Origin of the sequence: Azospirillum sp. ST 5-10, from assembly GCF_051225715.1 — a bacterium.
In the GTDB taxonomy this organism is placed as follows: Bacteria; Pseudomonadota; Alphaproteobacteria; order Azospirillales; family Azospirillaceae; genus Azospirillum.
This window is the reverse complement of sequence record NZ_JBPJSP010000012.1, coordinates 59,991-114,857: the sequence shown is the minus strand read 5'-3', so window position 1 is coordinate 114,857 and position 54,867 is coordinate 59,991. Positions and strand designations below refer to the sequence as shown.

The following is a 54,867-nucleotide window of genomic DNA, read 5'->3' as shown; positions in this document are numbered from 1 at the left end:
CCGCCACGCCTCGGTGAAGGCGTCGGTGAAGACGAGGCGCTCGTTCTCGACGGTCTCGAGATAGACGCCGCGCACCGTCTGCTCCTCGCCGTCGGGACCGCGCATGACGATCCGGCTGGCGCCGCCCGGCCGGACGTCGACCTCCACCTCCGGCGTCGTCCAGGGCCGCGGCGTGAACCATTGCTTGAGCAGTGCCGGCTCCGTCCAGGCGCGGTACAGCGCCGCGCGGGGCGCGTCGATGAGGCGGGTGAGCACCAGGGTGCGGTCGTCGGCGGGGGCGGTCATCGGTCGTCTCCTTCCCGGGATGGTGGCGGTTCGACCCAAGGACGGACGGGCGGCGGCGATGCCGACACCGCCGACGGAGATTTTTTCGCGGGCCGGGCGCTACGGCCCGATGAAGCGGCCGAAGGCGCGGCTGCCGTCGCCGGTGGGTATGGTGGCGACCACCGTCAGGGTGGCCGTGTCGATGACGCTGACGCTGTTGCTGAACCAGTTGGCGACGAAGACCCGGCGGCCGTCGGGGTGGGCGGCGACGCCCTCGGGATACTCGCCGACGCGGACGGTGGCGCGCACGGACAGGGATGTCGTGTCGATCACCGACACCGCGCCGTCGGTCTGGTTGGTGACGAAGGCCAGCCGGTCGTCGGGGGTGACGGCGACGACGTAGGGCATGGAGCCCACGGGCACCGTGCCCGCCACGGCCATCGCGTCGAGGTCGAGCACGCTGACGTCGTTGCTCCCGACGTTGGCGACGTAGGCGCGGCGTTCGCCGGCGTCGACGGCGATGCCGAACGGGTGCTCGCCGACCTTCAGGGTGGCCGTGACGCGGTCGCCGTCCACCACCGACACGGTGTCGTCGTCGCGGTTGGCGACCAGCACCAGGCCGCGCCGGGAGGCGACGGCGACTCCGGACGGCGCCGCGCCGACGGGCACCTCGGCCAGCGTGGCCAGGGTGCCGGCGTCGAGGACGAACAGGCGGTCGCCGTACCAGTCGGCGACGAAGACACGGGAGCCGTCGCCGGCCACGGCGATGCCCAGCGGCCCGTCGCCGACGGTGCGGCGGAGATCGACGGCGCCGGCGGCCACGTCGATGCGCTGGACGCTGTGGTCCTCCGGGCCGGTGACGTAGACGTGGCGGCCGCCGGGGCCGGCGGCCACGCCGGCCGGGGCCCCGGTCACCGCCACCGACGCCACCACGGCCTGCGCCGCGGTGTCCAGCACCGACACCGAGTTCGCGGCCTGGTTGGTGATCCACGCCATCTGGGCCCGCGCCGGCGGCGCGCCGTGGAGCAACGCGGCGGCGGCGGCGATGGCGGCGACGACGGAGGCGGCGGAGGCGGCGCGGAGCACCCTACTTGCCTTCCGCCAGAGCCTTGACGTTGGCCAGCCCCGCCTCGTAGACGCCGGCGACGGCGTTGCGCGCGGCCTCGTCGCTGTACTTCTCCGGCGGGTCGTTGTTGGGATAGCCGCGGTAGAAGGCGCCCTTCCATTCGACCACCGAGCCGCCGCCGTCGCCCGGGCGCACCGACAGCCAGGACGAGTAGTTGGTCACCGGCAGCACATCGATGTTCACGTCGGTGATGCGGTAGAAATACGTCATCTTCTCGGGTTCGTACTTCTCCAGCTTCTCGGTGATCGTCGGCCCGCCCTTGAGGGTGAGGACCCGCACCGAGCCGGGATTGTTGCCGTCCGTCGCCTCGGTCTTCTCGACGACGGGATGCCAGCGCTGCATGTCGCCGAAGTCGCCGATCAGCGCCCACACCTTGTCCGGCGGTGCGGCGACGGCGACCGTCTTGGTCAGCTTCTGGCGCGTCGGCCCGTGGGCGTCGGCCGCGAGCGGCGTCACGGCGACGGCCACGGCGGTGGCGGCGGCCAGCAGCGGCCCCAGTCCATTCATGGGTCGGATTCCTCGTCTTTGTTCGGTCGGGATCAGATGGAGCGGCGGGTGACGGCGAGCGGGCTGACGACGACCACCACGTCGTCGGCCTCGACGGTTTCCGACACCGCCAGGACCGAGGCGTAGGACAGGACGTACTTGCGCTCCCCGTCGAACACGGTGAAGCAATCCCGCCCCGCGCCGACGATGGCGGCGTGGCGGAGCTGGCCCATGTCCGACAGGTTCACGCGGATCCAGGCGCCGAGGTGGCGCTCCAGGATCTCCCGCAGGCCGATGTCCCGGGCGCCGCCGATCGGCGACGCCAGCATCTGCGCGATCGCAGGGTCTTGGGTAAGACCATCCATCGACTTGCCCTCCCGCCGCTTTTCTTTCGGTCCATTTTTGGTGTTGGAGTGTGTCGGCTTCGAGACGCCCGGCGCAACGCGACTTTGGTCCAATGCTCAGCCGCCGGAGCCGGTGCCGACCGGCCAGGCCATCTCGTAGACCCCGTCCTTGGAGTCGACGACGCGCACGGTCAGGTCGCCCGGCCGCTCCGGCACGAAGGTGAAGTGGAAGCTCGGATCCTCGCTGATGGAGATGTCGGAGGCGACGGAGAACAGCGGCGTCCCGGCGTGCGCCACCGCCACCTCGGTGACGTAGTGGGGCGGCACGTAGGTGCGGGCGATCTGGTCGAACTGCAGGCCGGAGTTGTTGGGATGGCTGACCAGGAGTTGCACGGTCGCCGGCTTGCCGGGCACCGCCCCCTCGGCGCCGTTCAGCTTCATCCGGCCGAGCCGGGCCAGCGCCGCCGTCTGGTCCTTGCCGGCGGGGGCCGAGCAGCCGCCCGACGCCTTGACGAAGCGCTCCGTCATCAGCAGGCGGCCGTCCACCGTCTCGGCGACGACGCGGACCGGCGTGTACTCGTTCACCCGGATGCGGGTGGCGATGGCGGGATCGGCGCCGCCCGGCGGGAACTGGAACACCGCGGCGAGCGGGGCGGGGTTGTTGTCGACGATGAGGTGGACGCTTTTCACGCCCTCGGGGCTGCTGGGCGGCGTCCGCGCGGCGAAGGACACGGGGACCACCGCGGCGTCCTCGGCGCGGGCCGGCGCCTCCAGCACCAGCCGGTCGCCGGCCGGCTCGATGGGGCGGGTGCCGAACAGCGCCTGGCGGATCTCCGCCCAGCGGCCGGCCTCGTCGGCCCGGACGGGCCCCGGGACGGTCGAGGCGACGACGACGAACACGGCAAGCAGCGATGCGGCGACGGCGTGGCGGCGTGTCATGGCAGGTCCTCCTTCGGTCGCGGCGCCGCGGTCCCGGCCGGGAGCGCGGCGCCCTTGGTCACTCCCACTCCAGCTCGACGAAGGCGGCGGTCACGTTGCGGCGGTGGTACTGGTCGAACAGCGCCCAGCGTCCGGCCTCGCCGCGCCCCACCGTGGCGGTCGCCTGCTCGATGGTGCCGCCGGCCTTCTGCACGGCGCGGATCTCCTCCACCAGCGTCTCCAGATAGCGGCGCTGGGCGGCCAGGGCCTCGGGCCAGGCGGCCGAGACCGGGCCGTGGCCGGGCACGACGCGGCGGGCGGGCAGGGCGGCGAGGGCGTCCAGCTCGGCCAGCCAGCCCAGCACGCTGCCGTCGATCACCGGCACCCGCTCCATGAAGACGAGGTCGGACGCCCACAGCGTGCCGGTCGCCTGGTCGAACACCGACAGGTCGTTGTCGGTGTGCGCCGTGCGGTGGGCGCGCAGGGTCAGCACCCGCCCGCCGAGATCGAGGTCGAGCCGGTCCTCGACCAGCAGGGTCGGCGGCACCACGGCGCCGGCGTCGGCGCCGAAGGCGCGCTCCAGCCCGTCGCGGTAGTACGCGCCGCGGCGCGCCAGGGCCGACGGCAGGGCGCGGTGGCCGACGAAGGTCGCGCCGTCATCGGCGAAGGCGGCGTTGCCGAAGATGTGGTCGGGATGGACGTGGGTGTTGACGACGTAGCGGACCGGCCGGTCGGTGACCGTCCGCACGGCGGCGCGCAGCCGTCGCCCGCCCGCGGCCGTGCCGCCGGTGTCGATCACCGCCACCGCCGCCTCGCCGACGATGAAGCCGACGTTGGCGATCATTCCCTGATTCGCCGGCGCGCTCTCCTCGTGGACGCCGTGGTGGACGTAGACCCCCGGCGCCACCTCCTCGACCGGCAGGGGCACCGGCCCGTCCCCCGCCGCCGCGGCGGCGGCGAACAGCCAGATGGCGGCCGCCCCGGCGGCGGCGCGGCGGCGGGCGGGCGAAGAGAACAGCGATTCCATGGTATTAAATCTATCGCAATGCACGTTCGCCAAACCATTGGACGAAGGTACAATTTGAAACGACGGTACAGCTCCGTATGCTGTTGGTGCAATGAAGGGCCGCGCGAGTCTCTCACCGTCACTTCCCTGGGACTTCGCTCGTTTGGCCTGCGCAATCTCCGCTTCGTCTGCGAGGCGCGCCTCAGAGGAGCGCGGCAGCGGCACGCCTGTGCCGTGTGCCCTTCGTCGTCCGAGTGCTGAACGAACATGCGGGAGGAAACCAGATGACAGGTACGCTCAAGGGCACCCTGCTCGCCGGCGTCGTCGGCGGGGTCATGGCGGTTGCCGGTGGCCAAGCCCTTGCCAACGAGGAGCTGATGAAGCTCCAGCAGGACCCGAACCAGTGGGTCATGCCGCTCGGCAACTATTCCGGCCACCGTTACAGCGCGCTCGACCAGATCACCAAGGACAACGTCAAGAACCTGAGGGTCGACTGGACCTTCTCCACCGGCGTGCTGCGCGGCCACGAGGGCGGGCCGCTGGTGGTCGGCGACGTGATGTACTTCAGCACGCCGTTCCCCAACATCGTCTACGCCCTCGACCTGAAGGACCACGGGCGGATCATCTGGAAGTACGAGCCCAAGCAGGATCCCAACGTCATCCCGGTGATGTGCTGCGACACCGTCAACCGCGGCGTCGCCTACGGTGACGGCAAGATCTTCCTGACCCAGGCGGACACCACCCTGGTGGCGCTGGACGCCAAGACCGGCAAGAAGGTGTGGTCGGCCGTCAACGGCGATCCGAGCAAGGGCGAGACGCTGACCGCCGCACCGCTGGTCGTCAAGGACAAGGTGTACGTCGGCACCTCCGGCGGCGAGTTCGGCGTGCGCGGCCACCTCACCGCCTACGACGTCAAGACCGGCAAGCAGGTGTGGCGCGGCTACTCCATGGGCCCCGACAGCGACACGCTGATGGACCCGGAGAAGACCACCCACCTCGGCAAGCCGGTCGGCAAGGACAGCGGCACCGCCACCTGGGAAGGCGACCAGTGGAAGATCGGCGGCGGCACCACCTGGGGCTGGTTCACCTACGACCCGGCGCTGAACCTGGTCTATTACGGCAGCGGCAACCCGTCGACCTGGAACCCGGTGCAGCGGCCCGGCGACAACCGCTGGTCGATGACCATCTTCGCCCGTGACGCCGACACCGGTATGACCAAGTGGGTCTACCAGATGACGCCCCACGACGAGTGGGACTACGACGGCGTCAACGAGATGATTCTCGCCGACATCGACGTCAAGGGCAAGCCGACCAAGGCGCTGGTCCACTTCGACCGCAACGGCTTCGCCTACACCATGGACCGCACCAACGGCACGCTGCTGGTGGCCGAGAAGTACGATCCGGCGGTGAACTGGGCGACCCACGTCGACATGCAGACCGGCCGGCCGCAGGTGGTGGCGCAGTACAGCACCCATCAGAACGGCGAGGACGTCAACTCCAAGGGCATCTGCCCGGCGGCCCTCGGCTCCAAGGACCAGCAGCCCTCGTCCTTCTCGCCGAAGACCAAGCTGTTCTACGTGCCGACCAACCACGTCTGCATGGACTACGAGCCGTTCCAGGTCTCCTACGTCGCCGGCCAGCCCTACGTCGGCGCGACCCTGAGCATGTACCCGGCGCCGGGCGGCACCCATCTCGGCAACTTCATCGCCTGGGACGCCTCCGAGGGCAAGATCAAGTGGTCGATCCCCGAGCCGTTCTCGGTGTGGAGCGGCGCGCTCGCCACGGCCGGCGACGTCGTCTTCTACGGCACGCTCGAGGGCTACCTGAAGGCGGTCGACGCCCAGACCGGCAAGGAGCTGTACCGCTTCAAGACCCCGTCGGGCATCATCGGCAACATCAACACCTACACCCACGGCGGCAAGCAGTACGTCGCCGTGCTGTCCGGCGTCGGCGGCTGGGCCGGCATCGGCATGGCCGCAGGCCTCAGCGAGGACACCGCCGGCCTCGGCGCGGTGGGCGCCTACAAGCAGCTCTCCAGCTACACGCAGCTCGGCGGCACCCTGACGGTGTTCACGCTTCCCTAACCCCTCACCGGCCTTGCCCCGGCCTCCCCCGCGGGAGGCCGGGGCGCATCTCCGTCCGATGCCATCCACGAGGAAGCATGTCCATGAAGTGCCACCCCTCCATCCCGGTCGTCGCGGCGGCCCTCTTCTGCGCGGCGGCCCTGACCCTGTCAGCGCCGGCGCGGGCCCAGAGCGAAGCCCAGGCCAGGACCACGGAGGGCGACAAGCCGTACACCGTCGTCGACGGCAAGGTCGACAAGGGAACCTACAACGGATTCCGCCGCTACCACAGCATCTGCCACACCTGCCACGGGCCGGACGGGCTCGGCGGCAGCTTCGCCCCGAACCTCACCGAATCCCTGAAGCGGCTGTCGTTCGAGGAGTTCATCGGCATCGTCGCCAGCGGACGCCAGAACGTCTCGGCGAGCAGCGAGAGCGTGATGCCCTCCTTCGCCCATGATCCCAACGTCATGGACCACATCCAGGACATCTACGCCTACCTGAAGGCGCGTTCCGACGGCGCCATCGGCCGCGGCCGCCCGGAACGGATGGCGCAGAAATGACCGCCGGGCCGGGCATCGCCGCGCCGCGCACGCTGCTGGCGGCCGCGGCCCTGGCGTTCGCCCTGGTGTCCGCCCTGGCGGGTGCCGCCACCGCCGCGGCGCCCGAGGTGCGCGAGCGGGACGCGCTGCGGGTGTGCGCCGATCCCGACAACCTGCCCTTCTCCAACGCCGCCGGACAGGGCTTCGAGAACAAGCTGGCGGAGATGATCGGTGCCGAGCTCGGTCTGCCGGTGACCTACCACTGGTCGCCGCAGACCATCGGCTTCGTGCGCAACACCCTGGCGGCCCTGCGCTGCGACGTGGTGCTGGGAATCACCACCACGTCCGAACTGGTGCTCAACACCAATCCCTACTACCGCTCGGTCTACGTGCTGGTCTACCGCGCCGATTCCGGGCTGACCGCGCGCACGCTCGGTGATCCGCAGCTGGCCGGGCGGCGGATCGGCGTCATCGCCGGGACGCCGCCGGCCAGCCGTCTGGCGATGCTCGGCCGGCTCGCCGAGGTGCGCCCCTACCATCTGCTGGTGGACACCCGCTACGACGCGCCGGGGCGGACCATGATCGCCGACCTGGCCGCCGGCAAGCTGGACGCCGCCGTGGTGTGGGGGCCGATCGGCGGCTACTTCGCCGCCCGCCAGGGCGCGCCGATGACGGTGGTGCCGCTGACCGGGGAGGGCGAGAGCGTGCGCCTGGACTACCGGGTGACCCTGGGCGTGCGCCACGGCCAGCTCGACTGGAAGCACCGGCTGAACCAAGTGCTCGACACGCTGCGCCCGCGCATCGCCGCGCTCCTGGAGGAGTACGACGTGCCGGTGCTCGACGAGCACGCGCAGATCGGCGCGGCGGCGCATTAGGGACATGCCGGCGGCCCTTCCGGAGCCCCGCCGCGGCCGCCCCGGCACCGCGCTCCGGGCCATCCTCGTTCTGCTCGCCCTCGCCGGTCCCGGTGCCGTCGCCGCCGCCGAAGCCCCGCTGTTCGACGGCGCCGGCTACCGCGTGCGGGACTTCCGCGCCGAGACGGGCGACGAGGCGCCGGCAGGGGCGCGGACCGTCGGCATCGGGGACTTGCAGGCTCTGCTCGAAAGCGGCGCGCTGCCGGTCGACGTGCTGCCGACGCCGCCCCGTCCCGCCACCCTGCGCGCCGACGCGCTGTGGCTGCCGCCCGAACGCCGCGACATTCCCGGCAGCCTGTGGCTGCCCGATCTCGGCCTGCCCGCCCTGTCCGAGGTGCGGGAGGCGCGCTTCCGCGCCGCCCTGGCGCCGCACGCCGGGCGGACCCTGGTGGCCTATTGCCTGGCGAACTGCTGGCTGTCGTGGAACGCCGCCAAACGCCTCGTCGAATGGGGATTCGCCGACGTGCGCTGGTTCCCCGCCGGCACCGACGGCTGGAGCGCCGCCGGCCTCCCCACCGAACCCGCCGTGCCGGCGGTGCGGCCGGAGGAGGTGCGGTGAGGGGACATCATACGAGCGCGGCGGCCGCCCGGGATCAGGCGGCCCGGGATCAGGCGGCGGTGCGCGGCTCGCGGTCGGCGTAGGTGCGCAGCAGGTCGAAGCGATCGGCGTTGGGGCAGAAGTGGCGGTAGGCCTCGTCGACCACCCCGCGGCCCAGCCAGGCGCGGCACGCCTCGACGTCGCGGCAGACCATGCAGGTGCGCGCCATCGACCCGTAGCGTTCGGCGCCGCCGTTGGCGCACGCCGCGGGGACGTCGACCTCCAGGCGCCGCGCCATGGCGGCGATCAGCTGCGCCCGCGCTTCCATCCATTCGAACATGTCCGTTTCCTTCGGTGTGGCGGCCATGCCGTCACACTGCCATGAAACGGGCCGCGCCGGTTTGATCCTGGTCAAGGCGGCGCCCGCGTCCGGCCCGCGGGGTGCGGCCGAGCGTCGCGCCCCAAGCAGGATGGCCGAACTCCTCCGCAAGGGCGGACCTGCTCAGCGCAACTCCGGCGCGTCCTCGCGCAGCCAGCGCACGAAGTAGTCGCCGGCCTTCAGCCAGGCGCGGTCGTTGTCGCCGCGGAAGTCGAGCACCTTGCGGGCCAGCGGCTCGCCGCTGCGGCCGTCGCGCAGCTCGACGGTCAGGGTGAGGATGAGATTGCTCATGCGGAAGACCCAGGCCGACAGGATGCGTTCCGCATCCAGGCGTTCCGCCACCTCGGTGAGGCAGGGTCCGCAGGCGTGCACGCCCCGCCGGGTGCGCAGGTCGGCCAGCAGGTCGGCGGCGTCGTCGTCGTCGACCACCCGGTAGAGGTCCGGTCCCGCCAGCGCCGTCTTCAGATGCTCGGTCAGGCGCGCGGCGCGCGCCGTCCATTCCGGCCGGCGGCTGGCGTCGGTCAGGTCGCCCTCCACCTCGACGTCGAAGACCACCAGGGTCCTCGGGTCCGCCGCCCATCCCGCGGCGGGTGCCGCGAACAGCACCAGGGCCGCCAGCGCGCCGGCGGCTCCCCGCACCGTCACCGCTACTTCACCTGGAAGGTGCCGGTCATGCCGCGCTTCTCGAAGCCCGGCACGAACCACTCGTAGAAGCCCGCCTGCTGCGGCGTGAAGAAGATCTCGATGGTGCCCTGGCGGTCGAACTCGACGCCGTAGAAGCTGTTGGTGTGCACCTCGAGGTCGTCGATGACGATCTGCCGCACCCAGGAATCGCGGAACAGCTCCGGCGCGCGGAACATGTACTCCTTGAAGCCGGCGGCGGTGACCTTCAGCCGGTAGGGCTGGCCGCGGCGCAGCTGGTAGGCCTTCTGCGACACCACGAAGTCCTCGGTCGGCGAACCGAGCACGAGGTCGGGCAACTGCTCCGACTTGGAGCTGACGGCGGCGCCCTTCTTGTCGTCATCGTCGTCGTCGGCCAGGGCCGGGGCGGAGGACGCGGCCAGGGCCGCGGCGAGAATCAGGGGCTTCCACAGGGAATGGCGCATGGCCGGACACTCCTGGCGTTGGCGTGGTGATCAGGGACAGTCGGCGTTGCCCTTGATGGCCTTCAGGAAGGCCACGACCTGCTTCGCCTTCTCGGCATCCTTCAGCTGGAAGAACATGCCGTGGGGCAAGGTCTTGCCGTTCTTCGCGGCGAGATAGCCCTTGGGGTCGGCGACATACGCCTCGAGCTCGCCGTCGGTCCACACCAGCCCGCCGTCGGCCGCCGCCTTCATGGCCGCGGAGTAGCGGGGGAAGGCGGCGTCGGTGCCGGCCTTGCGATCGAACACGTCGTGCAGGTTGGGACCGGTCGGGCGGGGCTTGGCGTCCGCCTCCAGTGCGTGGCAGCCCTTGCAGGCGGTGGCGGCCTTCGCCCCCTCCTGCGCGTCCCCGGTCAGGGCGCACGCTCCGGCGAGGGCGGGCGCCGTCCACAGGAGGGCGGTCAGGCAGACGGCGACGGTCGGCACGGTTCGAAGGCTCATCGTTCCTCTCGATCATCCTCGGAATTGTTCGTTCCGCGAATTACCGCATTGCCGCGGCCTTTTGCCAATCGGACTTTCGTCCAATGTCCAAATCAAATTTCGCCGCGTCGCAGCATTGTCGATGCATAGACGAAAGTCCGAGGCTGGACTCCTATACAACACAACCAAAGCCCATAAAATGAGCATATCCTGTTGCTTGGCGACGGGCTGTCGGCGGGAGGAGAGGACGATCATGAACAATCCGTTTACGGTGAGGCGGCGCCTTGCCGAGCTGGAGCGGCGGCACGCCGAACTGACGACGTGGTTCGAATCGGCGATGATGATGATCGACGTGGTCCCCATTCCCCTGATGTGGTGCGACACGGCCCAGGGCTTCACGGTCACCTACGTCAACGCCGCCAGCCGGGCGCTGATCGCCGGCCTCGGCGGCGCCTTCCCCGCCGCCGCCGAGGCCGCCACCGGGCGTCCGGTCGCCGAACTGTTCCCGGCCGTCGCCGACGAGCTGCGCCGCCTCCTGCCGATGCCGGAGCGGCTGCCCTTCGCGGCCCGCCTCACCATCGGCAGGGAGTGCGTCGACCTGCGGGTCGCCGCGGTGTTCGACCAGCGCGGCACCTATTGCGGCGCCATGCTCACCTGGCAGCCGGTCACCGAACAGGTGCGCACCGCCGAGACGTTCGAGGCGACGATCAAGACGATGGTCGACACGCTGGCCGGCGGGGCGACGCAGCTCCGCGCCGTCGCCTCGGAGATGGACGGCACGGCCGGCAGCACGGTGCGCCTCGCCGCCACCGTCTCGACCCGCGCCGCCGCCATCGACGGCGAGGTGCGCGCCGCCGCCGACGCGGCGCGGTCGCTCGGCAGCCTCACCGGCGAGATCGGCACGCTGGCCGGCGAATCCGCGTCGATCGCCGGGACGGCGGTGAACGAGGCGCGGGCCTCGCGGGAGACCGTCCAGGGGCTGGCCGACGCCGCCCAGCGCATCGGCGAGGTGGTCAACCTGATCCAGAGCATCGCCGCCCAGACCAACCTGCTGGCCTTGAACGCCACCATCGAGGCGGCGCGCGCCGGCGAGGCCGGCAAGGGCTTCGCCGTCGTCGCCAACGAGGTGAAGACGCTGGCCACCCAGACGGCCAAGGCCACCGAGGACATCGCCACGCAGATCGCCAGCATCCAGGCGGTCACCTCCGACACCGTGCGGGTCACCCAGTCGATCGTCCAGACCATCGACCGCATCGACCGGCTGGTCGGCTCGATCGGCGGCGCCGTGGAGAACCAGGCGCGCATCACCAACACCATGGTGGGCAACATCGAGACGGCGCGCGGCGCCGCCGGCAGCATGGCGGAGGACGTCGCCACCATGCTCGCGGCGACCGAAAGCACGGGCGCCGCGGCGCGCCGGGTGCTGGGCGAGACGACGGCCCTGTCCGATCAGCTCGGCCGGCTCGACGGGCAGGTCGGGGACTTCCTCGGCGCGCTGGCGAACGCGCGCTAGGACTAAAGTTCGAGAGCGAACCGATTGATCAGCACAACGGATCACCGGAAGATGAACGCCATGGACCATCGCACACCCGCCGGCGTCGTCTCCGCGTTGTGGCGCTGCTTGACCGCCGCCCTGATCGCCGGGACCGTCACCGCCCTCGCCGCGGCCGCCGCGGCGGCCGCCGCCAAGGAGCCGGCGCGCATCTCCATCGTCCTCCTGCGCGACCAGGAGGAGCCGTTCGTCCCGCTGTCGCTGCTCGAGCCGATCGTCGAGGATCCGGCGGTCCAGGGGGCGCGGCTCGCCATCGCCGACAACCGGACGACCGGTCGCTTCATGGGGCAGGACTTCGAGCTGGTCGAGGTCGTGCTGCCCAAGGACGGCGATCCGGCGGCGCGGGTGCGGGAGCTGGCGGCCGACGGGCACCGCTTCTTCGTCGCCGACCTGCGCGCCGACCGGCTGCTCGCCGTCGCCGACGTGCCGGAGCTGCGCGACTCGCTGGTGTTCAACGCCCGCGCCACCGACGACCGGCTGCGCAACGACGACTGCCGCGCCAACGTGCTGCACACCGTCCCCAGCCGCGCCATGCTGGCCGACGCGCTGGCCCAGTACCTCGCCTTCAAGCGCTGGTCGAACTGGTATCTGGTGCAGGGCCGCAGCGAGGAGGACGCGCTCTACGCCGCCGCCCTGAAGCGCGCCGCCAAGCGCTTCGGCGCCAAGATCGTCGCCGAGAAGACGTGGGAGTTCGCCGCGGGATCGCGCCGCTCCGAGAGCGGTCACACCACCGAGCAGACGGAGATCCCGGCCTTCACCCAGGGGCCGGAGTACGACGTCATGGTGGTGGCCGACGAGGGCGAGGCCTTCGGCGAGTACCTGGCCTACCGCACCTACCGACCGCGGCCGGTCGCCGGCACCCACGGGCTGGTGCCGACCGCCTGGGCGCGGGTGCACGAGCAGTGGGCCGCCACCCAGTTCCAGAGCCGCTTCGAGCAGCAGGCCGGCCGCGCCATGGGCGCCCGCGACTACGGCGCCTGGGTCGCCGTGCGCAGCGTCGGCGAGGCGGCGACCCGCACCCGCTCGGCCGATCCGGCCGCCATCGCCGACTACATCCGCGGTCCCAAGTTCGCCGTCGCCGCCTTCAAGGGCGTCGGCCTCACCGTCCGCCCCTGGAACGGCCAGTTCCGCCAGCCGGTCCTGCTGGCCGGCCCGCGCCTGCTGGTCTCGGTGTCGCCCCAGCCGGGCTTCCTGCACGAGCGCAGCGAGCTGGACACGCTGGGCTACGACGAGCCGGAGAGCACCTGCCGGCTGCCCGGGCGCTGAGACGCCCCAATCCGCCGAAAGCGAGGAGACCATGACCCGTTCCATCCGCCTGGTGCCGGCCGTGATCGCCGCATCGCTGGTCCTGCCGGCTTCGGCCGGTGCCTACACGATCTACACCTCCAACGAGAAGGACAACACCGTCAGCGTCATCGACGGCGACACGCTGGAGGTGACGGCGACGATCCCGGTCGGCCAGCGGCCGCGCGGCATCACCCTCTCCAAGGACAAGAACTTCCTCTACATCTGCACCAGCGACGACAACCGGATCGAGGTGCTGGACCTGGAGAAGAACACGGTCGTGCGCACCCTGCCGTCGGGGCCCGATCCCGAGCTGTTCGCGCTGCACCCCGACGGCCGCCGCCTCTACATCGCCAACGAGAACGACAACCTGGTCACCGTGGTCGACGTGGAGGAGGGCAAGCCGCTGGCCGAGATCCCGGTCGGCGTCGAGCCCGAGGGCATGGGGATGAGCCCGGACGGCAAGCTGCTGGTGAACACCTCCGAGACCACCAACATGGCCCATTTCATCGACACGGCGAGCCACGAGATCGTCGACAACGTGGTGGTCGGCTCGCGGCCCCGGGTCGCCCGCTTCACCCCCGACGGCCGCCATGTCTGGGTGTCGGCGGAGATCGGCGGCGACGTCTCGGTGATCGACAGCGAGACGCGCCAGATCGTGCAGACCATCACCTTCGCCGTCCAGGGGATCAAGCCGGAGGCGATCCAGCCCGTCGGCATCGAGATGTCGGCCGACGGCAAGCTGGCCTTCGTGGCGCTGGGGCCGGCCAACCGCATCGCCGTGGTCGACACCGCCAGCTACGAGGTGAAGAAGTACGTGCTGGTCGGCCAGCGGGTGTGGAACGTGGCGCTGTCCCCGGACGGCGCGCGGCTGTTCACCACCAACGGCGTCAGCAACGACGTCACGGTGATCGAGGCCGACCGGCTGCGCGCGGTGAAGTCGGTGCCGGTGGGCCGCATGCCGTGGGGGGTCGTGGTCCGGCCATGACCGTGGCGGCGATGGCGGACGCGGTGCGCGCGGACGCGGCGGGGACGGCGGCGGAGCCGGCGCTGGCGGTGGCCGGCGTGTCCTACGCCTTCGGCCGGCGCCAGGCCCTCGACGACGTCTCCTTCTCCCTCGACGCCGGGCGCTTCGCGGTCCTGTTCGGCCTCAACGGGGCCGGCAAGACCACCCTGTTCTCGCTGCTGACCCGCCTCTACACCACCCGGCGGGGCCGCATCCGCATCCTGGGGCGCGACCTGGAGCGCGACCCCGGGGCGGCCCTGGCCCGGCTCGGCGTCGTCTTCCAGCAGTCCACCCTCGACCTCGACCTGACGGTGCGGCAGAACCTGGAGTACCACGCCGCCCTGCACGGGCTGTCCCGCGCCGAGACCCGCCGGCGCATCGACGAGGAGCTGGGCCGCAACGGCCTGGCCGACCGCGCCGACGACCGCGCCCGCGCCCTCAGCGGCGGCCAGCGGCGGCGGGTCGAGATCGCCCGCGCCCTGCTGCACCGCCCCGACCTGCTGCTGCTGGACGAGCCCACCGTCGGCCTCGACGTGCGCAGCCGCCAGGACATCGAGGCGCACGTGCGCGCGCTCTGCGGGTCGGAGCGGCTGGCCGTGCTGTGGGCGACCCACCTGACCGACGAGGCGGCGCCGGGCGACCGGCTTCTGGTGCTGCACGAGGGGCGGCTGCGCTTCGACGGCACGGTGGCCGAGGCCATGGCGGGCCGCGGCGGGAACCTGCGCGGCGCCTTCATGACCCTGATCGGCGAGGCCGAGCCATGACGGCGATCCACGCGCTGCGCTGCTTCAACGGCATCCTCAAGCGCGAGCTGCTGCGCTTCGTGCACCAGCGCGAACGCTTCCTGTCGGCGCTGGTGCGGCCGCTCCTGTGGCTGTTCATCTTCGGCGCCGGCTTCCGCCAGGTGCTCGGCGTGTCGATCACCCCGCCCTACGAGACCTACATCCTCTACGAGGTCTACATCGTCCCCGGGCTGGTGGCGATGATCCAGCTCTTCAACGGCATGCAGAGCTCGCTGTCCATGGTCTACGACCGCGAGATGGGCAGCATGCGCACCCTGCTGGTCAGCCCGCTGCCGCGCTGGTACCTGCTGGTGTGCCGCCTGCTGGCCGGGGTCGTGGTGTCGCTGGCCCAGGTCTACGTGTTCCTGCTGATCGCCTGGTTCTGGGGGGTGGAACTGCCGCCGCTCGGCTATCTCGCGGCGCTGCCGGCGCTGCTGGTGTCCGGGCTGATGCTGGGGGCGCTCGGCCTCCTGCTGTCCTCGGCCATCAAGCAGCTGGAGAACTTCGCGGGCGTGATGAACTTCGTCATCTTCCCCCTGTTCTTCACCTCCACCGCGCTCTACCCGCTGTGGCGGCTGCGCGATTCCAGCCCGCTGCTGGCCGACATCTGCGCCGTCAACCCCTTCACCCACGCGGTCGAGCTGATCCGCTTCGCCCTCTATCTCGACATCAACTGGACGGCGCTGGCCGTCGTCGCCGGGGCGCTGGCGGTCTTCCTGACCGCCGCCATCATCGGCTACGACCCGGCCCGCGGCTTCGCCCAGCGCAAGCAAACGGCCTGAACCCGAAGCACGGGAGGGGACATCCATGCCACCGCTCACCGCCATCCTCGCCGCCTCCACCCTGCTGCTGGCCGCCGTCCCGGCCGCCGCGGCCGACACCGCGGATCCGCTGTGGCCGTGCGTGCAGCGCTTCGTGCCGAGCGTCTCGGCCTCGGCCTTCTGGGACGGGCCGCCGGTCGACGGGCTCGACTGGCGCGGCGACACCGAGGTGGCGAGCCTCGTCGAGACGCTGGGCGACGCCCCGCCGACGGAGGTGGACGCGCGGGTGGAGCGGTTCGCCGACGCCATCGCCGACACAAAGCAGCGTGAGGAGCGGCTGACCCGCCTGTTCGCCGGTCTGCTGGAGCGCACCAACGCCCACCGCGACATGGCCATCGCCGCCATCCGCAAGCAGGCGGGCACCCTGAACACGCTGGCCGACCAGATCAGCGACCGGCTGGGCGAGCGCGGCCGCCTGCTGGCCGGCGGCGCCGACGAGAACGCACCGGCCGTAAAGGAGCTGGACGCCCAGCTCTACTGGATGCAGCGGGTGTTCGACAGCCGGCGCCGCGCCCAGACCTACCTGTGCGAGGAGCCGGTCGAGGACGAGCAGCGCCTCGGCGTGCTGGCCCGGGCCGTGCTGGCGCACATGCCGTAGGACGCGGCGTCCATTGTCCGAAGGTGGGGCTTGTGCCGGCCGGCCGGTGCGGCCACACTTTTCGCTGGCATGGCCAGCAATCTGTCGGTGAGACCATGACGAGCCCATCCAAGCCGCCGCCGCGAACGGGAACCGCCCGCGTGCTGGTGGCCGACGACCATCCGTTGTTCCGCAACGCCCTGCGCGAGGTGGTGGAGGTGGTGTTCGGCGACGCCGAGCTGATCGAGGCCTGCGACCTCGACGAGGCGATCGCCGCCGCCACCGGGACGGACGATCTCGACCTCATCCTGCTCGACCTCAACATGCCGGCCATGAACGGGTTCTGCGGCCTGATGTCGCTGCGCAACGAGGTGCCGACGGTGCCCGTGGTCGTCGTCTCGGGCAGCGAGGACCCGGACAACGTCCGCGAGGCGATCACCTACGGCGCCGTCGGCTTCGTGCCGAAGTCGCTGACCAAGGACGCCATGGCCGAGGCGCTGCGCACCGTGCTGGCCGGCGGCGTCTTCGTGCCGACGGCCGGCGACCCGCAGGCGAAGCGGACCCGCCGCCGCTCGGAGGAGGAGGAGCGTTTCGCCGGGCGCGTCGCCAGCCTGTCGCGCCAGCAGCGCCTGGTGCTGGAGATGCTGGTGAAGGGGCAGTCGAACAAGCAGATCGCCTATCTGCTCGACGTCACCGAAAGCACCGTGAAGGCGCACGTCTCCGCCATCCTGCGCAAGCTCAACGTGCAGAGCCGCACCCAGGCGGTGATCCACGCCGGCAAGCTGTCGCTGCGCGACATCGACGCCGCGGCGTCCTGATCCGGACGCCGCGGGCGGCGGGCGGGGGCGGCGAGGAGCGGAGCGTCGGCGTGCCGCGCTGCGCAATGGGCGGGCGGCTGCCCACGGCTGCGGCAGATTCCCCCGATCCGGCGGGCTGCCGCCGGTCCGCCCCTGACTCTCAAGAATAGCCTTCCGACGTCCCCACCAAAGTCGAATGGAACGCCCGCCGTCCGACCGGTATCATGGGCGCAACTTCTGATGGGAACCGGCGATTCATGGGCCGATATTTCCCGGAATGAAGACAAGGCTCTGCTTTTCTGCGCGCGCGGGGGCTCCGCGGTGCGTCGGTGCTGTCGTGCTGGCCCGTCAGGTCTGCGGCAGGGCACAGGACCAGCGGCGGACCGACCACCCGGGGTGGCTGCCCTGCCATTCGACAGCGCGCAATTGCCCGTCGAGCAGGCAGCTCGCCGGCGACGCGTATGGCGGCTGGAAGGCAGGCCGCTCCTGGCGGCATTCGGCCGGCGACGCGACCATGCAGACCACGAAGACGAGTTCGATCATGGATTCGATCCTGCTGCTGCGGAGTTTCAGGAACAACACGCCGGCCGGGGAGTCGGCTCCCCACAGCAATATCCGTTCCACCTGCGGGGGAGTCGTCCGATGCCGGACGTACGGATAGGCTCGTCGGACGTCCGAGGGCAATCGGATTCGCGGCCGGGCGGGACCCTTCCCGAAGAGCTCCGCCCGGCCGCCGAGGCGCTGGTCGCCGAGCTGCGCGGCAATCCGCTGCTGTCCGGCTTCTCGGAAGCCGAACTCTTCCGCCTGGTCTGCTCCAGCGGCTACCGCCGCACCCTGGAGCGCCAGCGCATCGCCATGCAGAGCGGCTTCCGCACGGCGCCGCCCGACGGCGGCGGCCGGCCGGAGGAGGATTGAGCGTTGGACGGGGACCGGGCTCATCGTCTAGGCAGGGCATGCGGTCCGGCTGGCGGGCCGATCGACCGCGCCGCGCCGCCGGGAGCATCGCCCGTGACCGTCCTGCCCGTGTCCTGCGGCGATCCCGCCGCCGCCTTCCGCCGCTGGAGCGCCCAGCCCTGGTCGATGCTGCTGGACAGCGCCGCCCGCAACAGCGGCTACGGACGCTACAGCTACCTGGTGGCCGATCCCGTGGCCACGGTGGCGGCGGTGGACGGGCAGGCCGTCGTCGACGGCGTCGCCGTGTCGGGCCGGCCGCTGGACCGGCTGGCCGAGGCGCTGGCCCGGTGGGCCCCTGGCGGCCCGGCGGTCGGCGGCCCCGCCCCGTTCGGCGGCGGCGCGGTCGGCGTCTTCGGCTACGAGGCGGGACGGCGGCTGGAGAACCTGCCGTCGCGCCACGGCAATCCCGGCGGCGAGCCGGAGATGGCGTTCGGGATCTACGACGTGGTCGCCGCCTTCGACCATGTGGAGCGGCGGGCCTGGGTCGTCGCCGCCCGGCCCGAGGCGGTGGAACGGGCACGGCGGATGGCGGCGCTCCTGGACTCCCCGCCGCCGCCGCCGGCCCCGCCGCCGGCTCCGGCGCGCTGGCGCGGCGAGCTCGCCCGCGCGGCGTACCGCGAGCGGGTCGAGCGGGTGCTGGAGTACATCCGCGCCGGCGACATCTACCAGGCCAACTTCACCCAGCGCTTCCTCGCCGACCGTCCGGCCGGTCTCGACGCGTACGCGCTCTACGAGCGGCTGCGCGCGCTCAACCCCGCGCCCTTCGCGGCGTTCCTGAATTGCGGCGCCGGCTTGCAGATCGCCAGCGCCTCGCCCGAGCGCTTCATCCGCCTGACGGCGGACGGGCGGATCGAGACGCGCCCCATCAAGGGCACGGCGCGCCGCCACGCCGACCCGCAGGCCGACGCGGCCGCCGCCGCGGCCCTGGCGGCGAGCGTCAAGGACCGCGCCGAGAACCTGATGATCACCGACCTGCTGCGCAACGACCTCGGCCGGGTGGCCGAGATCGGCAGCGTGCGGGTGCCGGTGCTCCACGGCCTGGAGAGCTTCGCCACGGTGCATCACCTGGTGTCGGTGGTGACGGCGCGCCTGCCGCCGGGCCTCGGCCCCCTCGACCTGCTGCGCGCCACCTGCCCCGGCGGCTCCATCACCGGCGCCCCGAAGATCCGCGCCATGGAGATCATCGACGAGCTGGAGGCGGCGCGGCGCGGCGCCTATTGCGGCTCGGTCGCCTGGATCGGCTTCGACGGCGCGATGGACAGCTCGATCGTCATCCGCACCCTGTCGCTCACCCCCGGCGCGGTGGTCGCCCAGGCCGGCGGCGGCATCGTCGCCGATTCCGACCCGGACGGCGAGCACGAGGAGATGATGGTGAAGGTGCGGCCGCTGCTGCGGGCGCTGGGGGAGGGATAGCGCCCCGACGGTGGCGGCCCGGCCGGGCGCGCGCACCGGCATGCGGACGTGCGTGCCGTCGGCGCCGCTGCGGTCGCTATCGCGCCACCGACCGGCGCAGCGACATCGCGTACTCGAACCGGTCGCCGGGGTGCAGGCTCACGCTGACGAGGTAGACGGAGTTCAGCGAGCGGTAGCGGCGCACGATCTCCAGGGTCGGCGTGCCGGGAGCGGCCTCCAGCACCGGCGCCACCGCCGCCGGCAGCAGGGTGGCGCGGATGATCTGCTGCACCTCGTCCACCGAAACCCCGTAGGTCTCCTCGATCAGGCCGACGATGAGCCCGCCATAGTCGGGAACCCGGTCGACGATCGAATCGTAGCGTTCGTCGATGTAGATGTCGGTCCAGCAGATCGGTGGCGAGCCGCCGTGGTCGCGGCGGATCGCCGACACCTTCACCCACCGGCGCCCGGGGCGGCCGTCGAGGCGCGTCGCCAGCGCGTCGTCGGCGACCACCCGCTCGATCCCATGCACCCGCCGCTCCGTCGTCGCGCCGTAGTGGACCAGCTCCTCGATGGTGGTGGTCGACGGGTTGTAGTCACAGTGGGGCGTCGCCGCCTCGACCCGCGTGCCGATCGCCTTGTGGCGCGACACCATCCCCAGATTGACGAGCTGGTTCAGGGCGGCCCGCACGGTGGAGCGGCTGACCCCCAGCTCCGCCGCCATCTCGATCTCCGTCGGCAGGTACGACCCCACGGGGTAGCGGCCGCTGCGGATGTCGCGCAGAAGGTCGGTCGCCAGTTCGGCGTAGATCGGCCGGTTGCCAGCCATCGCTGATTCTCTTCCACGGTGAATGTTCGAACAAACCATATTGACACGCCGCGGCCGATGCAACATTGTCCGAACAAAGGTGAATGAACGAACATTCAGCGAGGGAGGAAGCGGCCCCATGGAACCGCTTGCACGGACGTTTGCGGAGGATCGGGCCGCCGAGGCCGAGAAGTTCGATTTCGGCGCCAAGGTGAGGGACCTCGGGGGCTGGCAGATCGCCCTGGTGTCCGGCCTGTGCGTGCTCTACCCGGCGTTCCATCTGGCGGTGCTGAACGTCGTTCCGCTCGACGAGTGGGTGTTCCGCACCATCCACGTCAACATGGCCGCCATCATCGCCTTCGCGCTCTACGCGGTGTGGGGGCGCGGGGAATCCCGGCGGATCTCGCCGCTCGACTACGCCCTGTCCGCCGGCGCCATCGCCGCGACCGCCTACATCTGGTGGAACCTCGACGGGCTGGTGGTCCGCACCGGCGTGCTGATGACGCCGGCGGACGTCGTCGTCGCCACCGTCGGCATCGTCGTGACCGTCGAGTTCGCCCGCCGCTCGGCCGGTCTGGCGCTGCCGATCCTCGCCGGGATCTTCATCCTCTACGGCTTCGCCGGGCCCTGGCTGCCCGGCGTGCTGTACCACCGCGGCTACGGCTTCGGCGAGTTCACCACCTTCGTCTACAGCCAGGAAGGCGTGTTCGGCATCACCACCGCGGCGGCCGCCCAGTACATCATCCTGTTCGTCGCCTTCGCCGCCTTCCTGCAGGTGTCCAAGGTCGGCGACTTCTTCATGAACGTCGCCTTCGCCGCCATGGGCTGGACGCGCGGCGGGCCGGCCAAGGTGGCGCTGTTCGGCAGCATCCTGTTCGGCATGATCAGCGGCAGCGGTGTGGCCAACGTGGTGGCGTCGGGGACCTTCACCATCCCGGTGATGCGCCGCGTCGGCTACAAGCCCACCAGCGCCGGCGCCATCGAGGCCGCGGCCTCCACCGGCGGCCAGCTCACGCCGCCGATCATGGGGGCGGGCGCCTTCATCATGGCCGAGGTCACCGGCATCCCCTACACCGAGATCATCGTCGCCGCGCTGCTGCCCTGCCTGCTCTACTACTTCGCGGTCTACGTCCACGTCGACCTCGAGGCGATCAAGGAGAAGATCCACGGGCTGCCCCGCTCCGAGCTGCCGCCCCTGCGGCCGATGGCGCGGGAGGTGTTCGTCCTGCTGCCGCTGGCGGTGCTGCTGGCCTACCTGTTCGCCGGCTTCTCCATCATCTCCGCCGGTTCCTGGGGCATCGCCGCGGCGGTGCTGGTGATGCTGCTGCACCGGCTGTCCCTCGACACCGCCCTGCTCGCCGTACCCCTGGCGGTGCTGGTCGGCACGGTGGCGCTGCTGCCCGACCTGTCGGCCAACGCCCACGGCGTGGTGGCCATGGCGGCCGGGGTGGCGACGGTGGTGGTCGCGGCGCTGGTGCGCGGCCGCGCCGCGCTGGCGTCGGCGTTCGCCGGCACGGCGCGCGACGTCGGCGAGGCGCTGGGCGTGGCGACCCGCCAGTCGCTGCAGCTCGCCGCGGTGTGCGCCTGCGCCGGCATCATCGTCGGCGTCATCGGCCTGACCGGACTGGGCGGGCGCTTCTCCTCCATGCTGCTGGACGTCGCCGGCGAGAGCCAGTTCCTCGCCCTGGTGTTCGGCATGGTGATCGCGCTGATCCTCGGCATGGGCATGCCGACGACGGCGGCCTACGCCATCGCCGCCAGCGTGGTGGCGCCGAGCCTGCAGCGCATGGGGCTCGACCTGCTGTCGGTCCACCTCTTCATCTTCTACTACGCCGTCATCTCCACCATCACGCCGCCCATCGCGCTGTCCGCCTTCGCCGGCGCGGCGCTGGCCAACGCCGACCCCTGGAAGACGTCGTTCAAGGCGGTGCGCTACGGCATCGCCGCCTTCATCGTCCCCTTCCTCTTCATCTACCACCCGGAAATCCTGCTCGACGGCTCGGCGGTGGACATCGTCCGCGTCACCGTCACCGCCAGCCTCGGCGTGTGGGCCCTGGCGGTCGCGGGCGAGGGGTGGCTGGGCGGCCCCATGGGCCTCGTGCTGCGCGCGCTGCTGGCGGGGTCGGCGCTCTGCCTGATCGCCGGCGACGTCGTCACCGACGTCCTCGGCCTGGTGCTGGGCGGCGCGATCGTCGCCCTGCGCCTCGTCCCCGGCCTGCGGCTGGGGTTCGTTCCCCCGGGCAACGCCCGGGAACTCCAGGACTAGAAGAAACCCGAAAACTCGGAGGAATCGAGATGAAGACGCTCTCCCTCTGCCTGGCCGGCGCCCTGCTCCTGGCGGGCAGCGTCCAGGCGACGGCCCAGGACCGCGCCGACTGGCCGCGCACCGTGGTGGTCGGCACCGCGTCGCCCGGCGGCACCCACGCCATCTACGGCCAGGGCGTGGCCACCATCATCAGCAAGCACGTCGGCGTTCCGGCCTCGACCCAGCAGACGCAGGGGCCGATCCAGAACCTCGTCCTGGTGCACGGCGAGCGGGTCGACATCGGCCTGACCACCATGGGCCCAGCCTACGAGGCGATGACGGGCACCCTGGAGGTGGCGCCGGGCCAGACGTTCGACAACGTCCGCGCCCTCTTCCCCATGTACATCACGCCCTTCCAGGCGGTGGCGCTGACCCGCTCGGGCATCGCCTCGATCACCGACATGGCCGGCAAGGTCGTCGGCACCGGCCCCAAGGGCGGCACCGGCGGCACCTACTGGGAGCGCTGGTTCGAGCAGCTCGGCCTCGACGTCACGGTGCGCAACGGCCCGCTGGGCGACCAGACCTCCCAGGTGGCGGACGGCCGCCTCGACGCCGTGGCCACCGCCGCCGGCCTGCCCACCGCCGCCATCAGCGAGCTGGAGACCCTGGCCGACGCCAAGGTGTTCGGCCTGACCAAGGCGGAGATCGACAAGATCCTGCCCAAGGTCCCCTACGCCCAGCCCTTCTCCATCCCCGCCGGCACCTACCGCTCGGTGACCGAGCCGGTGACGACTCTCGGCATGTGGAACGTCGCCTTCACCAACGACGGGATGCCGGAGAGCCTGGCCTACGCGATCGTCAAGGCGGTGTTCGAGAACCACGACGAGATGGTCGCCACCCACGCCTCGGCGGCGGAGACGGTCCTGGAGAACGTCACCCAGAACACCTTCCTGCCCTATCACCCCGGCGCCGTCCGCTACTACCGCGAGAAGGGCATCGACCTGCCGGACGCCCTCATCCCGAAGGAGATGAAGCAGTGACGCTCGCCGCCCTCACCGATCCCGTCGGGGCGCTGGATTCGCCCCTGTTCGGCGGCAGCTTCGTCGACGCGGAGATGCGGGCGATCTTCTCGCACCGGGCGTACATCGCCCGGTGCGTGGAGACGGAGGCGGCCCTGGCCGCCGCCCAGGCCCGCCTCGGCATCATCCCGGCCGAGGCCGCCGCCGGCATCGCCGCCGGCTGCGCCGCGCCCGAGCTGGACCTGGAGCGCCTCGCCCGCGACACCGAGATCGTCGGCTACCCGATCCTGCCGCTGGTCGAGCAGCTCGTGGCCCAGCTCGGCGAGGCCGGCCGCTACCTGCACTGGGGGGCGACCACCCAGGACATCATGGACACCGCGACGGTGCTCCAGGTGCGCGACGCCCTGGCGCTGATCCGCCGCCGCCTGGACGGCACCCGGGCCGCCCTGCGCGCCCTGGCCGAGCGCCACCGCGACACGCCGATGGCCGGGCGCACCCATCTCCAGCACGCGCTGCCGGTGACCTTCGGCTACAAGGCGGCGGTGTGGCTGTCGGCGCTCGACCGCCACGCCGAGCGCCTCGACCAGCTGGCGCCGCGCGTGCTGGTCGGCCAGTTCTCCGGCGCCTCGGGCACGCTGGCGTCGCTGGGCGACCGCGGCCTCGACGTGCAGCGCGAGCTGATGGCCGAGCTCGGGCTGGCGGTGCCCGCCATCACCTGGCACTCCGCCCGCGACGGCATGGCCGAGGCGGTCCAGGTGCTGGCCCTGATCATGGGCAGCCTGGCCAAGGTCGCCATGGACGTCTCCATCATGATGACCAGCGAGGTCGGCGAGGTGTCGGAGCCCTACGTCCGCCATCGCGGCGCCAGCTCCACCATGCCGCAGAAGCAGAACCCGGTGTCGTGCGAGCTGATCCTCGCCGCGTCCAAGGTGGTGCGGCAGCACGCCGGGCTGATGCTGGACGCCATGGTCCACGACTTCGAGCGGGCCACCGGCCCCTGGCACCTGGAGTGGTTCGCCGTGCCGGAGAGCTTCGCGCTGACCTCGGGCGGGCTGGCCCAGGCGGAGTTCATGCTGGCCGGCCTGCGCGTCGACACCGGAGCCATGGCGCGCAACCTCGCCTCCTCGCGCGGGCTGATCGTCGCGGAGTCGGTGATGATGGCGCTCGCCCCCTTCACCGGCCGCAAGGAGGCCCACGACCTCGTCTACGCCGGCTGCCGCCGGGCGGTGGAGGAGGACCGGGCCCTGCTCGACGTGTTGCGGGAGATGCCGGAGGTGTGCGGGCCGCTCGGCGCCGGCCGGCTGGCCGAGCTGCTGGAGCCCGCCGCCTACGTCGGCCAGGCGCCGCGCATGGTCGACCGGGTGCTGGGACGGTCATGACCGCCGGCACCCGCAGCGAGGCCGACGCCTTCGGGTCCGTCGCCATCCCCGCCGACCGCTACTGGGGGGCGCAGACGCAGCGCGCGCTCGGCGTCTTCCGCATCGGCGGGGAACGGCTGCCCGTCGCCGTGGTCCGCGCCTTCGGCCTGCAGAAGGGGGCGGCGGCGCGGGCCAACCGCCGCCTCGGGCGGCTGCCCGAGGGGCTCGCCGACGCCATCGCCGGGGCGGCGGCGGAGCTCGCCGCCGGCGCCTTCGACGAGCATTTCCCCCTGCCGGTCTGGCAGACCGGCAGCGGCACCCAGACCAACATGAACGCCAACGAGGTGATCGCCAACCGCGCCAACGAGCGCCTCGGCGCCGGGCTGGGAACGCGCGCACCGGTCCACCCCAACGACCACGTCAACCTCGGCCAGTCCTCCAACGACAGCTTTCCCACGGTCATGAACCTGGCCGCCGTGCTGGCCTGCGAGCGGCGGCTGGCGCCGGCGCTGCGGCGCCTGCACGGCTCCCTCGACGGCTGCGCCCGGCGCTTCGCCGGCGCCGTGCGCATCGGCCGCACCCATCTCAACGACGCCGTGCCGATGACCATGGGCCAGGCCTTCGCCGGCTACGCCCGGCAGGTGGAGCTGGGGCTGGAGCGCGTGGAGGGCAGCCTGCCGCGGCTGCGCCTGCTGGCCCAGGGCGGCACCGCGGTGGGCACCGGCCTCAACGCCGCGCCCGGCTTCGACGCCGCCTTCTGCGAGGAGCTGAGCGCCCTCGCCGGCACCCCCTTCGCGCCCAACCCGGTGAAGGTCGAGGGCATGGCCGCCCACGACGCCCTGGTGGAGCTGTCGGGCGTGCTCAACGTGCTGGCGACGTCGCTGACCAAGATCGCCAACGACGTCCGCCTGCTGGGCAGCGGCCCGCGCTGCGGCCTGGGCGAGCTGGTCGTCCCCGACGACGGTCTGACCTCCTCCATCATGCCGGGCAAGCGCAACGCCACCCTGGCCGAGGCCCTGGTGCAGGTGTGCCAGCGGGTGACCGGCAACCACGTGACGGCGACCCTGGCCGGCGCCTCCGGCCTGTTCGAGCTCAACGTCGCCAAGCCGGCGCTGGTGCACGCGGTGCTGCAATCGGCCGAGCTGCTGGCCGATGCCGGCGCGGCCTTCGCCACCGGCCTGGTCGACGGGCTGGCGGTGGACGAGGCGCGGCTCGCCCGCAACGTCGCCATGGCGCTGATGCCGGCGACCGCGCTGACGCCGCGGCTGGGCTACGACGCCGTCGCCGCCATCACCCGCAGGGCCGAGCGCGACGGTCTGTCCGTGCGCGACGCCACCCTGGCGCTGGGCCTGATGTCGGCCGCGGAGTTCGACGCCGCCGTCGATCCCGCCGCGCTGGCCCGCCCCCACGACTGACGCGCCCCGCCCCGGGACCGCCAACGGAACACCGCCCCATGCAGATCCGCACCGTTTTCGAGCGCGACCTTCCCATCACCTCGCCCGGCGCCAACGCCGTGGTCGATTTCGCCGGCCTGACCACCAGCGTGGTGGTGGTGGAAAGCGACGTGGTGCGCGACGGCCGCCCCCTCACCGGCTACGGCTTCGGCTCCATCGGCCGCTGGTCGGTCGGCGGGCTGCTGCGCGAGCGCTTCCTGCCGCGGCTGATGAACGCCGATCCGGCGGAGCTGGTGGACGGGAGCGGGCTGATCGACCCCTTCCGCTGCTGGGCCGTCGCCATGCGCAACGAGAAGCCCGGCGGCCACGGCGAGCGGGCGGTGGCCATGGGCGCCATCGACATGGCGCTGTGGGACCTGCGGGCCAAGGCCGAGGGGCTGCCCCTGTGGCGCCTGCTGGCCGACCGCTTCCACGGCGGCGCGGCGGACGGGCGGGTGGCGGTCTACGCCGCCGGCGGCTACTACCGCCCGGGCGCCACCGCGGGCTCGCTGGCGGACGAGCTGAAGGGCTACCGCGACCTCGGCTACACCGCGGTCAAGCTGAAGATCGGCGCCGCACCGCTGGCCACCGACGTCGCCCGCATCGAGACCGCGGTCGCCGTCATGGGCGCCGCCGACCGGGTGGCGGTGGACGCCAACGGCCGGTTCGACCTGCCCACCGCGCTGGCCTACGCCGAGGCGCTGGAGCCGATCGGCCTGCGCTGGTACGAGGAGGCCGGCGACCCGCTGGACTTCCGCCTCCAGGCGGTGCTTGCGGAGCGCTACCGCGGACCGCTGGCGACCGGCGAGAACCTGTTCTCCTCGCAGGACGCCCGCAACCTGCTGCGCTACGGCGGCCTGCGCCCGGACCGCGACGTGCTGCAGTTCGACTGCGGCCTGTCCTACGGGCTGCCGGACTACCTGAAGACGCTGGACCACCTGGACCGCCACGGCTGGTCGCGGCGGTCGATCCACCCGCACGGCGGCCACCAGATGTCGCTCAACCTCGCCGCCGGCCTCGGCCTCGGCGGCAACGAATCCTATCCCGGCGTGTTCCAGCCGCTCGGCGGCTTCGCCGACGGCATCGCGGTGGAGGACGGCACCGTCGCCTTGCCCGACGTGCCCGGCGTCGGGCTGGAGCTGAAGACCGACCTCTGGCGCTGGCTGCGGACGCTGGGCGACCACTGATCCTGCCGCGGCCGCGGCGGGGGAGGGCGGGGGCAAGGTCCCGGACGGAGAACCGAACGCCCGGCGGATCAGACCTTGCCCCCACCCGCCCGGCCTTCGGCCGGGCCCCTCCCCCCCGCGGCGGCGCCGGGGGAGGGGGTGAACCGCTCCATCAGCGCCCGCGCCGCGAGCGACAGGGGCCGGCCGGCCGGCCACACCAGGTACCAGTGGCGCATCAGCGGGAAGCCGTCGACGTCCAGCTCGCGCAGGCCGACGCTCGACGCCAGCGCCAGGCGCGGCACCACCGCCAGGCCGAGGCCGCCCAGCACCGCCTGCTTGATCGCCTCGGTGCTGCCCAGCTCCATGCGCACCCGCGGGGCCAGCCCGCGCTCGGCCAGCAGGCGCTCCACCGCCATGCGGGTGCCGGAGCCGCGCTCGCGCAGCAGCAGCGGCCCGGCCGTCACCTCGGCCAGCGCCACCCGGCGGCCGCCCAGGGGATGACCGTCGGGCGCCACCACCACCAGGGGATTCTCCAGGAAGGCGACGCTCTCCACCGCCACGTCGTCGGGCGGATGGCCGAACACCGAGAGGTCGTCGGCGCCCTGGCGCAGGCGGGCCAGCACCTCCTCGCGGTTGGCGAGCAGGATCTCGACGTCGATGCCGGGATGGGCGGCGCAGAAGGGGCCGAGCAGGCGCGGCAGGAAGTACTCGGCCGAGGTGACGCCAGCCAGCCGCAGCCGGCCGCGCGTCAGCCCCTTCAGCGCGTCCACCGTCTGCTCGAAGCGGGCGAGCCCGGCGGTCAGCTCGCGGCTCAGCACCAGCAGCGCCTCGCCGGCCTCGGTCAGGCGCACGGTGCGCCCCGAGGTGTCGAACAGCGGCAGGCCGACGGCGTCGGCGATCTTGCGCATCTGGATCGACAGGGCCGGCTGGGTCAGGAACAGCTCCTCCGCGGCACGGCTGAAGCTGCCGAGCCGGGCGATCGCCTCGAAGGCGCGGAGCTGGCGGAAGGTCAGGTGCATCATAAGCTCCAGCTTATCGGAGCCATTTTATACTTTAATTTCCAATTATGGAAGAGGCGAACCATACTGCGGTCCAAGAGCGAACCCACCGAGGGAGGACGAGGATGGACGGCGGCATCGAGACCGGCAAGCGCCAGGGGCGCTGGTCCGCGGGAGTGATGCAGTACAAGGCGATGGGCTATTGGCAGCCGGATTACGAGCCCAAGGACACCGACATCCTCTGCTGCTTCCGCATCACGCCCCAGGAGGGCGTCGACCCGGTCGAGGCGGCGGCGGCGGTGGCCGGCGAATCCTCGACGGCGACCTGGACGGTGGTCTGGACCGACCGGCTGACGACCTTCGAGAACTACCAGGCCAAGGCCTACCGCGTGGATCCCGTTCCCGGCGCACCGGGGAGCTGGTTCGCCTTCATCGCCTACGACATCGACCTGTTCGAGGAGGGCTCGGTCACCAACGTCGCCGCCTCGATCATCGGCAACGTCTTCGGCTTCAAGCCGCTGAAGGCCCTGCGGCTGGAGGACATGCGCTTCCCGCTGGCCTACGTGAAGACCTTCCAGGGTCCGGCCACCGGCATCGTCGTGGAGCGCGAGCGGCTCGACAAGTTCGGGCGGCCGCTGCTCGGCGCCACCGTCAAGCCGAAGCTCGGCCTGTCGAGCCGCAACTACGGCCGCGTCGTCTACGAGGCGCTGCAGGGCGGCCTCGACTTCACCAAGGACGACGAGAACATCAACGACCAGTCCTTCATGCGCTGGCGCGACCGCTGGCTCTACGCCATGGAGGCGGTCAACGCCGCCGAGGCCCGCAGCGGCGAGGTCAAGGGCCACTACCTCAACGTCACCGCCGGCGACATGGAGGCGATGTACGAGCGCGCCGAGTTCGCCAAGGAGCTGGGCAGCGTCATCATCATGATCGACCTGGTCGCCGGCTACACCGCCATGCAGTCCATGGCCAAATGGTGCCGGCGCAACAACATGCTGCTGCACCTGCACCGAGCCGGACACAGCACCTACACGCGCCAGAAGAACCACGGCATCAACTTCCGCGTCATCACCAAGTGGGCCCGCCTGATCGGCGTCGACCACATCCACACCGGCACCGTCATCGGCAAGCTGGAGGGCGACCCGCACACCACCCGCAGCTATCTCGACAATTGCCGGGAGAGCTACGTCCCGACCGAGCTGCGCAACGGCGTCTTCTTCGATCAGGACTGGGGCAGCCTGCGCAGGATGATGCCGGTGGCGTCCGGCGGCATCCACGCCGGGCAGATGCACCAGCTCCTCGACATCTTCGGCGACGACGTCGTGCTGCAGTTCGGCGGCGGCACGATCGGCCACCCGCACGGCATCGCCGCCGGGGCCACCGCCAACCGGGTCGCCCTGGAGGCCATGGTGTTCGCCCGCAACGCCGGCCGCGACATCCTGGCGGAAGGGCCCGACATCCTGGCCGCCGCCGCGCGCGGCTGCACGCCGCTGGCGGCGGCGCTGGAGACCTGGAAGGACGTCACCTTCAACTACGCCTCCACCGACACGCCGGACTTCGTGCCGACCCCGTCGGTCGCCTGAGCCGCCGCCCTCTCCCGTCCCGGGAGAGGGAGGGGACCCGCGGCGAAGCGGCGGCGAGGGCGAGGCTGTACTCCTCCCGCACTCCCGGCCTTCCCACGCTGCGCGCGGGTCCCCTTCCTCCCCCGGGGCGGGAGAGGGAGCCGCCGCGAACCAAACCCTGCCGGAAAGGACGACCCAGACCATGATGCGACTGACCCAGGGCACCTTCTCGTTCCTGCCCGACCTCAGCGACGACGAGATCGAGTCCCAGGTGCGCTACGCGCTCTCCAAGGGCTGGCCGATCAGCGTCGAGTTCACCGACGACCCGCACCCGCGCAACACCTACTGGGACATGTGGGGCCTGCCCATGTTCGACCAGCAGGACCCAGCGCAGGTCATGGTGGCGCTGGAGGAGTGCCGCAAGACCTACCCCGGCCACTACATCCGCATGGTCGCCTACGACCGCAGCGCCGGGCGGCAGACGGTGGCGCTCTCCTTCATCGCCCACCGCCCGCCGAACGAGCCGGGCTTCCGGCTGGAGCGCCAGGCCGGGGCCGACCGCCGCCTGACCTACCGGCTGCACAGCTACGCCACCGACCGTCCCGCCGGCGAACGCTACGGAGCCTGACCCCATGGACACCGCGATCGCCGGCGACGCCGTTCCCGACGACACGGCCGTCGACCTCGCCGGGGCCCTGCGCGACGCGCAGATCGACGAGATGCTCGCCCAGCTCGACCGCGAGCTGGTCGGGCTCGCCCCGGTCAAGACGCGCATCCGCGAGACGGCGGCGCTGCTGCTGGTGGACCGGCTGCGCCGCTCGGTCGGGCTGGAGGGGGAGCGCCCCAGCCTGCACATGTGCTTCACCGGCCCGCCGGGAACCGGCAAGACCACGGTGGCGCAGCGCATGGGCACCATCCTGCACCGGCTCGGCTACATCCGGAAGGGCCACCTCGTCACCGTCACCCGCGACGACCTGGTCGGCCAGTACATCGGCCACACCGCCCCCAAGACCAAGGAGGTGCTGAAGCGCGCCATGGGCGGCGTGCTGTTCATCGACGAGGCCTACTATCTCTACCGGCCGGAGAACGAGCGCGACTATGGCCAGGAGGCCATCGAAATCCTGTTGCAGGCGATGGAGAACCAGCGCGACGATCTCGTCGTCATCCTCGCCGGCTACAAGGACCGCATGGATACCTTCTTCCAGTCGAACCCCGGCCTGTCCTCGCGCATCGCCCACCACATCGACTTCCCCGACTACACCGTCGACGAGCTGATGGCGATCGCCGGACTGATGCTGGAGGCCCGCGGCTACCGCTTCGCTCCGGGCGCCGGGACGGCGTTCCGCGAGTATCTGGAGCGCCGCCGCACCCGGCCGCACTTCGCCAACGCCCGCTCCGTGCGCAACGCGCTGGACCGCGCCCGGCTGCGCCACGCCAACCGGCTGGTCGCCGCGGCCGCCACGGCGACCCGGCGCGACCTCATGGAGATCGCCGAAGCCGACATCCGCGCCAGCCGCGTCTTCGCGGGGGCGGCATGACGGAAGCCCGGTTCGCCGCGGTGGTCTTCGACCTGGACGGCACGCTGGTGGACAGCGCCGCCGACCTGCGCGACGCCGTCAACCGCCTGCTGGCCGGGCTGGACCGCCCGCCGCTCGACCTCGCCACGGTGCGCCGCTTCATCGGCGACGGCGCGGCGCGCCTGGTGGAGCGGGCGCTGGCGGCGACCGGCGGCGTGCCCGGCGACCTGGCGCCGCACGTCGAGCGCTTCCTGGCGATCTACGAGGCTGATCCCGCGGCCAGGACGCGGCTCTATCCGGGGGTCGCCGACACCCTGGCGGCGCTCGCCGCGCTGGGAGTGCGGCTCGCCGTCTGCACCAACAAGCCGCTGGCGGCGACGCGGCGCCTGCTGGCCGACCTCGGCATCGCCCCCCGCTTCGCCGCGGTGGTCGGCGGCGACAGCTACCCCACGCGCAAGCCGTCGCCCGAGCCGCTGCTGGGCGTGCTGGGGATGCTCGGCGTGGCGCCGGGCGAGGCGGCCTTCGTCGGCGACAACGAGCACGATGTCGCCACCGCCCGCGCCGCCGGGATGGCGCGGGTGTACCTCATGGCCTACGGCTACGCCCGGGTGCCGCTGGAGACGCTGCCCCACGACGGCGTGCTGGGCGACTTCGCCGAGGTGCTGGGCGCCGTCCGGCGCCCCTGCTCCGGTAAGCCCTCCGCCATGGCGGGCTAGCGGACTCACGCATCTTCCACCCGTGCGACAGACCCTCCCTCGCCCCCGGCAGGGCCGAGGGAGGGAACGGCACGCGGCGACAATGGGTGGATGCGCTGGCCCCAGGGGGAAGGGGGACTCCTCAGAGCGGTGCCGGTTCGGCGGCGTCGGCGCGGGGGCGGCGCAGCTTGGCACTCGACACCGCGCGCCGCACGATGACGGCGAAGGAGCGCACCGCCGCCGCGCGCTCGCCGTCGCGCTTCCACAGGATGCCGGGCGTGCGCAGCGGCGTCGGGCTTTCCAGGGCGATGATGCGCAGGTTCTCCAGGTCCGACACCGCCTGTTCCGACACGATGGCGGCGATCTCCATCCGGCGCACCAGGCTCAGCATGGCGGCGATCGTGTTGGTCTCCGCCACCACCACCGGCTCGGCCCCGGCCGACTGGAAGCAGCCGTCGAGCATCCGCCGCGTCGTGAACTCCCGCGGCAGCAGGACCAGGTTCTGGCGGTGCAGCTCGACGATGCGGATGCGCTTGCGCGCGGCGAACGGATGCTGGGCCCCCACCGCCAGCACCATCTCCTCGTTGTAGAGCGGCTCGAACCACAGCTCGCGCAGCTCGGCCGGCCGGTAGGAGATGCCGATGTCGAGGTCGCCGGAGCGCAGCCGGTCCTCGATCGCCGCCGCCGGCAGTTCCTCGACGGTCACCCGGACCGCCGGGTTGTTGGTGAGGAAGGTCGCCAGGCAGCTCGGGATCAGGCTGATGTTGAAGGTGTGCGTGGCACCGATGCGCACCATGCCGCGCAGCGGCCGCGCCGTTCCCTTGAGGGTGCGCACGCCGTCGTCGATCTCGCGCAGGGCCTTGGTGACGCTGGGCAGCAGCAGCTCGCCGGCCTCGGTCATCACGACCCGCTTGCCGACCCGGTCGAACAGGCGCTGGCCGATCTCCTCCTCGAGCTGCTTGATCTGGTGCGACAGGGTCGACTGGGTGACGTGCACCTTCTCGGCGGCGTGGGTGAAGTTCAGGCGCTCGGCGAGCGCCGCGAAGTACCGCAGGTGCCGGAGTTCCATGCCTCGTCCCCCTTGCGTCGACGGCGGCGGAGCGGGGGCGAACGCCCCGAACCATCGACGGCATCACTGGTCACGATGGGCATCTATCATTTCTCCGTTGGCCCTGGAAACAATAGAATGCCCGGCAGTCCGTTGGGCTGACGAACGGCGGCGTCCGCGCCCGTCCCGTCGCCACGGCAACGACCGCCGCGCGGCGGCACCCCGGGGGGAGGACCGATGCCTCAGTTCAGCGAAACCAGCGTGACCGACGCCGTGCTCGAGCGCTTCGCCGCGTGCGACGACGCCCGCTTCAAGACCGTCATGACCGCGCTCGTCCGCCACCTGCACGACTTCGTGCGGGAGGTCGAGCTGACCGAGGCGGAATGGATGACGGGCATCCAGTTCCTCACGGCGACCGGCCAGACCTGCACCGACCGGCGGCAGGAGTTCATCCTGCTGTCCGACACGCTGGGGGTGTCGATGCTGGTGGACGCCATCAACAACCGCAAGCCGGCCGGGGCGCTGGAATCGGCGGTGCAGGGGCCCTACTACTGGGAGGGGGCGCCGGAGCGGCCGCTCGGCAGCGACCTCGCCGACGGCGTGAAGGGCGAGCCGGCGTTCTATTCCGGGCGCGTGCTGACGCTCGACGGCACGCCGATCGCCGGTGCCCTGCTCGACGTCTGGTCGGGCGACGGCGAGGGCAACTACGACATGCAGATGCCCGGCGAGACGGAGATGCGGGCGCGCGGCAAGCTGCGCACCGACGCCGAGGGCCGCTACTGGTTCCGCTCGATCCGTCCCACCTCCTACCCGGTCCCCACCGACGGCCCGGTCGGCGCGATGCTCAACCGGATGGGGCGCCATCCCTTCCGGCCCGGGCACATCCACATGATCGTCTCGGCGCCCGGGCACCGCGCGGTGACGACCCAGCTCTTCGTCGCCGGCGACGGCTATCTCGAGTCCGACGCGGTCTTCGGCGTGAAGGATTCCCTGGTCATCGATTTCCGCCGGCACGAGCCCGGCACCGCGCCGACCGGCGAGGCCGTGGACGTCCCGTTCTACACGGTCGAGTACGACTTCGTGCTCTGCCCGGTCGCCGAACCGGCCCTGCAGGACTGAACGCGGGCGATCCCCGCCACACCCGTTTGGAGAATTGCCATGCGCAGCGCGATCTGCCGCAGCGATGCGGACAGCATCCGGATCCATGGGCTCGACCTCGCCGCCGACATCCTCGGCAAGGTCGATCTCGGCCAGATGGCCTTCCTGGAGATCTGGGGGCGCCTTCCGGACGAGCGGGAGGACGCCGTCTTCAACGCGCTGGTGGTCGCCCTGGTCGAGCACGGCCTGACCCCCAGCGTGCTGGCGGCGCGGCTCACCTACCTGGGCGCGCCGGACTCGCTCCAAGCGGCGGTGGCGGCGGGCCTCAGCGGCGTCGGTACGGTCTTCGTCGGCAGCATCGAGGGGGCCGCCCGGATGCTGCAGGAGGCCGAGGCGGGAAACCGCCCGGCGGACGAGATCCCGGCGCTGGCCCGGGACATCGTGGCGCGCTTCAAGGCGGAGAAGCGGATCATCCCGGGGCTCGGCCATCCCATCCACAAGCAGGCCGATCCGCGCACCGAGCGGCTGCTCGCCATCGCCGCGGAGAACGGCTTCCGCGGCAACCACGTGCGGCTGCTGGAGGCGGTCGCGGCGGAGGCCGAACGGTCGCTCGGGCGCCACCTTCCGGTCAACGTCTCCGGGGCGATCGGGGCGATCGCCAGCGAACTCGGCCTCGACTGGCGGGTGTGCCGCGGCATCGGGCTCATCGCCCGCACCATCGGGCTGGTCGCCCACCTGCTGGAGGAGATCCGCTCGCCGCTCGCCCGCGAGCTCTGGCTGCGCACCGAGCACGACGCCCAGCCGCCCGCGTGAGCGCCGGCGCACCTCCCGCCCCGCGACATCGACCTTGCCCCCGGGTGTTCCATGGCTGCCGATCTCGATCCCCGTGACGTTCTGGACCTCTACCCGCCGCACCGGGACACCATCCCGTCGCTGCTGGCGTCGCGCCGCGCCGCCGGGCCCGACCGTCCGGCGCTGCTGTTCGAAGGGCGGAGCTGGAGCTACGCCGAGATCGACGCCGCCAGCGACGCGCTGGCGCGGGCGCTGGTGGTGCGCGGCGTCGGCAGGGGGGACCGCATCGGCCTCGTCTCCCTCAACGGCGACGTCGCCCTCCTGGTGTTCCTCGCCGCGGCCAAGGTGGGCGCCCTGTTCGTGCCGATGAACCCCGGGCTCGCCGACGGCGAGCTGGCCTACGTCCTCGGGCACTGCCGCCCCACCGTGGTCGCCAGCCAGGCCGAGGACCTGGAGCGGGTCGAGCGCATCACCGGCGCCTTCGCCGAGGTTCCCTGGCTGCTGCCGCTGGACGAGATCGGCGCCGCCGCCGGCGACGTCGCCGGCGTCGTCGCCCGGATCGAGCAGTACGCCGGCCCCAACGGCGCCGTCCACCTCGCCGAGGTGGGGCCGGACGACCCGGCCGTGGTGATCTACACCTCGGGCACCACGGGCTTCCCCAAGGGGGTGGTGCACAGCCACAGGAACTACGTGTGGGCCGGCGAGGCGTTCGTCGAGCGGATGCGCCTGCAGCCGGACGACCGCCTGCTGACGGTGCTGCCCTTCTTCCACGTCAACGCGCTCTTCTACTCCTGGGGCGGCGCGCTCGCCGCCGGTGCGGCGATGGTCACCACCCGCCGCTTCAGCGCGTCGCGCTTCTGGACCCTGGCGGCGGAGACCGGGGCGACGGTGTTCAACGTCCTCGCCGCGCTGGGCAACATCCTGGCCAAGCGGCCGCGCGGCGAGTTCGATCCCGGCCACCGCATCGCCAAGATCTACGGCGGGCCGATCAGCGCCGAGATGATTCGGGTGTTCCAGGAGGACTTCCACGTCCCCACCCTGATCGAGGGTTACGGGATGTCGGAGATCCCCGGCGCCTGCAACAACCCGTTCGCCGGCCCGCACAAGGTCGGCAGCATCGGCACGGCGGCGCGCCACCCGCGCTTCGACGGAACCTTCGTCGAGCTGCGGGTCGTCGACGACGAGGGCGGCGACGTGCCGGTCGGCGCGATGGGCGAACTCCTCGTGAAGACGCCGATCATGGCGCTGCACTACCTCGACGATCCCGAGCAGACGCGGGCGGCCATGCGCGACGGCTGGTTCGTCACCGGCGACTACGTCCGGCGGGACGCGGACGGCTACCACTACTTCGTGGCCCGCAAGCGCGACATCATCCGCCGGCGCGGCGAGAACATCTCGGGCGCCGAGCTCGACCGCATCCTGTCCGAGCACCCGGGCATCCTGGAGGCCGCCACCATCGGCGTCCCGGCCGAGCTGGGCGACGAGGAGATCATGGCCGTCCTGGTGCCGCGCGCCGAGCCGCCGTCGGCCGAGGAGGTCCTCGACTGGTGCCGCGGCCGGATGGCGGCGATGAAGATCCCGCGCTTCGTCGTCTTCGTCGACGCCCTGCCGCACACCTCGTCGCACCGCGTCGAGAAGTACCGCCTCAAGCAGGACCCCTCCCTGCTGGCGAGGGCCTTCGACCGGGAGCGCAGCGTGTCGGCGGCGCCCACCTGACCGGCGGCGACCGCGTGGGAACGGAAACGACGACAGAACAAGGAAAGGGAGGTAAGCCATGAAGACGTTCGTGTCCGGCGCGCTGCTGGCCGTCGGCCTGGCGGCGCTGACCGCCGTCCCGGCCGCCGCGGCGCCGGAAACCATCCGGCTCACCGTCGCGGCGAGCCACCCCGTCACGATTCCCTGGATCGGCCTGATCCCCAAGGTCTTCATCCCCGAGGTGGACAAGCGGCTGGCGGCCACCGGGGCGTACCGGATCGAGTGGCAGGAGGCCTACGGCGGGCAGCTCTACAAGGCCAACGCCACCCTCACCTCGGTCGAGCAGGGCATCACCGACATCGGCTGGGTGTTCAGCTATCTCGAAGCGCCCAAGATGCCGCTCAGCCAGGTGACCACCTACACCCCGTTCTCCACCGACGACGTCCCCGCCATGCTCGACGTCATGACCGAGCTGATGGCGACGGTGCCGGAGTTCCGCAAGGAGTGGGAGCGCTACAACATCGTGTTCCTCGGGGCGACCGGCTCGGACACCTACGACATCTTCACCAAGTTCCCGGTCGATGCGGTCGAGGACCTCAAGGGGCGGAAGATCTCGTCGCCCGGGGCGCCCGGCATCTGGCTGCGCGGCGTCGGCGCGACGCCGGTCGACGGGGCGCTCACCACCTTCTACACCGACATCCAGACCGGCGTGTCGGAGGGCGTGCTGTCGCTCGCGACCGGCGTGCTGCCGACCAAGCTCTACGAGGTGGCGCCCTACGTCACCCGGGTCAATCTCGGCGTCGTCTTCTCCGGCGGCCTCGCCATCAACCGCGACCGTTGGGACGGCCTGCCGAAGGAGGTGCAGACGGCGCTCAAGGAGGCCGGCGCCGTCTATTCGAAGGCGCACGGCCAGGACCTCATGGAACGCCACGAGGCGGCGCTGAAGGCGATCGTCGAGGCCGGCAAGACCCAGGACCCGCCCGTCACGGTCGCCGTCCTGCCGCCGGCGGAGCGCCAGAAGTGGATCGACCAGCTTCCCAACATCGCCGCCGACTGGGTCAAGGCCAACGAGGCGCGGGGCCTGCCGGCGCGCAAGTTCCTCGAAGCCTACATGGCGGGCCTGCGCAAGCACGGCCAGACCCCGGCCCGCGACTGGGACAAGACCCTCTGACAGGGGCGCGCGGGGCGTGGTCGCGTTGGCCCCCCTCCCGACCACGCCCCCGTCCGCATGTCCCACCCCCCGAGCCCCCGAGAAGCGAGCCGGCGATGTCCCTGGACCTGAGCGAACGCACCTCCCCATCCACCACGGTCGGCGAGCCCGCCGTCGAGAGCGGCCTGCTGCGGGCCTGGGCCGTCTTCGTCGACGGGCTGGGCGCCGCCGGGTCGGTGCTGATCGGCGCGCTGATGGTCCTCGTCTGCGCCGACGTGCTCGGCCGCAACCTGCTGAACCGGCCGATCCCCAACGTGGCGGAGCTGTCGGCCTGGTCGGTCGTGGTGATCGTCTTCCTCCAGCTCGCCAGCACGGTGCGGCACGACCGGATGGCGCGGGCCGAGATCTTCATCGACCCGCTGGCCCGCCGCGCCCCGGAAGCCGGGGCGGCGCTGAACGCGGTCTTCGCGCTGCTCGGCGCGGCGGCGTGCGCGCTGATCGCCTACGCGACCTGGCCGATCATCGCCCGCGACATCGACATCGGCGAGTACATCGGCATCGAGGGCCTCGCCACCCTTCCGACCTGGCCGTTCCGCGTGCTCGTCGTGCTCGGGGCCGGCGTCGCCGCCCTCCAGTACCTGATCGGCGCCGTCCAGGCGCTGAACGCCGCACGCCCCGCGAGGACCCCATGAGCACCGTCACCATCGGCCTCCTGGCCGTCGCGGCACTCCTGCTGCTGATCTATTTCGGCCTCCACATCGGCGTGTCGCTGCTGGTGACCTCGCTCGGCGCCGTCGCCGCCCTGCGCGGTCCCGACGTGGCGCTGCGCATGATCGGCGCGGTCGCCAACGACTCGCTGCGCGAGTACGTGTTCGCCGTCGTCCCGCTCTTCATCCTCATGGGGCTGCTGGTCACCGTCTCCGGGGTCGGGCGGGACACCTTCGACCTGTTCGAGCACCTGCTGCGCCGGGTGCGCGGCGGGCTCGGCATCGCCACGGTCTTCGCCAACGCGGTGTTCGCCTCCATCACCGGCATCTCGATCGCCTCGGCCTCCGTCTTCTCCAAGGTGGCGGTCCCGGAGATGATCCGTCACGGCTACACCCGGCGCTTCTCCGTCGGCGTGGTGGCGGGGAGCTCGGTGCTCGGCATGCTCATCCCGCCGTCCTTGCTGATGATCGTCTACGGCGTGCTCGCCGAGGAATCGGTCGGCCGGATGTTCATCGCCGGCATCCTGCCGGGCATCCTGGTGGCAGCCTGCTTCGTCGTCCTGATCGTGGTGATGACCCGCCTGCGCCCGCACATGGTGCTGGAGCACCCGGACCGGCCGATGGAGACGGGCCCGGACGCGCGCGGCGGCCTGGCCGCGGTGCTGCGCAAGGGCCTGCCGATCGTCGCGCTGGTGGTGCTGGTGCTGGGCGGCCTCTACGCCGGCTTCTTCAACCCGACCGAGGCCGGCGCCGTGGGGGCGCTGGGGGCGCTGGCGATCGCCCTGCTGCGCCGGTCCCTCACGGCGGGGCGGTTCTGGACGATCCTGGTGGAGACCGGCCACGTCGCCGTCTCGGTGCTCTTCCTGGTGCTCGCCGCCAGCATGTTCAGCCGCATGCTGGCGATGTCGGGGCTTCCCGCCGCCCTGTCCGACCTGCTGCTCGGCGACCGCTTCGGCCCCCACGTGTTCCTCCTCGCCTATCTCGCCCTGGTGCTGGTGCTGGGCTGCCTGATCGATTCGGTGTCGATCATGCTGATCGTGCTGCCGATCGCCCTGCCGGTCGCGCGGGCGGCGGGCTTCGACCTCGTCTGGTTCGGCGTGCTGACCGTCGTCGCCGTCGAGATCGGCCTCCTCACCCCGCCGTTCGGAATTTCGGTCTACACGGTCAAGTCCGCCCTGAACGACAGCGCCCTGTCGATCAGGACCATCTTCGCCGGGACTACGCCCTTCGTGCTGGCCATGCTGTTCGCCCTTGGCATCCTCGTGGTCTTTCCGGGAATATCGACGGCCTTGATCGGCCGGTAGCAAGAGGTGACTTCCGCATGACGGACAACGCGTCCATGAAGGTTCTCGGCATCTCCGGAAGCCTGCGCCAGGGCTCGTACAACACCGCGCTCCTGCGCGCGGCGAAGGAGCTGGCACCCGGCGGCATGACGGTCGAGGAATTCGACCTCACGCCGATTCCCTTCTACAACGACGATCTCCGCCTGCAGGGCTACCCGCCCAGCGTCGAGGCGCTGCGGACGGCCATCCGGCAGGCCGACGCCCTGCTGTTCGTCACGCCGGAATACAACCGGTCGATTCCCGGCGTGCTGAAGAACGCCATCGACTGGGCGTCGCGCGGGCCGGAGCAGCCGTTCGACGGCAAGCCGGTCGCCATCATGGGGGCGAGCCCCAGCGCGCTCGGCACCGCGCTCGCCAACCATCACCTGCGCCAGATCCTGATGTTCCTGAACGCGCAGATGCTCAACGGCCCCGAGGTCCTGGTGGGCGGCGCCACGGCCAAGTTCGACGAGGGCGGACGGCTGACCGACCAGACCACCCGCGAGTTCGTCCAGAAGCACCTGTCCAGGCTGATGGACCTGACGGCACGGCTCAAGGGCTGACCGGGAGGGGCTGACCGGGAGGGGCTGACCGGGAGGGGCTGACCGGGAAGGCGACCGGCGGCGTTCGCCGCCGGCGTGCCGCGGGGGAAGCGCGACGGTCTACCGGCGTGTCGATGAACGCGCCCGTCTCCGTCCATGGCCGATCAGCGCGCCGTGCACGATGCCGGCGGCCAGGCTGGTGTGGCCGCTGAACATGACGAGGCCGAGCCCCCAGCCCTGCCAGGCGGCGAGGAGGGTCAGCGCCAGCGCCAGGGCGCAGGCACCGGCGGCGCGCAGGGCGCGCGTGGTGGACGCCGGCAGCGGCCGTCCGAAGAGATCGTGCTGCTGGCGGTCCATCGCCGAGGCCAGCGCCGCGAAGCCCACCAGGCACAGCACGAAGGGGGGCAGGTGGCTCATCACCGTCCTCCGCGCGTCGCGCCGGCGGCGACGGGGGAGGGGCCGGGCTGGCCCGCGGACCGGGATCGCGGCCGGTGTCTGGCCGCGCCGGCCGCCAGGGCCGCATGGAGCGCCGCCAGCGCCCAGCACATGAGGTCGACGCCGATGAACACCCAGTCGCCCTCGGCCGCGCTGCGCCACAGCGGCCGTTGCGTGGCGACGGCGTTGACGACGGGCAGCAGCGTCAGCAGCGCGGCCGCCGTCCAGAGCTGTTCGATCCAGGCCTTGCCGGCCGGGCGCAGCGCGGCGTGCGCCAGCGTCAGCGCCCAGACGATGAAGAACGCGTGGATCTCCCAGTCGGCGCGCCCCGCCAGCCCCTGCGGCAGCAGCCGGTTCGCCCACAGGAACGACGCCATGGCGACGGACAGGCCGGCGATGCCCGCGATGTTCAGCCGCTCCACGAGGCGGAAGCCGACGTAGGGCCGGTCCGGGTCGGGCAGCTTCTGCCGCCGCTTGACGGTCCACATCACCAGGCCCGTGCCCACCATGGCCGTGCCCATGAGGCTGACGAGGAAGTACAGCCAGCGCGTCACGGTGTCGCTGAAGCGTCCCAGATGCAGCGCGTAGAGCACGCCGCGCGTCTCGGCCGCGGCCCCCACGCTCTCGCGGACCGTCAGCAGCGTGCCGGTGGTGCCGTCGAACTCCATGTATTGCGGGCTCATGGAGACACGGCCGGCCTCCCCGCGCGCCACCGCCACCCGCGCCGCGCCGTCGCCGGGATGGGTGGCGGTGACGCGGCCGACGTTGCCCCGGCCCCAGCGTTCCTCGGCCTGGCGCACCATGTCCTCGACGGAGGCGAGCGGGACCGCCTGGCCGCTGGGCTGGCCCGGCTGGATGACGGGGCTGAGCTCGGCCGTGAGCTGCTGGCGGTCGGCCGGCGTCTCGATCGCCACCCGCTCGCCCCAGGGCACGTACAGCGCCATCAGCGTCACCAGCCCGGTGTAGGTGATCATCGCGTGGAACGGCAGTCCGAACACCGACAGCGCGTTGTGCGCGTCGAGCCACGAGCGCTGTCCCTTGCCCCAGCGGAAGGTGAAGAAGTCGACGAAGATCTTCTTGTGCGTGATGACGCCGCTGACGATGGCCACCAGCATGAACATCGCCGCGACGCCGGCGATCCACCGCCCCCACAGCACCGGCATGTAGTGGAACTGGAAGTGGAAGCGGTAGAAGAAGTCGCCGCCCAGGGTGTCGCGCGCGCTCACCCTGCGGCCGGTCGCGGGGTCGAAGATGCCTTCGCCGAACGCGCGCCGGCCCGGGACGGACGGGGCCGTGCGCCAGAAGACGTAGGCGCTGTTGTTGCGCGCGTCCGGCAGGCGGATGCTCCATTGCGGGCTGCCGGGTGCCACGGTGGCGAGCGCGTCGGCGATGCGCTGGGCCGCGGCGGCCTGGTCGGGCACCTGGGCCTGATGCGGCAGCTCGGGGCGCATCCACTGCGACAGCTCGTCCTTGAAGTAGGACACCGTGCCGGTGAGGAACATGGCGTAGAGGATCCAGCCGAGCAGCAGGCCGACCCACGTGTGCAGGTCGGACATGCTCTGGCGGATGCCGCGGGCGGCGGGACGCGGTTCGTGCCGGGTCTTCACGCGGTGCTCCCCGTCACCAGACGGACCATGCCGCCGCCAGCAGCGGCGCCGCCGCCACCAGCAGGCCCGCCCAGGCGCGCAGGGCGCTGCGCACCGCGAAGACCCAGATCACGGCGGCGGCGTAGATCGCGAAGCTCGCCAGCATGCCGGTGATCACGGCCTGCGGCTTGCTCATCGGCAGCGCCAGCACGGCGACGCTGGCGAGCGACGCCAGCGCGTAGCCGCCGAACAGCGCGGCCGCGATGCGCGAGACGAGCGGCCCGACGGCGCGGGCCCGGTCCGCCAGGGAGGTCATCGGTTGGGCGCTGCCGCAGGCCCGGCGGGAACCGGCGGCAAGCCGTCGGCGCTGACGTAGGCGACCGTCGTGACGTAGCTCACGCCGTCGTACGTCTCGGGGCCGTTCGCGCCCGGGCGCTCGCCGGCGGTGCGGTCGTTGACGCTGACCTCGGCCACGTAAGGCCCCTTCCAGGGCATGGCGAACTCCACGAGCCCCTGCTCGTCGGAGAGGTCCTCCTTGGACCAGCCGGACTGCGTCACCAGCGTCACCTTGGTGTCGGCCCTGGGTTCGCCCTTGAAGAACAGCTTGAACCGTCCCGGTTGGCCGGCCGGCACCAGGTCGAGCGCGAGCTTGGGCGGCTGCTCGGCGAAGCCGGTGATCAGGCGCGCCGCGGGACGGTACCAGCTGGTGATCTCCTCGCCCCCGTCCTTCCAGGTGTAGAGCGGGTACTGCGTGTCCTCGGCGACGATGCTCTCGCCGGGCGCGGCCGTGAAGGGCAGGGTGAAGCCGGTCGCGGTCTTGGTGGCGTCGGAGGTCTGCTCGCCCCGGCTGGAGATGAGCGTGCCGGCCGGTTTGCCGAACTTGTCGAGCAGCCCGGGCGACGCCTCGCGAAGGTTCTCGCCGAACTCGCCGAAATGGATGACCGCGCTCCCGCCGTCGGGCTGCTCGATCCAGATCTGGTGGGCCTGCGCGGGCATGACGAAGCCGAGCGAGGCCAGCAGGGCGATGGTGATCTTGTTCATGGCGGGTCCCGCAGGAAGAGGTGGAGGATCATGCCGGCCGGCGGGCGCCCCGACGCACCGGTGCCCCCACCCTCCGCGTGCCGCGCGGGAGGGTGGGGGCGGACCGTGCGCCGGTGCCTTCGCCCGCCGGGATCAGAAGTCGATCGTGGCGGACAGGATGACGGTCCGCGGCGAGCCGACGGTCACGTACGTGCCGGTCGTCAGCCAATACTCCTCGTCGAAGAGGTTCTCGACGTTGGCGCGCAGCACGACGGGTGTTCCCGCCACCGTGGTGGCGTAGCGGGCGCCGATGTCGACGCGCGTCCAGCCGTCGAAGCGCAGGGTGTTGGCGCTGGTCAGGTAGGAGCCGGAGGTGTGGATGACGCGTCCGTTGAGGGAGAGGCCGGGAACCCACGGCGTGTCCCACTCGAGGCCGGCGGAGAACATCTTGTCCGGCACGCCGGCGGCGTCGTTGCCCTCTTCCGACGCGACCGCCGTCTCGGTCAGCTCGGGGTCCAGGAAGGTCGCGCTGAGGATGCCGCGCAGGCCGGGTTGAAGTTCGCCGAAGACGGAGAATTCCAGGCCGCGGTTGCGCTGTTCGCCGTCGTAGGCCAACTCGTTGGCCGCCGTGCGGATCGAGTTCGGCCGGGTCAGTTGGAAGACGGCCGCGGTCGTCGTGACGGCGCCCCAATCGACCTTGACGCCGGCCTCGTACTGCTTCGACTTGTACGGGGCGAGCACGTCACCGGCGTTGGCGTAGTCGGGCCCGACGATCGTCCCGGTCGTCAGACCCTCGGCATAGTTGGCGTACACCGACACGTCCTGCAGGGGCTTGACGACGATGCCGGCGAGCGGCGTCGTCGCCCCGGCGTCATAGGTGCTCGTCTTGGCGCCGGTGGAGGTGTTGTAGCTCTTCACCTTCACGTTCTGGTCGCGCACGCCCAGGGTCAACAGCACGCGGTCGTCCACGAACGACAGGGTGTCGGCGATCGCGATGCTGGTGAGCGTGGTCTCGGCCGACCGCTGCGGGTCCGTGCGGGCGGCCGTGATGGCCGGAAGCGGCCTCGGGTTGTAGATGTTGGAAGGCACGCTGCCGGCCGAGGGGATGTAGACGTTGCCGTCCTCCCGCTGGAAGCCCGTGAAGCCGACGCTGAGCGCGTGGCCGACGCCCGCCGTGTCGAAGCGCCAGCGCGCCCCGACGGTGCCGCTGACGGTCTCGCTGTAGGAGTCGTAGTAGGAGTTGCTGACGGTGAAGTCGCCGGCGACGTTGGCGCCGGGGCGAGCGACCGGAAAGATCTGGTCGTTCGAACCGTCGCGGTAGCCGATGGCCGCGTACGCGGTCAGCGACTCGGTCAGGTCGAACTCGACGCGCGTGGCGACGGTCTTGTCCTCCTGGACGAGCGTCGTGTTCGGGAACCAGTTGCTGCGGGCGTCGGGAGGCGAGGGGATGGAGGTGACGGTGGGCAGAATGCTGATCTGCGGCCGGAAGTCGTCGGTGTCGTCGCGCTGGTACATGGCGTCGAGCGACCAGCGCAGGCGTTCCCCACGATAGTCCACCGCCAGCGAGCCGAGGCCGGTCTGCACGTTGCCGTCCTCGATCGTGGCTTCGCCGTCGCGCAGCAGGCCGTTGAAGCGGACGCCCCACTCCTTGTTCGCGCCGAACCGGCGCGCCACGTCCGCGTGGAGGCCCAGGTTGGATTCGCCGACATAGGTGGTGGTCAGGCGCGTGAGGGGTTCGTCGCCGGCGCGCTTGCTGACGATGTTGATGCCGCCGCCGATGCTGCCGCCCGGCGCGATGCCGTTGATGAGCGCCCCGGGCCCCTTGAGCAGTTCGATGCGCTCGATGATCTGCGCCGGAACGCGGTTGGACGACACCAGGCCGTACAGGCCGTTCAGGCCGACGTCGCCGGAGGGAACGGCGAAGCCGCGGATCTGGAAGGTGTCGTCGAACCCGTTGCTGCCGGTCGTGAGGCGCACCGACGCGTCGTTGATCAGGGTGTCGGCCGCCGTGCGCGCCTGCTGGTTCTCGATCAGATCGGACGTGAAGTTCATCGTGCTGAACGGCGTGTCCAGGATGTCACCGGTGCCGAGCAGGCCCAGCGACCCGCCCCGCGCCACCTGGCCGCCGGCGTAGGGCGGCGGCAGTTCGCCCGGGACGGGCGCGGGGCTGGCCGTCACTTCCACGGGCGGCAGGGTGATTGCGTCAGCCGGCTCGGCCGCGCCGGTGGCCGCGGCCGACTGGGCATGGACCGCCGACGGGAAGGCGAGGCCGGCCACCAGCACCGCGCCGGCCAGATGGACGGCGATCGCGGCCGGGCGCGAGCCGGCGATGCCGGCGTCGGGCACGACGCGCGCGTCGCGGCGGTGACGGGGGCGATGGCGCAACGCGGCCGCGCCGTGGGTTCGCTTCATGGTGCCGATCCTCTACCAAACGTCAGTCTCTGTGGCGCAACTTCAGCGGCCGGCACGGTCCTGTCCCAGCGGGTCGAACATCAGTGCAGATTGGCGCGAATGCGAATGATTTTCATTATTGCCAGACTGCGGCAAGCGCTGCAAGCCATGTATGGCAGCGGCCGGCGTCGCCGGGCGTACGGACCGCTCTGTCGTGAATTTCTGTTGACGGACAGCGCCTTGCGACGAAATCCACGGCGCGGAATAGACCACTGATTGTGTCGTGGCCGCGATCGCGCGCCATTTCCGATCGGTGGCTGCGTCCCGGGCGCCGGCGCGGCGCGGCGGTGATTCGCCGGACGGCGTCGGGGCAACGGCGGATCGGCGGGCGGATCGGCGGGCGGATCGGCGGCCGGCGTCGGCGTGGCCGCCGGAGTGTTGCCGTGCCGACGCCACTCTGCGACTCTGGGCCCGTCGTCCACCAGCCCCACGGCCCGTCCCCATGGATCTGCGTCAGTTGCGTTACTTCGTGGCCCTGGCCGAGGAGGGGCATTTCGGCCGGGCGGCCGACGCCTTGAACATCGCGCAGCCGCCCCTGTCGCAACAGATCAGGGCCATCGAGGCCGAACTCCAGGTCACGCTCTTCGACCGCAGCCGCCGTCCCATCGCGCTCACCCTGGCCGGCCGCACCCTGCTGCGGGAGGCGCGGCAGATCCTGTCGCAGATGGAACGCGCCGAGGCGATGACCCGCCGCGCCGGCAAGGGCGAGGGGGGGCGCCTGTCCGTCGGGATCACCGGCACGGCGGCGTTGGAGTTCGCCGTGCCCGTTCTTTCGGCGTTCAACCGGCGCCGGCCGAACGTCAGCCTTTCGCTGCGCGAGATGTCCTCTCCCGCCCAGCTCGACGCGCTGGAGAAGGGCGAAATCCACATCGGCTTCGTCCGGCCGCCGGTCGTCGACGAGCGCATCAGCATCCGCCTGGTCCACCAGGAACCGTTCCTGGTCGCCCTGCCCGCAGCGCACGAGAAGGCGTCGGCCGCCGCGGTGCGGCTCGCCGACCTCAACGGGACGCCGCTGGTCATCTTCGACCGGCTGGAGGCCCCGGGCTTCCGCGACCTGATCCTTCATGTCTGCCGGTCCGCCGGCTACGTTCCGGCGGTGATCCAGGACGCCCCGCAGATGCTGACCATGCTGTGCCTCGTCGGCAGCGGCCTCGGCATGGCGCTCGTCCCCCGCTCGGCGCAGCGCCTGGCCATCGACGGAGTTGTGTTCCGGCCTCTCCTTGACGACAGCCCGCAGATTGAGCTATACGCCGCTTGGATGCACAACAAAGAAGCATTTCTCGTGGACGATCTGTTGTCCACGATCGAGGACATGGCGGTGACCGACCAGCAAGTAACTGATCTGTAACCGTTATTACTGCATCATAAAAATATCATATGCATTGAGTATTGGACCGGCTCTTTCGGGCTTCGCTAGCGTCGGGGCGTTCCCCACGCAGCGGAGAGCAGTCTTGCCCACCCCTCCCGACCCGATCACCCGTTCCGTCATCCAGCATCGCCTGAGCGCCATTGTCGAGGAGATGGGCGAGGCGATGTTGCGCACATCCTACTCGCAGATCCTGAACGCCAGCCGCGACTTCTCGATCGCGATGGTGGACGTCCGGTGCCGCCTGATCGCGCAGGCCGACCACATTCCCATCCACGTGGGGGCGCTGCCCTGGGCGGTGCGCGCCGTGGAGGAGCGTTTCGGCGACCGCATCGCCCGCGGCGACGTCGTCCTCCTGAACGATCCCTACGCCGGGGGAAGCCACCTTCCCGACGTGACGGCCTTCGTTCCGATCTTCGCCGGCGACGAGCGGGTGCTGTGGGCGGTCGTCCGCGCGCACATGGGGGACATCGGCGGCGCCACGCACGGCGCCTACAATCCGGAGGCCACGGAGATCTGGCAGGAAGGGTTGCGCATCCCGCCGCTGAAGCTCGTCGAGGCGGGCGAGCTGCGCGACGACCTGCTCGACATGATCCTGATCAACGTCCGCTTTCCCCGTGATTTCCGCGGCGACCTCGCGGCCATGATCGGTGCGGCGCATTTCGGGGAGCGCCGGGTCGGCAAGCTCTTCGACGAGTTCGGCGTGCAGACCGTCAAGGACGCCATCGAGGACATCCTCGACGGCGCCGAACGGCAGGCCCGTGCCATCGTCGCTGGCTGGACGGACGGCGTCTACCGCGGCGAGGCCTTCCTCGACGACGACGGCCGCGGACGCGAGAACGTGGCGATCCGCGCGACGGTCACCAAGCGGGGGGACGGGATCGAGGTCGACCTGTCGGAATCCGATCCGCAATCGACGAGCTTCGCCAACTCGTCGCACGCCAACACCCAGGCGGCCGTCGCGATGGCCTTCAGCTACCTGATCGACGCCGAGATCCCGAAGAACGACGGAGCGTTCCGCCCGATCAGCGTCACGCTGAAGCCCGGCACGGTGGTGTGCGCCGACAACAACGCCCCCGTCACCCTGTCGACCACCCACCCGGCGAACGAGATCGTCGAGGCGATCGTCCGCGCCCTGGCCCCGGCTTGCCCGGAGCGGGCGATGGCCGGGTGGGGCCGGCGCTTCCGCATCTCCCTGACCGGCGACAACCCGCGCAACGGCCGCCGCTTCATCTGGCACATGTTCCACGCCCGCCCCGGCGGCGGCGCGTCCCCCAAGGGCGACGGCTGGTCCGCCGCTGGGGAATGGCACTCGGTCGGCGGCATCAAGTTCGGCAGCGTCGAGGTCACCGAAGCACGCTTCCCGCTGCTCTTCGAGAGCCATGAGCTGCGCCCGGGGTCGGGGGGCGACGGGCGGTACCGCGGCGGCCTCGGCTCGACCATGGATCTGCGCGTCGAGGTCCCGGCCTATGCCCACACCGCCGGCGAGGGCATCCGCCACGGGGCGGCCGGCATCGCCGGCGGCCGCGACGGGCTGCCCCACAGCTACCACCTCGTGTCGGCGGACGGCTCCGTCCCCCTCCCCACGAAGAAGTTCGGCATCCAGATCGCCGCGGGCAGCCTGCTGCAGATCCGTTCGGGCGGCGGCGGCGGCTGGGGCGATCCCGACCTCCGCAGCGCCGAAGACCGCGACCGCGATCGCCGGCGCGAGTTCGTGACGCCTTGAGCCGTGCAGCCGTACCCCGTCCAACACGAAGCAACCCCGCCCGAGGGGGAGAGCGAATGACCGTTTCCTATCACATCGGCATCGACGTCGGCGGCACCTTCACGGACGTCGTGGCGATCGACAGCGCCGGCACGACCACCTTCACCAAGGCGCCATCCACGCCCCACGACCAGTCGGTCGGCGTCGTCGAGGGCCTGCGCGACCTGGCGCGGCGGCTCGAGCTGCCGCTGCCGACGCTCCTCGGGCGCACCGAACGCGTGGTCCACGGCACCACGGTGGCGACCAACGCCCTGCTGGAGCGCAAGGGCGCCACCGTCGGGCTGCTGACGACCGCCGGCCACCGCGACGTCCTGGAGATGCGCGAAGGGCTGAAGCCGGACCGCTACAATCTTCTGATGCCGCCGCCCGAGCCGCTGGTGCCGCGTCATCTGCGGCGCGGCGTCATCGAGCGCATGGCGCACGACGGCCGCGCCCTGACGCCGCTCGACGAGGCCTCGGTGGTCGAGCAGATCGCCGTCCTCAAGGAGCACGGCGTCACCTCGGTGGCGATCTGCTACCTCCATTCCTACCGCAACGCGGCGCACGAGCGGCGGACCGCGGAGCTGGTCGCCGACCTCATGCCGGAGGCCTATGTCTCGCTGTCCTGCGACGTGCTTCCGCAGATCAAGGAGTTCGAGCGGGTTTCGACGACGGTCGTCAACGCCTACGTCGGCCCGACGGTCAGGAACTACCTCGGCAACCTGCGCCGGCGCCTGACGGCCGAGGGGCTGGCGGAGGGATCGCTCTTCATCATCCTGTCCCACGGCGGGATCGCCCTGGTGGAGGAGGCGGTCGAACTGGCCGCGGGCACCTGCCTGTCCGGCCCGGCCGGCGGCATCGCCGGGGCGCGTGCCTGCGCCGCCCTCCTGGCCGCCGGCGACGTCATCCCCTTCGACATGGGCGGCACCAGCACGGAGATCTCGCTGATCAGCGACGGCGGCGTGGCGCTGACCTCGGAACGCGGGCTCGCCGGCGAGCGGATCGCCCTGCGCAGCTTCGACATCCTGTCGATCGGCGCCGGCGGCGGCTCGCTGGCGCGGCTCGACGGGGGCGGCGCCTTCACCGTCGGCCCGCAGTCGGCGGGCGCGCTTCCCGGTCCCGCCTGCTACGGGCACGGCGGAACCGAGGCGACGGTGACGGACGCCAACCTCCTTCTCGGCTATCTCGACGCCGACACCTTCCTCGGCGGCCGCAGCCGCCTCGACGCCGCGGCCGCCGAGGCGGCGACGGACGCGCTCGCGCAACGGCTGGGTCTCGACCGGATCGCCACGGCGGCCGGCATCCATCGGCTCATCAACGTCAAGATGGCCGACGGCATCCGCATGATGACGCTGCGCCGCGGCGTCGATCCGCGCCGCTTCACCCTGGTCAGCTTCGGCGGCGCCGCGGGGTTGCACGCGGCCGAGGTGGCGCGCGAGATGGAGATCTCCCGGGTCGTGGTGCCGACCGTCGCCTCGGTGCTGTCGGCCTGGGGCATGCTGGCGAGCGATCTCCGCTACGAGGTGACGCGCAGCCACGTCGGCGACGCCGCCATCCTCCGGGACGAGGCGCTGCGCCGTCTCTATGCCGACCTGGAGGCCGAGGCGCGCGGCCGGCTGCCCGGCAGCCTCACCCAGGCCATGCGGATCGAGCGTTCGGCCGAGCTGCGCTACGGCGAGCAGATCTTCGAGGTGGACGTCAGCCTCGACGGCCTCGACCTGGAGATGGACGGCCTGGCCGCCGCGGTGGTCGAGCGGTTCCACCGTCGGCACGAGGAGCTCTACACCTACTCGTCGCCCGGCCAGGAGGTCGAACTCGTCAACGCCCGGGTGGCGGTGATCGGCGAGGTGCCGCGCGGCACCGGGATCAGCGAGCGGCCGGCGGCGACGGGCCCGGCCCGGCCGACGCGCCGCAAGACCATGTTCGCGGGCGGCGGCTGGATCGAGGCGCCGGTCTTCGCCCTCGACGCGCTGGCGCCCGGACACGTCGTCGCCGGTCCGGCCATCGTCGAGGCGGAGACCACGACCGTGGTGCTGCACGGCGGGGACAGGGCGTCGGTGACGCCGCTCGGCTGGCTCGACATCGCGGTGGCGCCGAAGGCCGTCGCGTCGTGACGACGCCGCGGGGCGGCCGTTCCGACCGGTAACGACAACGACCATGCAACAGGGATGTCCATGATGAAGAAGGTGCTCCACAGCGTTCTCTGCGCCACGCTCCTCGCCCTTGCCGCTCCGGCGCAGGCGCAGACACAGCTCAACGTCGTCGCCCCCTGGTCCAACCTCCATGCCTACGAGGCTCTGGAGCGGCCGTTCTGGTCGACGAAGCTGCCGGAACTGACCGACGGCGCGCTGAAGGCCAAGCTGACGAACTATTCCGAACTCGGCCTGTCCGGCGTCGAGCTCATGCGCCTGGCCACCATGGGAGTCTTCGACGTCGCGCACATCGTGGTCGGCTACTCGGTCGCCGACGACCCGGTGATCGAGGGGCTCGAACTCGCCGGCGTGATCCAGGACGTCGACACCGGCCGCAAGGCGCTCGAGGCCTACCGTCCGGTCATGGCGAAGGCGCTCGCGGCGAAGGGGATGGTTCTCCTCGGCGTCTACCCCAACCCGAGCCAGGTGCTCTACTGCCGCGAGCCGGTCAACGCGATCGCCGACTTCAAGGGGCGGAAGATCCGCTTCTACGGCGCCAGCATGAACGACTTCGTCCAGGCCGCGGGCGCCACGGGCGTCAGCGTTCCGCTCGCCGAGGTCGTGCCGGCGCTGCAGCGCGGCGTCGTCGATTGCGGCATCACCGGCACCCTGACCGGCTTTTCCTTCAAGTGGCCGGAAGTGACGTCGAACCTGTACGGCATGCGCTTCGGCTGGGGGCTGACGCTGATCGCCGCCAACCAGAAGCGGTGGAACGCCATGGGCGAGGCGGAGCGCACCGGCCTGTCGTCCGCGGTCAAGACGTTGGAGGACGATCTCTGGACGCTGGCCGCGACGGACGACAAGGCCGGCGTCGACTGCAACACGGGACGGGCCGCATGCCCGTACGGCGAAGCCGCCGGCATGACCTACGTGGCGCCGTCGCAGGCCGATGACGCCGAGCGCAAGCGAATCCTCCAGGAGGCGGTTCTCAAGAAGTGGGCCGAACGGTGCTCGCAGGCCTGCGTCGACGACTGGAACGCGACCGTCGGCAAGGTCGTGGGGCTGGTCGCCTCGAAATGAAGGCCCGGAACGCAAGCGGCTTCCCGCAGGCGCGGATCCACCAGGGCGGCGTCGCCGCCCTGGTCGACACCCTGGAGCGAGCCTGCCGGCGGCTCGCCCACGCCATGGTCGTCGCGAGCGGCTGGGGGATGCTCGTCCTCGGGCTGCTCGTCACGGCCGATGTCCTGTTGCGGAAGTTCGTCGGGACGAACATCGGGGGCGTCGACGAGATCTCCGGCTATCTCTTCGCCATCGGGATTTCCTGGTCGCTGGCCTCCGCCTTTCACGCGCGCAGCCACGTCAGGATCGACGTCCTCTACGGCCGGATGCCGGGCTGGCCGCGTGCGTTCCTGGACGTCCTGTCCGTCGTCTCGCTGCTGCTGCTGTCGCTGTTCCTGGTCTTCAGCAGCTGGCTGGTGTTGGCGACGTCCTGGGAACTCTCCTCGCGCTCCGCCTCCTCCCTGCAGGTGCCGCTCGCCGTTCCGCAGGCGGTCTGGCTGTTCGGCATGGTCGTCTTCGCGCTGTCCCTCGCCGTCGCCTCGGTCAAGGCCGTCCTCGCTTGCGCGGCCGGCGACCGCGCGGCGGTGATCCGGGACTACGGCGTCTCGACGGCCAGCGAGGAGGCCGAAGAGGCGGTCCACCATTCCCTGGGAGCGAAATGACATGCTCATCCAAGCGTCGCTCGCCCTCATCGTCCTGATCGGGCTGTCGGTCCCGATCGCGGCGGTGCTCGTCGCCATCGCGCTGGGCATGTCCTTCATCCACTCGCCGATGCCGCTCCACGTGGCGGCGTCGGAGATCTTCTGGAAGGTGTCGAACGAGTTCACCCTCACGAGCATCCCGCTGTTCGTGCTTCTCGGGGAGATCCTGCTGCGGGTGGGCGTCGCCGAGCGCATGTACGGGGCGGTCGCGCTTTGGCTGAACCGGCTTCCCGGCGGCCTCTTGCACGCGAACATCGCCGCCTCCACCCTGTTCGCGGCGACCTCCGGCTCGTCGGTGGCGACGGCGGCGACGATCGGCACGGTCGCCCTGCCGGAGGTGCGCAAGCGGGGCTACAGCGAGCGGCTGTTCCTCGGCAGCCTGGTGGCCGGCGGCACGCTCGGCATCCTCATCCCGCCCTCGATCCATCTCATCCTCTACGGGATGATGACGGGCACCTCGATCCCGCAGCTCTATCTCGCGGCGACCGTTCCGGGCATCCTCCTCGCCGCGCTGTTCAGCGGGCTGGTGCTGGTCGCCTGCATCGTGCGGCGCGATCTCGGGGGACGGGCGATCCCGGCGACCTGGGGCGAGCGCCTGCGCAGCCTGCCGCATCTCATCCCGATCGTCGCTCTGTTCGTCGTCGTCGTCGGGTCGATCTACGCCGGCTTCGCCACGCCGACCGAGGCGGCGTCCCTCGGCCTCGTCTTCGCGCTCGGGCTCGCCGCCTGCTACGGCCGCCTGTCGGTCGCCATGCTGCACAGCGCCTTCGTCGGCACCATGCGCACGACGGCGATGATCATGCTCATCGTCCTCGGCTCCTATTTCCTGAACTTTGTTCTGTCGATCCTCGGCATTCCCCAGCAGCTGACGGCGTTCATCACCGAGCTCGGCCTGCCGCCGACGTGGACGATGCTTCTGATCATCGCGTTCTTCGTCGTCCTCGGGTGCTTCCTCGAATCCCTGTCGATGCTGGTGACGATGACCCCCCTCGTGGCGCCGGTGGTGATCGGGCTGGGCTACGACCCCGTCTGGTTCGGCGTCGTGATGACCGTTCTCCTGGAAGCCGCGCTGATCACGCCGCCGGTCGGCATCAACCTCTACGTGGTCCAGGCGATCCGCGAGCGCGGCAGCATATCGGACGTGATCAGCGGGGCGCTTCCCTTCGTGGCCGGCATGTTCATCCTGATCGGCCTCCTGCTCGCCTTCCCGGAAATCGCGCTGTTCCTGCCGGGCATCCTGTAGGACCCTTCCCGATGGTCCTGTCACGCCGCGGCGCCGCGCGGGAGCGCGCCAAGACCTCTTGCAATGGATCAGGTCAATGACCCAACACGCTTCGAAGCTTGCGCTGGTGCCGTTCGTCAGCGTCGAGAACATGATGCGGCTCGTCCACGACGTCGGGATCGAGCGGTGCCTCGTCGAGATGACGGCCTACATCGAGGAGGATTTCCGCCGCTGGCCGCTGTTCGACAAGCGGCCGCGCGTCGCCTGCCACTCCTCCGAAGGCGTGATCGAGCTGATGCCGACCTCGGACGGCACCGAGTACGGGTTCAAGTACGTCAACGGGCACCCCAAGAACACGAAGCAGGGGCTGCAGACGGTCACCGCCTTCGGGCTCCTCGCCGCGGTCGGCACCGGCTATCCCGTGCTGCTCAGCGAGATGACGCTGCTCACCGCCTTGCGGACGGCGGCCACCTCGGCCCTGGCGACCCGCTGGCTGGCGCCGGAGGGGGCGCGAACGCTGGCGTTGATCGGCAACGGCGCGCAGTCGGAGTTCCAGGCCCTGGCGCTGAAGGCCATGTGCGGCGTCGACCGCGTCCGGCTCTACGACATCGATCCCGCGGCGACGCGACGGTGCGCGGCCAACCTCGCCGAGGCGGGCCTGACGGTGGTGCGCTGCGCCACCGGCGAGG

Annotated in this window: 55 protein-coding genes (1 of these 55 cut by a window edge); 36 read left to right on the top strand and 19 right to left on the bottom strand. The window is 71.4% G+C overall.

The window, feature by feature from the left end; translation table 11 throughout:
• The 6 genes from ACSBPG_RS15500 to ACSBPG_RS15475 all read right to left on the bottom strand — a co-directional run.
• Positions 1 to 285 carry the 5' portion of an SRPBCC family protein gene (locus ACSBPG_RS15500; RefSeq protein WP_435538084.1) on the bottom strand. The gene continues 195 nt to the left of window position 1, outside the view, so only the first 285 of its 480 coding nucleotides appear in the window; the start codon lies at positions 283 to 285; its stop codon lies off the left edge, out of view.
• Between the two features lie 99 nt (positions 286 to 384).
• Positions 385 to 1,350 carry a YncE family protein gene (locus ACSBPG_RS15495; protein ID WP_435538083.1) on the bottom strand — a complete coding sequence of 322 codons (966 nt, stop codon included), beginning with the start codon at positions 1,348 to 1,350 and terminating at the stop codon, positions 385 to 387.
• Between the two features lies 1 nt (position 1,351).
• Entirely contained in the window at positions 1,352 to 1,897 is a 546-nt protein-coding gene (locus ACSBPG_RS15490; protein WP_435538082.1) for an SRPBCC family protein, read from the bottom strand.
• A gap of 32 nt (positions 1,898 to 1,929) precedes the next feature.
• Positions 1,930 to 2,241, bottom strand: a complete 312-nt coding sequence (locus tag ACSBPG_RS15485; protein ID WP_435538081.1) for a hypothetical protein — start codon at positions 2,239 to 2,241, stop codon at positions 1,930 to 1,932.
• Between the two features lie 96 nt (positions 2,242 to 2,337).
• On the bottom strand, positions 2,338 to 3,159 hold the full coding sequence (locus tag ACSBPG_RS15480) for a quinoprotein dehydrogenase-associated SoxYZ-like carrier (RefSeq protein ID WP_435538080.1): 822 nt from the start codon (positions 3,157 to 3,159) through the stop codon (positions 2,338 to 2,340).
• A gap of 58 nt (positions 3,160 to 3,217) precedes the next feature.
• Positions 3,218 to 4,165, bottom strand: coding sequence for a quinoprotein relay system zinc metallohydrolase 2 (locus ACSBPG_RS15475; protein WP_435538079.1), 948 nt, complete (start codon positions 4,163 to 4,165; stop codon positions 3,218 to 3,220).
• 263 nt (positions 4,166 to 4,428) lie between these two features.
• On the opposite strand from ACSBPG_RS15475, the gene ACSBPG_RS15470 reads away from it, so the two are divergent.
• The 4 genes from ACSBPG_RS15470 to ACSBPG_RS15455 all read left to right on the top strand — a co-directional run bounded on the left by ACSBPG_RS15470 (position 4,429) and on the right by ACSBPG_RS15455 (position 8,222).
• Complete coding sequence (locus ACSBPG_RS15470) at positions 4,429 to 6,228, top strand: methanol/ethanol family PQQ-dependent dehydrogenase (RefSeq protein ID WP_435538078.1); 1,800 nt, start codon at positions 4,429 to 4,431, stop codon at positions 6,226 to 6,228.
• An 83-nt stretch (positions 6,229 to 6,311) separates the two neighbouring features.
• Entirely contained in the window at positions 6,312 to 6,770 is a 459-nt protein-coding gene (locus ACSBPG_RS15465; RefSeq protein WP_435538077.1) for a c-type cytochrome, read from the top strand.
• Positions 6,767 to 7,624 (top strand): substrate-binding domain-containing protein, encoded by an 858-nt coding sequence (locus tag ACSBPG_RS15460; protein ID WP_435538076.1) that lies wholly within the window; start codon positions 6,767 to 6,769, stop codon positions 7,622 to 7,624. The genes ACSBPG_RS15465 and ACSBPG_RS15460 overlap by 4 nt, the downstream gene beginning before the upstream one ends.
• Before the next feature lie 4 nt (positions 7,625 to 7,628).
• A complete protein-coding gene (locus ACSBPG_RS15455; RefSeq protein ID WP_435538075.1) occupies positions 7,629 to 8,222 on the top strand; it encodes a PQQ-dependent catabolism-associated CXXCW motif protein in 594 nt (197 codons plus the stop codon).
• A gap of 49 nt (positions 8,223 to 8,271) precedes the next feature.
• Here ACSBPG_RS15455 and ACSBPG_RS15450 read toward each other — a convergent pair whose 3' ends face one another.
• From ACSBPG_RS15450 to ACSBPG_RS15435, 4 genes are all read right to left on the bottom strand, one after another.
• Positions 8,272 to 8,541 carry a DUF6455 family protein gene (locus ACSBPG_RS15450; RefSeq protein ID WP_435538074.1) on the bottom strand — a complete coding sequence of 90 codons (270 nt, stop codon included), beginning with the start codon at positions 8,539 to 8,541 and terminating at the stop codon, positions 8,272 to 8,274.
• A 162-nt stretch (positions 8,542 to 8,703) separates the two neighbouring features.
• Positions 8,704 to 9,225, bottom strand: a complete 522-nt coding sequence (locus ACSBPG_RS15445; RefSeq protein ID WP_435538073.1) for a DUF2380 domain-containing protein — start codon at positions 9,223 to 9,225, stop codon at positions 8,704 to 8,706.
• 2 nt (positions 9,226 to 9,227) lie between these two features.
• Complete coding sequence (locus ACSBPG_RS15440) at positions 9,228 to 9,686, bottom strand: hypothetical protein (RefSeq protein WP_435538072.1); 459 nt, start codon at positions 9,684 to 9,686, stop codon at positions 9,228 to 9,230.
• A gap of 30 nt (positions 9,687 to 9,716) precedes the next feature.
• A complete protein-coding gene (locus tag ACSBPG_RS15435; RefSeq protein WP_435538071.1) occupies positions 9,717 to 10,163 on the bottom strand; it encodes a c-type cytochrome in 447 nt (148 codons plus the stop codon).
• A 232-nt stretch (positions 10,164 to 10,395) separates the two neighbouring features.
• Between ACSBPG_RS15435 and ACSBPG_RS15430 the strand changes: the two genes are divergently transcribed.
• The 7 genes from ACSBPG_RS15430 to ACSBPG_RS15400 all read left to right on the top strand — a co-directional run bounded on the left by ACSBPG_RS15430 (position 10,396) and on the right by ACSBPG_RS15400 (position 16,982).
• The gene (locus ACSBPG_RS15430; RefSeq protein WP_435538070.1) at positions 10,396 to 11,655 is read left to right on the top strand and encodes a methyl-accepting chemotaxis protein; all 1,260 of its coding nucleotides are present in this window, start codon (positions 10,396 to 10,398) and stop codon (positions 11,653 to 11,655) included.
• Between the two features lie 60 nt (positions 11,656 to 11,715).
• Complete coding sequence (locus ACSBPG_RS15425; protein ID WP_435538069.1) at positions 11,716 to 12,960, top strand: ABC transporter substrate-binding protein; 1,245 nt, start codon at positions 11,716 to 11,718, stop codon at positions 12,958 to 12,960.
• Between the two features lie 31 nt (positions 12,961 to 12,991).
• Positions 12,992 to 13,966 carry a PQQ-dependent catabolism-associated beta-propeller protein gene (locus ACSBPG_RS15420; RefSeq protein ID WP_435538068.1) on the top strand — a complete coding sequence of 325 codons (975 nt, stop codon included), beginning with the start codon at positions 12,992 to 12,994 and terminating at the stop codon, positions 13,964 to 13,966.
• Positions 13,963 to 14,748 carry an ATP-binding cassette domain-containing protein gene (locus ACSBPG_RS15415; protein ID WP_435538067.1) on the top strand — a complete coding sequence of 262 codons (786 nt, stop codon included), beginning with the start codon at positions 13,963 to 13,965 and terminating at the stop codon, positions 14,746 to 14,748. The genes ACSBPG_RS15420 and ACSBPG_RS15415 overlap by 4 nt, the downstream gene beginning before the upstream one ends.
• Positions 14,745 to 15,548: an ABC transporter permease gene (locus tag ACSBPG_RS15410; RefSeq protein WP_435538066.1), complete on the top strand. Its 804-nt coding sequence runs from the start codon at positions 14,745 to 14,747 to the stop codon at positions 15,546 to 15,548. The genes ACSBPG_RS15415 and ACSBPG_RS15410 overlap by 4 nt, the downstream gene beginning before the upstream one ends.
• 25 nt (positions 15,549 to 15,573) lie before the next feature.
• Positions 15,574 to 16,185, top strand: a complete 612-nt coding sequence (locus tag ACSBPG_RS15405) for a hypothetical protein (RefSeq protein ID WP_435538065.1) — start codon at positions 15,574 to 15,576, stop codon at positions 16,183 to 16,185.
• Between the two features lie 95 nt (positions 16,186 to 16,280).
• Positions 16,281 to 16,982, top strand: coding sequence for a response regulator (locus tag ACSBPG_RS15400; protein WP_435538064.1), 702 nt, complete (start codon positions 16,281 to 16,283; stop codon positions 16,980 to 16,982).
• A 327-nt stretch (positions 16,983 to 17,309) separates the two neighbouring features.
• On the opposite strand, the gene ACSBPG_RS15395 is transcribed toward ACSBPG_RS15400, so the two are convergent.
• Positions 17,310 to 17,504, bottom strand: coding sequence for a hypothetical protein (locus ACSBPG_RS15395; protein ID WP_435538063.1), 195 nt, complete (start codon positions 17,502 to 17,504; stop codon positions 17,310 to 17,312).
• Between the two features lie 99 nt (positions 17,505 to 17,603).
• Between ACSBPG_RS15395 and ACSBPG_RS15390 the strand changes: the two genes are divergently transcribed.
• On the top strand, positions 17,604 to 17,876 hold the full coding sequence (locus ACSBPG_RS15390; RefSeq protein ID WP_435538062.1) for a hypothetical protein: 273 nt from the start codon (positions 17,604 to 17,606) through the stop codon (positions 17,874 to 17,876).
• A 93-nt stretch (positions 17,877 to 17,969) separates the two neighbouring features.
• Positions 17,970 to 19,328, top strand: a complete 1,359-nt coding sequence (pabB, locus tag ACSBPG_RS15385) for an aminodeoxychorismate synthase component I (protein WP_435538061.1) — start codon at positions 17,970 to 17,972, stop codon at positions 19,326 to 19,328.
• 76 nt (positions 19,329 to 19,404) lie between these two features.
• Here the strand turns inward: pabB and ACSBPG_RS15380 are convergent, their stop codons facing one another.
• Positions 19,405 to 20,136 (bottom strand): GntR family transcriptional regulator, encoded by a 732-nt coding sequence (locus tag ACSBPG_RS15380; protein ID WP_435538060.1) that lies wholly within the window; start codon positions 20,134 to 20,136, stop codon positions 19,405 to 19,407.
• Between the two features lie 118 nt (positions 20,137 to 20,254).
• On the opposite strand from ACSBPG_RS15380, the gene ACSBPG_RS15375 reads away from it, so the two are divergent.
• Genes ACSBPG_RS15375 through ACSBPG_RS15355 form a run of 5 tightly spaced genes read left to right on the top strand, consistent with a single transcriptional unit; the run spans position 20,255 to position 27,357 of the window.
• Positions 20,255 to 22,381, top strand: a complete 2,127-nt coding sequence (locus ACSBPG_RS15375) for a TRAP transporter permease (RefSeq protein ID WP_435538059.1) — start codon at positions 20,255 to 20,257, stop codon at positions 22,379 to 22,381.
• A 29-nt stretch (positions 22,382 to 22,410) separates the two neighbouring features.
• Positions 22,411 to 23,400, top strand: a complete 990-nt coding sequence (locus tag ACSBPG_RS15370) for a TAXI family TRAP transporter solute-binding subunit (RefSeq protein WP_435538058.1) — start codon at positions 22,411 to 22,413, stop codon at positions 23,398 to 23,400.
• On the top strand, positions 23,397 to 24,758 hold the full coding sequence (locus ACSBPG_RS15365; protein WP_435538057.1) for a class-II fumarase/aspartase family protein: 1,362 nt from the start codon (positions 23,397 to 23,399) through the stop codon (positions 24,756 to 24,758). Before ACSBPG_RS15370 ends, ACSBPG_RS15365 begins: the two co-directional genes overlap by 4 nt.
• A complete protein-coding gene (locus ACSBPG_RS15360; protein WP_435538056.1) occupies positions 24,755 to 26,152 on the top strand; it encodes a class II fumarate hydratase in 1,398 nt (465 codons plus the stop codon). The genes ACSBPG_RS15365 and ACSBPG_RS15360 overlap by 4 nt, the downstream gene beginning before the upstream one ends.
• A gap of 38 nt (positions 26,153 to 26,190) precedes the next feature.
• Entirely contained in the window at positions 26,191 to 27,357 is a 1,167-nt protein-coding gene (locus ACSBPG_RS15355; RefSeq protein WP_435538055.1) for a mandelate racemase/muconate lactonizing enzyme family protein, read from the top strand.
• A 68-nt stretch (positions 27,358 to 27,425) separates the two neighbouring features.
• Here the strand turns inward: ACSBPG_RS15355 and ACSBPG_RS15350 are convergent, their stop codons facing one another.
• Positions 27,426 to 28,355, bottom strand: coding sequence for a LysR substrate-binding domain-containing protein (locus ACSBPG_RS15350; protein WP_435538054.1), 930 nt, complete (start codon positions 28,353 to 28,355; stop codon positions 27,426 to 27,428).
• Positions 28,356 to 28,459: 104 nt separating this feature from the next.
• On the opposite strand from ACSBPG_RS15350, the gene ACSBPG_RS15345 reads away from it, so the two are divergent.
• From ACSBPG_RS15345 to gph, 4 genes are all read left to right on the top strand, one after another.
• Positions 28,460 to 29,917 (top strand): form I ribulose bisphosphate carboxylase large subunit, encoded by a 1,458-nt coding sequence (locus tag ACSBPG_RS15345; RefSeq protein ID WP_435538053.1) that lies wholly within the window; start codon positions 28,460 to 28,462, stop codon positions 29,915 to 29,917.
• Between the two features lie 181 nt (positions 29,918 to 30,098).
• Positions 30,099 to 30,524 carry a ribulose bisphosphate carboxylase small subunit gene (locus tag ACSBPG_RS15340; protein ID WP_435538052.1) on the top strand — a complete coding sequence of 142 codons (426 nt, stop codon included), beginning with the start codon at positions 30,099 to 30,101 and terminating at the stop codon, positions 30,522 to 30,524.
• 4 nt (positions 30,525 to 30,528) lie between these two features.
• The gene (gene cbbX / locus ACSBPG_RS15335) at positions 30,529 to 31,434 is read left to right on the top strand and encodes a CbbX protein (protein WP_435538051.1); all 906 of its coding nucleotides are present in this window, start codon (positions 30,529 to 30,531) and stop codon (positions 31,432 to 31,434) included.
• Positions 31,431 to 32,129: a phosphoglycolate phosphatase gene (gene gph, locus ACSBPG_RS15330; RefSeq protein ID WP_435538050.1), complete on the top strand. Its 699-nt coding sequence runs from the start codon at positions 31,431 to 31,433 to the stop codon at positions 32,127 to 32,129. Before cbbX ends, gph begins: the two co-directional genes overlap by 4 nt.
• 121 nt (positions 32,130 to 32,250) lie before the next feature.
• Here the strand turns inward: gph and ACSBPG_RS15325 are convergent, their stop codons facing one another.
• Positions 32,251 to 33,177 (bottom strand): LysR substrate-binding domain-containing protein, encoded by a 927-nt coding sequence (locus tag ACSBPG_RS15325; protein ID WP_435538049.1) that lies wholly within the window; start codon positions 33,175 to 33,177, stop codon positions 32,251 to 32,253.
• 216 nt (positions 33,178 to 33,393) lie between these two features.
• On the opposite strand from ACSBPG_RS15325, the gene ACSBPG_RS15320 reads away from it, so the two are divergent.
• The 7 genes from ACSBPG_RS15320 to ACSBPG_RS15290 all read left to right on the top strand — a co-directional run bounded on the left by ACSBPG_RS15320 (position 33,394) and on the right by ACSBPG_RS15290 (position 40,483).
• Complete coding sequence (locus ACSBPG_RS15320; protein ID WP_435538048.1) at positions 33,394 to 34,275, top strand: intradiol ring-cleavage dioxygenase; 882 nt, start codon at positions 33,394 to 33,396, stop codon at positions 34,273 to 34,275.
• A gap of 39 nt (positions 34,276 to 34,314) precedes the next feature.
• The gene (locus ACSBPG_RS15315; protein WP_435538047.1) at positions 34,315 to 35,067 is read left to right on the top strand and encodes a citryl-CoA lyase; all 753 of its coding nucleotides are present in this window, start codon (positions 34,315 to 34,317) and stop codon (positions 35,065 to 35,067) included.
• A 51-nt stretch (positions 35,068 to 35,118) separates the two neighbouring features.
• Positions 35,119 to 36,762, top strand: coding sequence for a class I adenylate-forming enzyme family protein (locus ACSBPG_RS15310; protein ID WP_435538046.1), 1,644 nt, complete (start codon positions 35,119 to 35,121; stop codon positions 36,760 to 36,762).
• Positions 36,763 to 36,820: 58 nt separating this feature from the next.
• Positions 36,821 to 37,912, top strand: coding sequence for a C4-dicarboxylate TRAP transporter substrate-binding protein (locus ACSBPG_RS15305; protein ID WP_435538045.1), 1,092 nt, complete (start codon positions 36,821 to 36,823; stop codon positions 37,910 to 37,912).
• A 95-nt stretch (positions 37,913 to 38,007) separates the two neighbouring features.
• On the top strand, positions 38,008 to 38,583 hold the full coding sequence (locus ACSBPG_RS15300; RefSeq protein ID WP_435538044.1) for a TRAP transporter small permease subunit: 576 nt from the start codon (positions 38,008 to 38,010) through the stop codon (positions 38,581 to 38,583).
• Entirely contained in the window at positions 38,580 to 39,902 is a 1,323-nt protein-coding gene (locus tag ACSBPG_RS15295) for a TRAP transporter large permease (protein ID WP_435538043.1), read from the top strand. Before ACSBPG_RS15300 ends, ACSBPG_RS15295 begins: the two co-directional genes overlap by 4 nt.
• A gap of 17 nt (positions 39,903 to 39,919) precedes the next feature.
• Complete coding sequence (locus ACSBPG_RS15290) at positions 39,920 to 40,483, top strand: NADPH-dependent FMN reductase (RefSeq protein ID WP_435538042.1); 564 nt, start codon at positions 39,920 to 39,922, stop codon at positions 40,481 to 40,483.
• Positions 40,484 to 40,582: 99 nt separating this feature from the next.
• Here the strand turns inward: ACSBPG_RS15290 and ACSBPG_RS15285 are convergent, their stop codons facing one another.
• The 5 genes from ACSBPG_RS15285 to ACSBPG_RS15265 all read right to left on the bottom strand — a co-directional run bounded on the left by ACSBPG_RS15285 (position 40,583) and on the right by ACSBPG_RS15265 (position 45,915).
• Positions 40,583 to 40,879 carry a DUF3325 domain-containing protein gene (locus tag ACSBPG_RS15285; RefSeq protein WP_435538041.1) on the bottom strand — a complete coding sequence of 99 codons (297 nt, stop codon included), beginning with the start codon at positions 40,877 to 40,879 and terminating at the stop codon, positions 40,583 to 40,585.
• Positions 40,879 to 42,504, bottom strand: a complete 1,626-nt coding sequence (locus ACSBPG_RS15280; RefSeq protein ID WP_435538040.1) for a PepSY-associated TM helix domain-containing protein — start codon at positions 42,502 to 42,504, stop codon at positions 40,879 to 40,881. The genes ACSBPG_RS15285 and ACSBPG_RS15280 overlap by 1 nt, the downstream gene beginning before the upstream one ends.
• Positions 42,505 to 42,517: 13 nt before the next feature.
• Entirely contained in the window at positions 42,518 to 42,799 is a 282-nt protein-coding gene (locus tag ACSBPG_RS15275) for a DUF3649 domain-containing protein (RefSeq protein ID WP_435538039.1), read from the bottom strand.
• Positions 42,796 to 43,524 (bottom strand): DUF4198 domain-containing protein, encoded by a 729-nt coding sequence (locus ACSBPG_RS15270; RefSeq protein ID WP_435538038.1) that lies wholly within the window; start codon positions 43,522 to 43,524, stop codon positions 42,796 to 42,798. Before ACSBPG_RS15270 ends, ACSBPG_RS15275 begins: the two co-directional genes overlap by 4 nt.
• A 132-nt stretch (positions 43,525 to 43,656) precedes the next feature.
• Positions 43,657 to 45,915: a TonB-dependent receptor gene (locus ACSBPG_RS15265; protein WP_435538037.1), complete on the bottom strand. Its 2,259-nt coding sequence runs from the start codon at positions 45,913 to 45,915 to the stop codon at positions 43,657 to 43,659.
• 262 nt (positions 45,916 to 46,177) lie between these two features.
• Between ACSBPG_RS15265 and ACSBPG_RS15260 the strand changes: the two genes are divergently transcribed.
• From ACSBPG_RS15260 to ACSBPG_RS15230, 7 genes are all read left to right on the top strand, one after another.
• Positions 46,178 to 47,302: a LysR substrate-binding domain-containing protein gene (locus ACSBPG_RS15260; RefSeq protein ID WP_435538036.1), complete on the top strand. Its 1,125-nt coding sequence runs from the start codon at positions 46,178 to 46,180 to the stop codon at positions 47,300 to 47,302.
• 103 nt (positions 47,303 to 47,405) lie between these two features.
• The gene (locus ACSBPG_RS15255) at positions 47,406 to 49,046 is read left to right on the top strand and encodes a hydantoinase B/oxoprolinase family protein (protein ID WP_435538035.1); all 1,641 of its coding nucleotides are present in this window, start codon (positions 47,406 to 47,408) and stop codon (positions 49,044 to 49,046) included.
• Positions 49,047 to 49,102: 56 nt separating this feature from the next.
• Positions 49,103 to 51,178, top strand: a complete 2,076-nt coding sequence (locus tag ACSBPG_RS15250; RefSeq protein ID WP_435538034.1) for a hydantoinase/oxoprolinase family protein — start codon at positions 49,103 to 49,105, stop codon at positions 51,176 to 51,178.
• 63 nt (positions 51,179 to 51,241) lie between these two features.
• On the top strand, positions 51,242 to 52,276 hold the full coding sequence (locus ACSBPG_RS15245; protein WP_435538033.1) for a TRAP transporter substrate-binding protein: 1,035 nt from the start codon (positions 51,242 to 51,244) through the stop codon (positions 52,274 to 52,276).
• Positions 52,273 to 52,917, top strand: coding sequence for a TRAP transporter small permease subunit (locus ACSBPG_RS15240; protein WP_435538032.1), 645 nt, complete (start codon positions 52,273 to 52,275; stop codon positions 52,915 to 52,917). Before ACSBPG_RS15245 ends, ACSBPG_RS15240 begins: the two co-directional genes overlap by 4 nt.
• 1 nt (position 52,918) lies before the next feature.
• A complete protein-coding gene (locus ACSBPG_RS15235) occupies positions 52,919 to 54,199 on the top strand; it encodes a TRAP transporter large permease (RefSeq protein WP_435538031.1) in 1,281 nt (426 codons plus the stop codon).
• 76 nt (positions 54,200 to 54,275) lie between these two features.
• Positions 54,276 to 54,867: ornithine cyclodeaminase (locus ACSBPG_RS15230; RefSeq protein WP_435538030.1), on the top strand; the 592-nt coding region annotated here is incomplete at its 3' end.

Bases quoted from the DNA above. Each gene is read 5' to 3' on its own strand.
- ACSBPG_RS15425 (WP_435538069.1), top strand. From the start codon at position 11,716: ATGGACCATCGCACACCCGCCGGCGTCGTCTCCGCGTTGTGGCGCTGC.
- ACSBPG_RS15390 (WP_435538062.1), top strand. From the start codon at position 17,604: ATGCCGGACGTACGGATAGGCTCGTCGGACGTCCGAGGGCAATCGGAT.
- ACSBPG_RS15290 (WP_435538042.1), top strand. From the start codon at position 39,920: ATGACGGACAACGCGTCCATGAAGGTTCTCGGCATCTCCGGAAGCCTG.
- ACSBPG_RS15430 (WP_435538070.1), top strand. From the start codon at position 10,396: ATGAACAATCCGTTTACGGTGAGGCGGCGCCTTGCCGAGCTGGAGCGG.
- ACSBPG_RS15490 (WP_435538082.1), bottom strand. From the start codon at position 1,897: ATGAATGGACTGGGGCCGCTGCTGGCCGCCGCCACCGCCGTGGCCGTC.
- ACSBPG_RS15370 (WP_435538058.1), top strand. From the start codon at position 22,411: ATGAAGACGCTCTCCCTCTGCCTGGCCGGCGCCCTGCTCCTGGCGGGC.
- ACSBPG_RS15410 (WP_435538066.1), top strand. From the start codon at position 14,745: ATGACGGCGATCCACGCGCTGCGCTGCTTCAACGGCATCCTCAAGCGC.
- ACSBPG_RS15295 (WP_435538043.1), top strand. From the start codon at position 38,580: ATGAGCACCGTCACCATCGGCCTCCTGGCCGTCGCGGCACTCCTGCTG.
- ACSBPG_RS15285 (WP_435538041.1), bottom strand. From the start codon at position 40,879: ATGAGCCACCTGCCCCCCTTCGTGCTGTGCCTGGTGGGCTTCGCGGCG.
- ACSBPG_RS15310 (WP_435538046.1), top strand. From the start codon at position 35,119: ATGGCTGCCGATCTCGATCCCCGTGACGTTCTGGACCTCTACCCGCCG.
- ACSBPG_RS15350 (WP_435538054.1), bottom strand. From the start codon at position 28,355: ATGCACCTGACCTTCCGCCAGCTCCGCGCCTTCGAGGCGATCGCCCGG.
- ACSBPG_RS15320 (WP_435538048.1), top strand. From the start codon at position 33,394: ATGCCTCAGTTCAGCGAAACCAGCGTGACCGACGCCGTGCTCGAGCGC.
- ACSBPG_RS15395 (WP_435538063.1), bottom strand. From the start codon at position 17,504: ATGATCGAACTCGTCTTCGTGGTCTGCATGGTCGCGTCGCCGGCCGAA.
- ACSBPG_RS15265 (WP_435538037.1), bottom strand. From the start codon at position 45,915: ATGAAGCGAACCCACGGCGCGGCCGCGTTGCGCCATCGCCCCCGTCAC.
- ACSBPG_RS15405 (WP_435538065.1), top strand. From the start codon at position 15,574: ATGCCACCGCTCACCGCCATCCTCGCCGCCTCCACCCTGCTGCTGGCC.
- ACSBPG_RS15275 (WP_435538039.1), bottom strand. From the start codon at position 42,799: ATGACCTCCCTGGCGGACCGGGCCCGCGCCGTCGGGCCGCTCGTCTCG.
- gph (WP_435538050.1), top strand. From the start codon at position 31,431: ATGACGGAAGCCCGGTTCGCCGCGGTGGTCTTCGACCTGGACGGCACG.
- ACSBPG_RS15380 (WP_435538060.1), bottom strand. From the start codon at position 20,136: ATGGCTGGCAACCGGCCGATCTACGCCGAACTGGCGACCGACCTTCTG.
- ACSBPG_RS15360 (WP_435538056.1), top strand. From the start codon at position 24,755: ATGACCGCCGGCACCCGCAGCGAGGCCGACGCCTTCGGGTCCGTCGCC.
- ACSBPG_RS15400 (WP_435538064.1), top strand. From the start codon at position 16,281: ATGACGAGCCCATCCAAGCCGCCGCCGCGAACGGGAACCGCCCGCGTG.
- ACSBPG_RS15300 (WP_435538044.1), top strand. From the start codon at position 38,008: ATGTCCCTGGACCTGAGCGAACGCACCTCCCCATCCACCACGGTCGGC.
- ACSBPG_RS15270 (WP_435538038.1), bottom strand. From the start codon at position 43,524: ATGAACAAGATCACCATCGCCCTGCTGGCCTCGCTCGGCTTCGTCATG.
- cbbX (WP_435538051.1), top strand. From the start codon at position 30,529: ATGGACACCGCGATCGCCGGCGACGCCGTTCCCGACGACACGGCCGTC.
- ACSBPG_RS15240 (WP_435538032.1), top strand. From the start codon at position 52,273: ATGAAGGCCCGGAACGCAAGCGGCTTCCCGCAGGCGCGGATCCACCAG.
- ACSBPG_RS15470 (WP_435538078.1), top strand. From the start codon at position 4,429: ATGACAGGTACGCTCAAGGGCACCCTGCTCGCCGGCGTCGTCGGCGGG.
- ACSBPG_RS15475 (WP_435538079.1), bottom strand. From the start codon at position 4,165: ATGGAATCGCTGTTCTCTTCGCCCGCCCGCCGCCGCGCCGCCGCCGGG.
- ACSBPG_RS15450 (WP_435538074.1), bottom strand. From the start codon at position 8,541: ATGTTCGAATGGATGGAAGCGCGGGCGCAGCTGATCGCCGCCATGGCG.
- ACSBPG_RS15355 (WP_435538055.1), top strand. From the start codon at position 26,191: ATGCAGATCCGCACCGTTTTCGAGCGCGACCTTCCCATCACCTCGCCC.
- ACSBPG_RS15345 (WP_435538053.1), top strand. From the start codon at position 28,460: ATGGACGGCGGCATCGAGACCGGCAAGCGCCAGGGGCGCTGGTCCGCG.
- ACSBPG_RS15235 (WP_435538031.1), top strand. From the start codon at position 52,919: ATGCTCATCCAAGCGTCGCTCGCCCTCATCGTCCTGATCGGGCTGTCG.
- ACSBPG_RS15325 (WP_435538049.1), bottom strand. From the start codon at position 33,177: ATGGAACTCCGGCACCTGCGGTACTTCGCGGCGCTCGCCGAGCGCCTG.
- ACSBPG_RS15340 (WP_435538052.1), top strand. From the start codon at position 30,099: ATGATGCGACTGACCCAGGGCACCTTCTCGTTCCTGCCCGACCTCAGC.
- ACSBPG_RS15480 (WP_435538080.1), bottom strand. From the start codon at position 3,159: ATGACACGCCGCCACGCCGTCGCCGCATCGCTGCTTGCCGTGTTCGTC.
- ACSBPG_RS15375 (WP_435538059.1), top strand. From the start codon at position 20,255: ATGGAACCGCTTGCACGGACGTTTGCGGAGGATCGGGCCGCCGAGGCC.
- ACSBPG_RS15455 (WP_435538075.1), top strand. From the start codon at position 7,629: ATGCCGGCGGCCCTTCCGGAGCCCCGCCGCGGCCGCCCCGGCACCGCG.
- ACSBPG_RS15245 (WP_435538033.1), top strand. From the start codon at position 51,242: ATGAAGAAGGTGCTCCACAGCGTTCTCTGCGCCACGCTCCTCGCCCTT.
- ACSBPG_RS15440 (WP_435538072.1), bottom strand. From the start codon at position 9,686: ATGCGCCATTCCCTGTGGAAGCCCCTGATTCTCGCCGCGGCCCTGGCC.
- ACSBPG_RS15250 (WP_435538034.1), top strand. From the start codon at position 49,103: ATGACCGTTTCCTATCACATCGGCATCGACGTCGGCGGCACCTTCACG.
- ACSBPG_RS15435 (WP_435538071.1), bottom strand. From the start codon at position 10,163: ATGAGCCTTCGAACCGTGCCGACCGTCGCCGTCTGCCTGACCGCCCTC.
- ACSBPG_RS15465 (WP_435538077.1), top strand. From the start codon at position 6,312: ATGAAGTGCCACCCCTCCATCCCGGTCGTCGCGGCGGCCCTCTTCTGC.
- ACSBPG_RS15305 (WP_435538045.1), top strand. From the start codon at position 36,821: ATGAAGACGTTCGTGTCCGGCGCGCTGCTGGCCGTCGGCCTGGCGGCG.
- ACSBPG_RS15420 (WP_435538068.1), top strand. From the start codon at position 12,992: ATGACCCGTTCCATCCGCCTGGTGCCGGCCGTGATCGCCGCATCGCTG.
- ACSBPG_RS15460 (WP_435538076.1), top strand. From the start codon at position 6,767: ATGACCGCCGGGCCGGGCATCGCCGCGCCGCGCACGCTGCTGGCGGCC.
- ACSBPG_RS15415 (WP_435538067.1), top strand. From the start codon at position 13,963: ATGACCGTGGCGGCGATGGCGGACGCGGTGCGCGCGGACGCGGCGGGG.
- ACSBPG_RS15485 (WP_435538081.1), bottom strand. From the start codon at position 2,241: ATGGATGGTCTTACCCAAGACCCTGCGATCGCGCAGATGCTGGCGTCG.
- ACSBPG_RS15315 (WP_435538047.1), top strand. From the start codon at position 34,315: ATGCGCAGCGCGATCTGCCGCAGCGATGCGGACAGCATCCGGATCCAT.